Source organism: Lentzea sp. NPDC042327 (genome assembly GCF_040647275.1).
In the GTDB taxonomy this organism is placed as follows: Bacteria; Actinomycetota; Actinomycetes; order Mycobacteriales; family Pseudonocardiaceae; genus Lentzea.
The window spans coordinates 57,672-98,987 of the sequence record NZ_JBEZBX010000022.1 but is presented as its reverse complement, the minus strand read 5'-3'; the positions used below and the strand labels follow the sequence as shown (position 1 = coordinate 98,987).

19 protein-coding genes and 1 pseudogene (1 of these 20 cut by a window edge) are annotated in these 41,316 nt (G+C 72.5%); 13 read left to right on the top strand and 7 right to left on the bottom strand.

What is annotated here, in order from left to right; all coding sequences use genetic code 11:
• A pseudogene (locus AB0A63_RS36885) lies at window positions 1-513 on the top strand (hypothetical protein); the annotation flags it as partial.
• 61 nt (window positions 514-574) lie between these two features.
• Here the strand turns inward: AB0A63_RS36885 and AB0A63_RS36880 are convergent.
• Window positions 575-1,318, bottom strand: coding sequence for an IclR family transcriptional regulator (locus AB0A63_RS36880; protein ID WP_360400088.1), 744 nt, complete (start codon window positions 1,316-1,318; stop codon window positions 575-577).
• Window positions 1,319-1,729: 411 nt separating this feature from the next.
• Here AB0A63_RS36880 and AB0A63_RS36875 point away from each other — a divergent pair, with 411 nt between their 5' ends.
• Entirely contained in the window at window positions 1,730-2,974 is a 1,245-nt protein-coding gene (locus AB0A63_RS36875; RefSeq protein ID WP_360400085.1) for a chorismate-binding protein, read from the top strand.
• A gap of 13 nt (window positions 2,975-2,987) precedes the next feature.
• Here AB0A63_RS36875 and AB0A63_RS36870 read toward each other — a convergent pair whose 3' ends face one another.
• The 4 genes from AB0A63_RS36870 to AB0A63_RS36855 form a co-directional block, all read right to left on the bottom strand.
• Entirely contained in the window at window positions 2,988-5,846 is a 2,859-nt protein-coding gene (locus tag AB0A63_RS36870; RefSeq protein ID WP_360400082.1) for an AAA family ATPase, read from the bottom strand.
• A gap of 60 nt (window positions 5,847-5,906) precedes the next feature.
• The gene (locus AB0A63_RS36865; protein ID WP_360400079.1) at window positions 5,907-6,182 is read right to left on the bottom strand and encodes a hypothetical protein; all 276 of its coding nucleotides are present in this window, start codon (window positions 6,180-6,182) and stop codon (window positions 5,907-5,909) included.
• 569 nt (window positions 6,183-6,751) lie between these two features.
• Window positions 6,752-12,886 carry a bifunctional acetaldehyde-CoA/alcohol dehydrogenase gene (gene adhE, locus AB0A63_RS36860; RefSeq protein ID WP_360400076.1) on the bottom strand — a complete coding sequence of 2,045 codons (6,135 nt, stop codon included), beginning with the start codon at window positions 12,884-12,886 and terminating at the stop codon, window positions 6,752-6,754.
• A 176-nt stretch (window positions 12,887-13,062) separates the two neighbouring features.
• On the bottom strand, window positions 13,063-13,614 hold the full coding sequence (locus AB0A63_RS36855; RefSeq protein ID WP_360400073.1) for an NUDIX domain-containing protein: 552 nt from the start codon (window positions 13,612-13,614) through the stop codon (window positions 13,063-13,065).
• A gap of 264 nt (window positions 13,615-13,878) precedes the next feature.
• Here AB0A63_RS36855 and AB0A63_RS36850 point away from each other — a divergent pair, with 264 nt between their 5' ends.
• From AB0A63_RS36850 to AB0A63_RS36825, 6 genes are read left to right on the top strand one after another with little or no spacing between them, the layout of a single operon-like run.
• On the top strand, window positions 13,879-14,910 hold the full coding sequence (locus AB0A63_RS36850; RefSeq protein ID WP_360400070.1) for an NAD-dependent epimerase/dehydratase family protein: 1,032 nt from the start codon (window positions 13,879-13,881) through the stop codon (window positions 14,908-14,910).
• 2 nt (window positions 14,911-14,912) lie between these two features.
• Entirely contained in the window at window positions 14,913-16,244 is a 1,332-nt protein-coding gene (locus tag AB0A63_RS36845; protein WP_360400067.1) for a D-arabinono-1,4-lactone oxidase, read from the top strand.
• Between the two features lie 22 nt (window positions 16,245-16,266).
• Entirely contained in the window at window positions 16,267-17,151 is an 885-nt protein-coding gene (locus AB0A63_RS36840; RefSeq protein ID WP_360400064.1) for a sugar phosphate isomerase/epimerase family protein, read from the top strand.
• Between the two features lie 39 nt (window positions 17,152-17,190).
• On the top strand, window positions 17,191-17,502 hold the full coding sequence (locus AB0A63_RS36835; protein WP_360400061.1) for an L-rhamnose mutarotase: 312 nt from the start codon (window positions 17,191-17,193) through the stop codon (window positions 17,500-17,502).
• Entirely contained in the window at window positions 17,499-18,479 is a 981-nt protein-coding gene (locus tag AB0A63_RS36830) for an aldo/keto reductase (RefSeq protein ID WP_360400058.1), read from the top strand. Before AB0A63_RS36835 ends, AB0A63_RS36830 begins: the two co-directional genes overlap by 4 nt.
• Before the next feature lie 30 nt (window positions 18,480-18,509).
• Window positions 18,510-19,916: a glutamate decarboxylase gene (locus AB0A63_RS36825; RefSeq protein WP_360400055.1), complete on the top strand. Its 1,407-nt coding sequence runs from the start codon at window positions 18,510-18,512 to the stop codon at window positions 19,914-19,916.
• Here AB0A63_RS36825 and AB0A63_RS36820 read toward each other — a convergent pair.
• Both AB0A63_RS36820 and AB0A63_RS36815 read right to left on the bottom strand, forming a co-directional pair.
• Window positions 19,854-21,269 carry an ATP-binding protein gene (locus AB0A63_RS36820; protein WP_360400052.1) on the bottom strand — a complete coding sequence of 472 codons (1,416 nt, stop codon included), beginning with the start codon at window positions 21,267-21,269 and terminating at the stop codon, window positions 19,854-19,856. The two genes, AB0A63_RS36825 and AB0A63_RS36820, sit on opposite strands and share 63 nt — an antisense overlap.
• Window positions 21,269-22,936 carry an FAD-dependent oxidoreductase gene (locus AB0A63_RS36815; protein WP_360400049.1) on the bottom strand — a complete coding sequence of 556 codons (1,668 nt, stop codon included), beginning with the start codon at window positions 22,934-22,936 and terminating at the stop codon, window positions 21,269-21,271. Before AB0A63_RS36815 ends, AB0A63_RS36820 begins: the two co-directional genes overlap by 1 nt.
• Before the next feature lie 56 nt (window positions 22,937-22,992).
• Here AB0A63_RS36815 and AB0A63_RS36810 point away from each other — a divergent pair, with 56 nt between their 5' ends.
• The 5 genes from AB0A63_RS36810 to AB0A63_RS36790 form a co-directional block, all read left to right on the top strand.
• On the top strand, window positions 22,993-23,259 hold the full coding sequence (locus AB0A63_RS36810) for a UBP-type zinc finger domain-containing protein (protein ID WP_360400046.1): 267 nt from the start codon (window positions 22,993-22,995) through the stop codon (window positions 23,257-23,259).
• Window positions 23,260-23,739: 480 nt separating this feature from the next.
• Window positions 23,740-23,943 carry an MbtH family NRPS accessory protein gene (locus tag AB0A63_RS36805; RefSeq protein WP_360400043.1) on the top strand — a complete coding sequence of 68 codons (204 nt, stop codon included), beginning with the start codon at window positions 23,740-23,742 and terminating at the stop codon, window positions 23,941-23,943.
• Window positions 23,944-24,238: 295 nt separating this feature from the next.
• Complete coding sequence (locus AB0A63_RS36800; RefSeq protein WP_360400040.1) at window positions 24,239-25,561, top strand: serine hydrolase domain-containing protein; 1,323 nt, start codon at window positions 24,239-24,241, stop codon at window positions 25,559-25,561.
• A 76-nt stretch (window positions 25,562-25,637) separates the two neighbouring features.
• Window positions 25,638-39,242: an amino acid adenylation domain-containing protein gene (locus tag AB0A63_RS36795; RefSeq protein ID WP_360400037.1), complete on the top strand. Its 13,605-nt coding sequence runs from the start codon at window positions 25,638-25,640 to the stop codon at window positions 39,240-39,242.
• A 14-nt stretch (window positions 39,243-39,256) separates the two neighbouring features.
• Window positions 39,257-41,316: the beginning of a non-ribosomal peptide synthase/polyketide synthase gene (locus AB0A63_RS36790; RefSeq protein ID WP_360400034.1), read on the top strand. It continues 17,458 nt past the right edge of the window; only the first 2,060 of its 19,518 coding nucleotides appear in the window; it begins with the start codon at window positions 39,257-39,259; its stop codon lies beyond the right edge, outside the window.

The following is a 41,316-nucleotide window of genomic DNA, read 5'->3' as shown; positions in this document are numbered from 1 at the left end:
TTCCGCTACGAGAAGGAGGTCCTGTCCACCCGGCTGATGCCCGCGGGCACCACCGAGACCTCCTACGCCAGGGTCTTCCGCCACGACCTGCCCGCCCGCGGCGCCCGCTACGTCATGGTCTTCATGACCAACAACAAGACCAACCACCGCGACATCGGCTGGGGCTGGTCACCGAATGCCCGCGACTGGACCTTCTCCCAGACCCCGCTCATCCGCCACCAGGACGTCGGCGCCGTCAACATCGGCGGACCCCACCTGCTCTTCCGCAACAACAGCGCCTACGTCGTCTACAACACCGACATCGGCAGCGGCGGCAACATCCTCATCACCGAACTCGGCCGCGACTTCACCCAGCGCCGCCACCTCGGCGTCTTCCACGACTCCCTCACCGGCGCACCCGACAACGGCCGCTCCGCCGCACCCTCGTTCGGCACCTACCAAGGCCACGAATACATGATCTACGAAGCAGGAGACCGGCTCGCGGGCAACATCGCCATCGCACGAGCGCTCTGACGCCGGTCGGCACCACCGGCCACTCCTTTGTGGAACGGCTGATGTCGACGGGCGGTCGTGCTCATCCGGCGAGTCGGTGACCCGCGGACGGGGGAGCGGAGTGGAGCTCCCTGGACGCGGTCTCGGCGGCGTGGTGGACGCGGCGCGCGACGGCGTCCGGGCTGAGGCGCTGCACGGGCCCGAACACGGAGATCGCGCCGACGAGGGTCGGGCCGGGTCCCCACACCGGGGCTGCGACACCGGTGAAGCCGGGAAGCCACTCGCTGCGGTCGAAGGCGACGCCGTGCTTGCGCACACCGGTCAGCGCGGACTGCAGCACCCCCGCGGAGGTGATGGAAGCGGGGGTGAGCGCCTCCAGCCCGTGGGCGCACAGCACGGGGAGCAGACCGGGGTCGCCGGCCAGGAGGATCTTCCCCGGTGCGGTGCAGTGCAGGGGGAGGGGACCGCGCAGCCGCGTCGCGAGCTCGCTCGACTGCCTGCCGTGCAGGCGTTCGACGACGCGCGCCGTGGTGCCGCACAGGACGGAGAGCTGGACGGCCTCGCGAGTGGACTCGTAGAGGTCCGCGAGCACCGGCAGCAGCCGTTCCCTGGTGTGGTCGGAGATCTCCAGCGGAACGGCGGTCGACAACTCGGTGATCTTGGTGGTGAGGAGGAACCGGTTGTCGATCATCTCGACGAGTCCCTCCGCGCGCAGGAAACCGACCATGCGGTGAACTGTGGACTTCGGGAGGTCCGAGTAGCGGGTGAGCTCGGTGAGCGACGCCGCGCCGTCGCACGCACCGAAGGCCTGGAGCACGGACAACACCTTCGTGGCCGCAGTGCGTCGCGAAGGGTCTCGCGGTGCCGGCACGGTCGCGGGGGCTTCCAAGGCGGTGTTCTGGCTGGTGATCACGGTTAATCTTCTTTCGCCTGTGGGTTCCACCACACCGTATTGAGGGCGTCGCGTCGTGTAGCTACGGAGTTCCACAAACCCGTACGCGAAAGAGTGAATGTTGCGAATACTCGGTGTTACTGCCCGGTTGATGTCCGAAAAGTTCCATCGGTTGGCACGGCCGTTTGACCGGGTGGATCGGACGTGAATAGATTCGTTTGGGGCCAATTCTGGTCTTGCCGGACCGAGGGACCACCGTGGAGCTGGGGGAAGAGCGGTGGCCGGTGTGGACAGGAAGACCGATCGCCGAGTCGCGGTTGCTCCGCGACACCCGAGGAGCTGGTAATGGCCGTTCTCACGGAACCCTCCCCGATGTCGTCCGCCGAGCTCGCCGCTGCACTGATCCGCACCGGTTTCTTCGACACCTACTTCGTCTACGAGCACGGCGACGTGTGGACGGTCACCTGGGGCGTGCGCGTGGAGATCGTCGTGAACGCGACCCGTGTGCGGGTTCGGCGTGACTCGGTGGAGGAGTCGTGGCCGGTCGTCGGCGGGCCCGTGCGCGCGGCACGTGCGGCGCTGGAGCGGTTGTCGTTGCGCGAGTGGACGGTGTGCGGCTGGATCGCGTTCGAGGCCGTGCACGTTTTGAACGACCGCTCGGACCTCGCCGGGGACTCGGAGGTCGTGCACCTCGTGGTGCCCGAGGTGGAGGTGCGCATCGAGGACGGGAGGGCGAGCGTGGTGCGGGGCGGCGACGCGCGGCTCGGCGCACTGCTCGAACACCTGCGCACCGCACCGGTCGAGGACGCGCCGGCACCGGGGCGCGCGACCGTGCCGGTGGACCTGGACGCGGGCAGCGGCCGGTACCGCGACGCGGTGCTGGCGGCGGTGGAGGAGATCCGTTCGACCGGGCTGCGCAAGGTGACCCTGTCCCGCAGCGTGCCCGTGGACGAGCCCGTCGACTTCGTGGAGACGTACCTGGCCGGGCGCGCGGCCACCGCACCGGAGCGGTCGTTCCTGTTGTCGATCGGCGGCTTGACGACGACGGGCTTCTGCGCGCAGACGGTGCTGGAGGCCGGGTCGGACGGGAAGGTCGCCACGCGGCCGCGGCTGGAGTCCCGTGTGGACGAGCTGGTGCCGGACCCGGACGAGGCGCACGACCACGCGATCGCCGTCGAGTGCGCGTTCGCCGGGTTGACCGAGGTGTGCGAGCCGGGCTCGGTGGTGGTGGACGAGCCGGCGTCGCGACTGTGCGGCCGGCTGACCGAGGGCAAGACCTCCTGGGACGCCTTGGAGTTGCTGTTCCCCGGCGTCACGATCTCGGGTGCGCCGAGGAAAGCGGCCTGTGAGTTCACCTCCCGGGCGGAGGCCGCGCCGCGGGGCGTCTACTCGGGTGCCGTGCTGTTCGCGTCGGACAACGGGTTCCTGGACGCGGGCCTGGTCCTGCGCGCGGTGTACGAGCGGAAGGGACGGCGGTGGCTGCGCGCGGGCGCCGGGATCGTGGCGTCCTCGCGGCCGGAGCGGGAGATCGAGGAGACCTGCGCGAAGCTGCGCAGCATCTCGGCGCACCTCGTGGCGGGCCCCGCGTGAGGGAAGCCGTTCCCTACCTGCTGCTGCCGGTCGAGTGGAACATCGCCGCCAGCTGCGTGCGCCGCTGGATGCCGAGCTTGCGGTAGACGTGGGTGAGGTGGAACTCGACGGCCCGCCGCGACACGGACAACTTCCTGGCGACCTCGTCGTTCGAGGAGCCCGTGGCGACCAGGCTCGCCACGCGGTGCTCCTGCGGCGTCAAAGGAGAGCCCGCGGAAACGGAAACAGGAGCGGCCGGCCCGGCGCCGGACCGTCCCACCGCCTCCGCCGGCAGTTCGGCGAGCTTGGTGAGCAACGGCAGCGAACCGCACCGCTCCGCGGCCACCTTCGCCTGGGCCAGCTCCTCCCTGGCGAGCTTCTGCTGCCCGTGACGCCACCTCGTCGTCCCGAGCTCCACCAGGACCGTCGCGCGCAGCAGCAACGCCTGCGTGTTGCGCAGGACGTGTTCGGCCTCCATGAGCCACGGCAGTGCCGCCGCGCCACCGGTCGCCATGCCGACGGTGAGCATCGCGCGGGCCAGACTCGGTGCGGAGGCCCACTTCTTGGCCAGTTCGAGCTCTTCGAGGGCCAGCTGCACCGCCTCCAGCGACTGACCGAGGTGGAGGTGCGCAACGGCCGCGTACGAGCGCCACGGCAGCACAGCGGGGCCGGGAGCACCCCACGACTTCAGCCTCCGCCCGCACTCCAGGTGGTCCGTGAGCGCGCCGGCGTCGTCCCCCAGCCGCATGCGGAGGTGACCGCGTCCCTGCAGGAGGCTGGTGTGGTGCCAGCTGTTCGGCAGCGGGCTGGTGAGGCCGATGGGCTCGACCAGCTCCCGTGCCGCCTCGACGTCACCGAGGTGCAGCAGCGCGGACAGGAGCGCGTCCATCGGCCAGATGCGGCCGGGGTGGCGCTGGTGCAGGTTCATCCGGTGCGCCTTGGCCAGTGCGAGCCGGGCGTCCACTACCGCCTGGGCCAGAGCCCCGCGGTGGAAGTGCACCCGCGACCGCAGCGTGTGGCCCAGCACGAAGACCAGGTCCAGCTTCTGGCGGTGGGCTTCCAGGATCGCCTCGCTGGAGTACCGCAGGGCCAGGTCGAGCTCGTTGGTCCTGATCAGCGAGTTGATGGCGGCCATCATCCGCTGCGGGTCATGCATGATCGACACCGCGCCCGCGGACAACGCGGTCAGCGCGGCCTCGCGGGACGTCGTCAGGTCTTCGCCCCGGTTGCTCAGGTCCTCCGCCACCAGTGCGGCCAGCCCGCGGCCACGGGCGTCACGGCGCCGCCAGTCGACCGCGACGCGGTCCGGAGTGGCGTCGGGCTCCTCGGACTGCTCGGACTGCTCGGTTGGCAGGGTGACGCGGAGCGCGAGGCGCAGCTGAGCGGAGAACTCCGGTGCGGAGGCGCACATCCTGGCGATGGACTCGCTCAACGCCGCGCGCGCGTCCTCGTAGCGCCCGTCGAGGCAGAGCGTCCTGGACAGCAGCGAGGTGACGTCGAGGAGGAGCTCGGGTTCCTCGATGTCCTCCAACGCCTGCTTGAGGTGCGTGGCCGCCTGGTAGGGGTCGAAGAACGACTCGGCGTGGCCGAGCTTCACGAGCAGCTTCGTCCTGAGCTCGGCCGGCACGTGCTCCTGCAGTGCCCTGGTGAGGAAGCTCGCGGCGGTGGTCGCGTCACCGTCGTGCAGCAACTGGTCCGCTGCCCGGTGGAGCGCGTCGGCGGCCCACCGGCCGAGCTTCGCGGAGGTGCACTGGACGTGCCGCGCGACGAGCGCCGCTCGTGCACCGGACGCGTGCAGGCTCGCGGCGGCCCGTGCGTGGAGGTCGTCCCTGACCGCGCGCGTGATCGAGCTCGTGATCGCGTCCGTGAACACGGAGTGGGTGAACGCCGGCTTGGCGGCGCCGGTCAGCAGCCCCATCCGCGTCAACCGGTCGGCGCCGTCGGTGGCTTCCGGCACCGTCATCCCGGCGACCTCGGCCGCGAGCCCGAGGTCCGGGGGTTCCACGACCGCGATCGTCCTGGCCAGCCGGAGCAGTGGTTCGGGCTCGCCGTGCAGCCGTGCGAGCACCGACTCGCCCAGCTCCTCCACCCCGTACGAGGACGGGATCTCCTGCACGGAGAACTCCCCGGTCGTCTCCAGCAGGGAGTGGAGGAGCAGCGGGTTCCCGCCCGTGGCCGCGTGCAGGGCTGTGACGGCCTCAGGTTCTGGCCGGCTGCCGAGCACCGGTTCGGCGAACGTCGACACCTCGTCCGCGGTGAGACCGCCGATCCGCACGCGGGTGGCGTAGATCTGCATCTCCGCGATCTGGAGCGGGTCCGCGGGGTAGATCCCGGTCGTGCAGCTGAGCAGCACGGCGAGCGGCAGCTTGGTCGCCCGCCGCATGAGGTAGTTGAGCCACTGCAACGACGAGGCGTCGGCCCACTGCAGGTCGTCGACGACGAAGCAGACCGGTCCGCGGTCGGCGAGGCCGCTCACGAGCCGGTAGAGCTCGTGGTACGTCTGGTGGGTCGCCGGCTCGTCGAGCCCCGCCGCGGTGCGGTTGCCGGCTTCCGGCTGACCGTCCACACCGAGGATCGACTCCAGGACGCCGGCCTCCGGCCCCGCGGTGAGGTTCTCGAACAGCTGCCGGACGACGGAGAACGACATGAAACCGTCCAGAGTGGACGTCGCGGCACCGGCCACCTGGAACCCGCGCGCCCTGGCGGCGTCCGCCACCTCGCCCAGCAGCGTCGTCTTGCCGACGCCGGTGGTGCCCTCCACCAGCACCACCGCCGGCCTGTTCGTCTCCGCCGCGGTGAGCGCGCTGAGCAACCGGCCGAGTTCCTTGCCCCGGTGGACCGACCGGGGCGCGTCAGAGGAAGTCCTGTGCGGTTCGTTGCGCTGCTGAGCCATCTGCGGAGCTCCGTCGTGAGTCGGTCCGGTTGGTGAGCACCAGCGACGCCGCGGCCTGGCTCAGGCCTGCTGCGCCGCCCTGTCGCGCCGGGTGAACCCCTCGGCCATGACCGCGTGCAAATTCGAATTGGACGGGAGTTTGCGGCAGGGGCCAGTCGCCGTCAACCCGCTGGTGACCCTGCTCAGCGCGTGGTCGAGCCGCTGCCCGTGCGAGTGCGCGACCAGGCCGCCGTCCATCCCGCCCGGCTCGGCCCGCGGGGTGGATGCGGGTGCCACCGGCCACAGCAGGCCCTCGGGTTCCTTGAGCACGTTGCCTCCGGCTGCCTCGACGTCCACCAGCGCTTCGAGGCGAACAGTACGACAGCCGCGCCAGTCGCCGTCGCGTCCACATCGGCGGCGAACAGGCCGTGGTCACCGGGCTCCGGCGGTGCGCGTGCGGTGCCGGAACGCTTGTGCGCGAGGTGTCGTCGGGCGTGTCCACACCATCCGGTCGCGCGGTGGTTCAGCGCAGCCGGTGAGCCCGCGCGGGTGGAATGGCCGGAAGTGTGCGTTTGACTGCGCATCAAGGCCGTGACCAGCGACGACGTTGCTCGGCAAACCGGGGGAGCCCGGACTCCACAGCGGACCGGTCGCCATGCCCCCTGGCGGTCTCCGCGGTGACGGCCGTCGGCACCGCGGGAGCGGTGCCGGGCGCGCCGGGGCACCGCGTGCGGAAGGCGAGTTCGCCGCGCGACTTCGGCACGGCGGGCAGGAGTGCGCCCGATTGCGCACTGCCCGCCTGGCCCCCGGGGTCTGCCTCCGCGATCACGTCCCGGGCACCCCAAACGAGACGTGACCCGGAGAGTCACGTCTCGAAACGCCACAATCCCGGTGGGTCCGCGCGGGGCGGACCCACCGGGACCGGATCAGCGGCCGCTGTGGGCCGCGGCGCGCACGTCTTCCAGGTCCACCGCCCCGTTGGCGTAGGCGGTGCGCATCAGCTCCTCCATGTCGGCCAGGACCGGCTGCCTGGGGTTGGCCGGAGCACACTGGTCGTCGAACGCGTTGAGGGCCTGCTGCGGCAGCGAGCTCAGGAACGCCGCCTCGGGCACCCCCGCCTCCGCGAACGAGGCGGGCAGCCCGACGGCCGAGCGCAGCCGTTCGATCGCGGCGGCGTAGGAGCGCACTCCCTCCTCCGGCGTGGCCGCGGGCAGTCCCAGGGTGCGGGCGATGTGCTGGAAGCGTTGCGGTGCCTGGTAGTTCTCGTACTTGGGCCAGCCGGTGAGCTTCGCGGGGGGCTGGCCGTTGTAGCGGATCACGTGCGGCAGCAACAGCGCGTTGGTCCGGCCGTGCGCCAGGCCGAAGGTCGCGCCGAGCGTGTGCGACATGGCGTGGACGATGCCCAGGAACGCGCTGCCGAAGGCCATGCCGGCGATGGTGGCCGCGTTGTGCATGGCCTCCTGTGCCTTCTCCGCTCCGAGCAGCACGGAGTCCTCGAGGTTCTCGAAGATCAGCTTGATCGCCTGCAGGCACAGCCCGTCGGTGAAGTCGTTGCTGTAGACGGAGACGTACGCCTCGGTCGCGTGGGTGAGCGCGTCGAACCCGGAGTCCGCCGCGAGCCCGGCGGGCAGCGAGCGCACGAGCACCGGGTCGACGATGGCCACGCTCGGGGTCAGCGCGTAGTCGGCCAGCGGGTACTTGCGGCCCGTCTCCCGGTCGGTGACCACCGCGAACGGGGTGACCTCCGAACCGCTGCCCGACGTCGTCGGCACGCACACGAGCTTGGCGCGCTCCGGTTCGGGGAAGCGGTAGAGGCGCTTGCGGATGTCGGCGAACCGGCCCCTCGCCTCGGCGAAGTCGACCTCGGGGTGCTCGTACCACAGCCACATGAGCTTCCCGGCGTCCAAAGAGGACCCGCCACCGATGGCCACGATGGTGTCCGGCTGGAACTCGCGCATCATCTCCGCACCGCGCTGCACGGTCTGCAGCGACGGTTCCGGCTCGACGAAGTCGATCAGCTGGACGGCCACGGGCTCGGAGCGGCCGGCCAGCACGGACCGCACCTTGTCCGCGTAGCCGAGCTTGGCCACCGTGCGACCGGTCACGATGCTCACCCGGTGCACCCCGGTCATCTCGCCGAGGTAGCGGATCGAGTTCGGCTCGAAGTAGATCTTCGGCGGCACCTTGAACCACTGGATGTTGTTGTTGCGGCGGGCGATGCGGCGGATGTTGAGCAGGTTCGCCGCGGTCACGTTGCCGGAGACCGAGTTGCCGCCGTAGCTGCCGCAGCCGAGGGTCATCGACGGCAGGAACGCGTTGTAGAGGTCACCGATGCCGCCCTGTGCCGCCGGTGAGTTCCACACCACCCGCACGGCCTTGACGCCCTTGCCGAACCGCTCAGCCAGCCGTTCGTCGGCGGTGTGCACGACCGCCGTGTGGCCCCTGCCGTGGAACTCGACGACCTCAGCGGCCCGCCGGATGCCCTCCTCGGCCCCTGCCACGCGCAGCAGCGCGACCACCGGGCACGGCTTCTCCCTGGTCAGCGGTTCGTCCGGGCCGATGTCACCGACCTCGGCGAGCAGGAGCGTGGTGTGCTCGGGGACGCTGAACCCGGCGCGGCCGGCGATCCAGTGCGCCGAACGGCCGGAGGCGGCCGGGTTGACGGACACCTTGCCTTCCCTGCGCGCGTCCGGGCCGAACAGGAAGTCCTCCAGCGCGCGCTTCTCCTGCGCGGTCAGCACGTGCGCGAGCCGGGTCCGCAGGCTGTCCACAGCCTGGTCCCACACCCCGGTGTCGATCAGCAGCGTCTGCTCGGCTGCGCACGTCATGCCGTTGTCGAAGCTCTTCGACAGGACGACGTCGTGCGCGGCGCGGGCCAGGTCGGCGTCGGCGGCGATGAACGCGGGCACGTTGCCCGCTCCCACGCCGATCGCCGGCTTGCCGGCCGAGTGCGCGGCGCGCACGACGTCGTTGCCGCCGGTGGCCAGCACGAGCGAGACGCCGTCGTGGTTCATCAGCGCCTGCGTGACCGCACGCCTGGGCGTCTCCACCCACTGCACGCAGTGCGCGGGCGCACCGGCCGCGACGGCGGCGTCGCGCACGATGCGGGCCGCCTCGGCACCGCAGCGGGGCGCCAGGTGGTGGAAGGCGAAGATGATCGGGTTCCTGGTCTTGAGCGCGATCAGGGCCTTGAACACGACGGTCGAGGTCGGGTTCGTGACGGGCGTGATCGCACACACCACACCGACGGGTTCGGCGATCTCCACCAGGCCGGTGAGCTCGTCGCGGCGGACCTCTCCCGCGGTGCGCATGCCGGTCATGCTGTTGGTGACGTGCTCCGCGGCGAAGAGGTTCTTCACCGCCTTGTCCTCGACGACGCCGCGCTCCGTCTCGGCGACCGCCAGCACGGCGAGGTCCAGGTGGCTCGCGGCGGCGGCACGCGCCGCCTTCGCCACGATGTGGTCGACCTGCTCCTGTCCGAGCGCGTGGAACGCCTCCAGCGCCTGCTGCGCACCGCGGACCAGGCCGTCCACGAGGGGCTCCACGTCCTCCGCCGGAGCGGCGGCGGACGACTGCGGCCGGTGGACGACCGGGCCGAGGGAGGCGGCGAGGTCGCCGACGGTGCGGTGCTCGTAGAACACCTCCAGCTCCAGGGCACCGAAGTGCGCCTGCAACGCGACCGCGGCCTCGACCAGGGCGAGCGACGAGGCACCGAGACCGGCCAGCGCGCTGTCCGCCGTCACCGCTCCCCGAGGCAGTGCGAGCACGTCGGTCAGCGCGTCGATCACGAGTGCAAGGGCGTCGTGCTGCTCGACACCCGCGACCTCGCCGGGTTCACGGGCGCCTGCCGGGTTCTCGGCCAGTGCGGCGAGCGTGCTCAGCCGCGGTCCCGCGTCGACCACCGCGACCGCGGTGGCCGCGGGGGCGTCGTCCGCCAGGACGGCCGACTCCGGGTCGAAGCGGACCCCGGCGGCCTGCTCCGCCGTCAGCAGGTAGTCGGTGCCCCCGGCCGCCGGTGCCCCGTCGGCGACGCCGTCGAGGAAGCGCCGGGCGGGCTCGTTCTTGGCCGTGGGCACGTAGGGCAGGCGGATCTTCACGGCCGTGCCCGAGCCGAGCGACGCCAGGACCTGGTGCTCCACGCCCCTGCCGAGCACCCGGCAGCTGAGCAGGAACGTGTCCACGACCAGCTCGTCGGTGTCCTGCCGGCTGATCACCGCGCCCACGACGCCGTGGTCGCCGAAGCGGTCGGTGGCGCGCACCACCTGGCAGCGCACGCCCGGTTCCGCCAGCAGGGCGCGCAGCTCGTTCTCCTGCCTGCGCACGGTGCTGAAGTTGAACTGGTTGGTGCGCTGGGTCATCTGCGCGACCCGGCGCAGGTCCGCCTCCGCCGCGGGCGTGATGTCCACGACCAGGTCGAGGCCCGCGATGAAGTCGGCGAAGGTCAGCGAGGACCGGCGCAGCTCACCGCGGTCCCGGTTGGCGTCGTAGGCGGCCGCGCGACCGCGGTCCTCCTCCGTCACCACCAGGCGGTCGAAGGCCCACACCCGGTCCAGGAACGGCTTGATCTCCTCCTCGTCGGCGGGCACGGTGAGCGCCAGCACGCCGGGGCACGCGGCACGGACCTGGGCGACCTCCACCGGGTTGTCGTCGAGGAAGACGAAGCTGTCGAGGCCGAGGTTCAGCTCCGCGGCCAGCCGCGCCAGGCCGACGGGCTTGGGGTCCCACCCGATCGCCCGCGCGGCGACGTGGTCGGACCGCAACGGGAACTCGGGGCGGGCGCGGAAGACCGCGTCCACGGTCTCCGGGTCGTTCTTGCTGGCGAGGGCGAGCAGCACCCCCTGCTCGCGCAGGGCGACGGCCCACTCCTGCACGTGGCGGTGACCGCCGGTGAGCCGGACCCCTTCCGGGCCGTCCTCGCCGGCCACGCCCGCCCACAGGGTGTTGTCGCAGTCGAGGACGAGCACCTTGAACGGCCGGGCGAGCAGGGCGTGCACCGAGCGGGCGATCCCCGTGGCCAGGGCGTCGTACCCCGCCGGCGTGTAGGCGAGGTGCGCCATGCGGTAGCGGGCCTCGTCGTGCACGTCACCGGGATCGGTGCCACCGTGCCAGTCCTCGGCGCCGAGCAGGTGTACCCCGGAGGTGTCGCCCAGGTCGGCGAAGAGCCGGTGCTGGCGCGGGTCCGCGCCGGTGACCGACGGGCTGGGGCAGACGCGGAGCAGCAGCGGGACGCGGGCCCGGGCGGCGAACGACCGCACGGCCTCCGCGAGCTCGCCCAGGGTGCGCTCGGTCTCCTCGGCCGGCCAGTCGTCGAAGCGCACCAGCACCACCGCGCATCCCGACCGCGCGGACCCGAGGGTGCTGGCGGGGTCGAGCAGCTCCTGGAACACCTGGCCGAACGGCGCGAGCACCGGGCGCAGGCCGAGACCGAGGTCGCGGCACCACGCGGTGAGGGGTGCCGCCAGCGGGTCGGTGGTGAAGGTCGCGGCGACGGCGAGCACGGCGCCGTCCGCCGCGAGGTCCGTCGTCGGCTCGGGTGAGGGTGCGGCGGCGTTCGCCGTCGGCGGCACACCAGGGGCCGCAGGTGCGCCTGCGGGTGCGAAGGACTCCAGCACCTCGACCCGGCCGGCGCTCACCTGACCGAGCCCGCCCACAGCGGCCGCGGCGACCGCTTCGACGGCGAGCCCGTCGACGACCCCGCGAACGGTCGGCGAGAACCCGGTGTCCATCCTCGGGGGCCGCAGGACCAGCCCGCCGAGACCGGGGTGCCCGCTGATCGTCGTGCGCAGCAGCTCTTCGCAGCGGAGCTTGGCGTCCACGTAGTGCTGCCAGGTCCGCGCGGCACCGGCGACCACGTCACTGGACACGAGCACGACCTGACCACCGGCCGCCGACAGCGGCTCGGCCAGAGCGGACAGCGGCGCGGACACCGCGGTGACGGCCGTGGCGACGTACTCGGCGGCGCGCTCGGCGGTGTCCGGTCCCGGCAACAGCGGCTGGAAGCTCGGGAACGCGTTGAGCACCACCAGGTCCAGCCTGCCCTCCCGGGCGAGCACGTGGTCGCGCAGCCGTGCGCACCCGGCGGGGTCGGCCGCGTCGGAACGCACCGCGTGCACGCGCTCGGCGGCCGTTCCCAGACCGGCCAGCAGCTCCGGCGGGAAACCGGGGTCCCGGCGGTGGGTGACGTACACGTGCGCACCGCGCAGGGCCAGTGCGGCGGCGAACGCGGCACCGAAGCCGCGGCTGCCACCGGTGACCACGGCGACCTTGCCCTCCAGCTCGACGTCCTGGCGGGCGAGGGCGGCGGCGAGGACGTGCGCGTCCGGTTCGGCCGGAACGGCCCTGGCGACGACGGCCAGCTCGACGCGCCCCAGACCGGGCAGGGCACCGCCGAACCGCACCATGTCACGGCGTTCGTCCACGGCCGTGACGTGGATCGAGCCGTCGCCGGTCGCGGCCGGGTCGAGCTCGACGGTCAGCGAGGAGATGAGCGACTGCCGGCCGGGGACCTCCATGCCCGCCAGGTAGCTCGCCCAGCCGAGCAGTCGCGCGACCTCTTCCCGCACACCGCTGCCGATGCGGTCGAGCAGGCTCGTGAAGTCACCGGGATCGCTGCGGTAGGACACCGGGATGCGCTGTCCCACCCGGAGCTCCGCCGGGACCCGGTCAGCGGCCTGCTGCCTGCGTTCTCCCGATCCCACGCGCACCGCGCCGACCCCGGCGCCGACCGTGCCGCCCAGTTCGACGTCCACGGTCGCGACCGGCTGCCCGCCGTCCGACACCTCCAGCCGCACACCCCCGTTCCCGGTGCGCGCCACGTCCAGGGAGTACGACTGCGCCGGGTAGACCGCGGCGTGGAAGCGCGCCCGGACCCGCCGCACCGCCGCAGCGTCCTGCGGGGGCAGGCCCGCCACCGCGTGGAGGACGGTGAGCGCGCCCTGCGCCACCTCCGCGCCGAACCCGCTCCTGGACGCGTAGTCCGCGTCCAGGTGCAACGGGTTGAGATCGCCGCTCGATCCAGCGAATCGGCCGAGATCATCAGGAAGGACATGCACTGCGAACACCGAGGACTCCGTTTCGACGCGCCCGTCATCGGGCAGAGCAGGGATTGAAGTCCAAGCTAATGACGTCGCGGCAATGCCAGAAGCCCGCGTTCCAACCGTTGGGTCGTCCGAGGAAATCGCCATTGCCGAATACCGGAATGCCGCGCACATTCACAGAATTGCGACACCGGGTGAATTCAGCTCCGCCCGGCGACGCCCAGCTGCTCCGCCGCCAGCGCGAGGAGCTGGTCGAGGTAGGCGTTCCCGGTGGGCTCCGTCAGCGGCCACCAGACGAAGGCGTCGTGCGTGCTGTCGACCCGCGGCCGGGCGTCGTGCTCGGCCAGGGCGAGGAAGGTGACGTTGACGGTGTGGGTGGGGGAGTCGCCGTGCGCAGAGGCCTCGAAGACGGTGGAGAACGTCCCCAGCACACCGCACAGGGTCACGCTCAGCCCTGACTCCTGCTCGGCCGTGCGCACCGCGGCCTCGGCGAGCTGCTCGCCCTTGCGCATGCGCCCGCCCTGCAACCACAGGGAACCCGCCTGGGGTTCCTGGCTGCGCCGGGTGAGCAGCGCCTCGCCGGCGCGGACGACGAGCGTGTCGACGCAGACGACGGGCATCCGTTCCAGGATCTCGCGGTAGAGCTCCTCGGGCACCCAGGCGTGGCCTCCGGTGCCGGGGCCGTCGCGCCAGTCGAGCACGGGTGCCGCGGGCAGTGCGTCCGACTGCACGGGGTTGAGCGGTCCAGGCATCGTCCTCCGCCTTCCGGTGATCGCGTTCGCGCTGGAAGGTATGGACCTGTTGCGCACCGGACCACCTCCCGTCCCGTTCGGTGGGACGAACTCCGCTCCGCCGGGCCTGGCCGGAATTCCGTCCCGAACACTGGAACGGGCTCTGGATGATCGATGCCGGCTGTCACACACTCCCTTCAGCCGACGGCCGGCTGCCGGGCGAGAACTCCCACCGGCAGCCGCGCGGAAATACCCGTCACCCGATCTCACGAATGGAATCTCCTCATGACCCAGCAGGAATTCTGGCGCGGTAAAAGAGTGCTGGTCACCGGTGGCTGCTCGTTCATCGGATCGCACCTGGTGGAGCACCTCGTCGGTGCCGGTGCCAGGGTGCGCGTCGCCGACGACCTCAGCTCGGGACGTCTGGAGAACCTCAGCGACGTTCCGGAGTCCGCCTGGGAGTTCGTGGAGGGCGACCTCTGCGACCCGCGGCTCGCCGCCGAGGTGATGCGCGGCATCGACGTCGTCTTCCACCTCGCCGCGATCCACGGCGGCAGAGGGTTCATCGAGCTGCACCAGGCCGCGTGCTCGCGCAACTTCGTCCTGGACGGCGTGGTCTCGCAGGCGGCGGTCGACGCGGGCGTGGAGAACTTCGTCTTCGCCTCCTCCGGCTGTGTCTACCCGGTCGACCTGCAGGCCGACGTGAACGAGGAGGTCCGGCTCTCGGAACCGCAGGTGGGGCCGCCGTTCCACGCGGACGGGATCTACGGCTGGGCCAAGCTGATGACCGAGCAGCGGCTCGCCGCGCTCCACGCCGAGCTCGGGTTCCCGTCGGTGTCGTGCCGCCTGTTCACGGTCTACGGCGAGCGCTGCCCGGAGAGCCACGCCCTGACCGCCATGGTGGGCCGGGCGTTCATCCAGCAGAAGCCCTTCGAGGTCTGGGGTGACGGGACGCAGATCCGCAACTGGACCTACGTCACGGACATCGTGCGCGGCCTGGTCCTCGCCGGGGAGCGCGTCCACGACGGCAGCGCGATCAACCTCGGCACCGAGGAGCCGATCCAGGTCAAGGAAGCCGCCAGGATGATCCTGGAGTTCACCGGCCAGGCCGACACGGAGATCAAGCCGCTGCCCGACAAGCCGACCGGCCCCTACAACCGGGTCGCGTCCGCCGCCATGGCGTTCGAGCGGCTCGGCTGGGCGCCCGAGGTGCCGTTCCACACCGGTCTCAAGCGGCTCACCGAGTGGTACTTCGAGTCGCGCCAGGCCGAGCGGATGACGACGGCCGAGTTCGCCGAGCGGCTGACCACGAGGTAGAGATGACCGACGCACCGCGGGTGACACCAGGACCGGAGATCACCACCGGGGAACACCGGCGCACGGCGTGGTCCAACTGGAGCGGGGCGGTCCGCGGCATCGCGGACCGCCTCCTCGCTCCGGACACCGCGGACCAGCTGCGCGACATCGTGCTCGACGACACCGCACGCGCACGCGGCATCAGCGTGGTGGGCTCCGGGCACTCCTACGCGAACCTCGTCGCACCGACCGGCCGGACGCTGGTCGACCTGCGCCACCACCGCGGTGTCGTCGCCGTCGACCCGGCGGCCATGACGGTCACGGTGAGGGCGGGCACGACGATGCGCGAGCTGAACCGGGAGCTCGCCGCGGCGGGCTTCGCGTTGCCGAACCAGAGCGCGATCGACGAGCAGACCGTCGCCGGCGTGGTGGCCACGGCCACGCACGGGAGCAGCCCCCGGCTCGGCACGCTCTCCAGCCACGTCGTGGCGGCGCGGATCCTCACCGCGGACGGCCGGGTGCGCACGATCACGCGGGACGACCCGGAGCTCGACGGCGTCCGCGTGCACCTGGGGTGCCTCGGCGTGGTCCTGGACCTCACCTTCACCGTCGTGCCCGGCCACCGGCTGCGCAAGGTGGTCCGGCGCAGGCCGCTGGCGGAGGTGCTGGCGAACCTCGACGAGTTCCGCGGAGTCCACTTCGGCGGCTTCTGGTGGTACCCGCACACCTCCCAGGCGATCGTCTGGGAGGCGGCGCCGACGGACGAGCCACCGACCCAGCCACCGGGACCGCCCGGTGCCCTGCTTTCGGCCCTGTGCAACAACTCCTGGTCGTCGCGGGTCGCGGGTGCCGCGCACTACGCGGCCGCTGTGGCCGCCGGCCGGGGCGGTGCGCAGGTCATGCGGTGCGACGACGCGCTCCTGCACCACCTGCCGCCACCCGTGCAGGGCACCGAGTACAGCGTCCCGTTCGACCGGGCGGCCGACGCCGTCCGCGCCCTGGCCGGGGAGGTGCGCCGAGGCAGGTTGCGCGTCTGCGCACCCGTGGACATCCGCTTCACCGCCGCGGACACCGCCTGGCTCAGCCCGAGCAGGCAGGCCACCACCTGCCACATCGGCGTGACGCACCCCGTGACAGCACGGGACCCCGAGGGGTGGGTCGCACCGCTGCGCGCCGTGGACTCGGTGCTGTGGGACTTCGACGGCCGCCCGCACTGGGCCAAGGTCCACTTCCGCACGGGCCGGGAGCTGGCCGCGCGCTACCCGGAGTGGGACCGGTTCCAGGAGCTGCGCAGGGCCTGGGACCCGGACGGCGTCTTCCTCGGAGGGCACCTCCGAGAGCTCTTCGAACGCTGACCCCTTCGAGAGGCGGAAGCTCATGGCGATCAAGTTCGGCTACCACACCTGGTCCTACTCCAGCTTCGGCAGCTGGGTCCCCGCGTACACGTTGGACGAGACCGTCAAGCGCTTGGCGCGCATCGGCTTCGACGGCATCGAGATCGGTGCCGCCGCACCGCACGCCTTTCCGCCGTACCTGAGCCCGGCCCGGCGGCGCGAGGTGCGCAGCCTGCTCGACGACCACGGCGTGGAGGTCTCCGGCATCGGCCCGGCGCCCACCGGGGGACCCGGTTACAACCCGAGCTCTCCGATGGCCGAGGAACGCGAAGCGACCGTGGAGCACTACCGCGCGATCAACGAGCTGTGCGCCGAGTGGGGCGCCGGAGCGGTGGTCTACCTGCCAGGCTGGGTCGTGTTCGGCACCCGGCGGCGGCAGGCCTGGGCGTGGTCGCGCGAATGCCTGGCCCTGGTCGCCGACGACGCGGCGCAGTACGGCCTCACGGTGGTGGTCGAGCCGCTCGCGGAGAACTCGAACCTGTGCGAGAGCGGCGAGGACGCCATGGAGCTGATGGAGGACATCGCACGGCCGAACGTCAAGGTGATGTTCGACTGCAGCCACGTCCGCTACCGGCGGGAGTCGCTCACCGACCAGGTCCACCTGATGGGCGCCGACCTGCACCAGATCCACATCGCCGACACCAGGGGAACGCAGACGCGGTTGCCGGCCGGTTCCGGGGACGAGGACTGGGAGGGCCTGGTCGACGCCCTGCTCGACACGGGTTTCGACGGCTACCTCACGGCCGAGACGGGGTTCCACCGCCGCGGGATCGACCCCGACCACGACGCGCGGGCAGGGCTCGCGTTCCTCAAACCGCTGGTGAAGCGAAAGCTCGCCGAACGCGCCGCGTCCACCCCCGCACCCTGACCCGCGTCCCCGGCAACCCGATCGGAAGGTACCGGCACCATGGAGACAGTCGTCCTGCACACCAGGCTCAAGCCGGGCAAGGAAGCCGCCTACGAGGCCGCGCACGCCCGGATTCCCGACGACCTCGACGCTGCGCTGCGCGCGGCGGGGGTGCGGTCGTGGCGGATCTGGCGCAGCGGTCTCGACCTGTTCCACGTCGTCGAGGTGGACGACTACGCGGCCATGATGGAGAAGATGCACGGGCACCCGGCGGACATCCCGTGGCAGAAGAGGATGGACGAGTTCCTCGACGCCCCGCTCGACTACGACTCGGGCAGCTCGACCGCGAAGTTCGTGTGGGAGCTGCCGTGATCCACGGCCTCGGCCTCGGCGGGTCCGCACTGGGGAACCTGTACCGCCCCGTGTCCGATGTGGACGCCCGCGCCACCGTCGACGCCGCGTGGCAGGCCGGTGTCCGGTACTTCGACACCGCCCCGCACTACGGCCTCGGCCTGTCGGAACGGCGGCTCGGGGCAGCGCTCGCGGACCGGCCCCGGTCGGAGTTCGTCATCTCCACCAAGGTCGGCAGGCTGCTGGAACCCCGTGACAGCGGCGGTGACGACCTGGCCGAGGGCTTCGCGGTGCCCGCGACCCACCGCCGGGTGTGGGACTTCAGCGCGGACGGGGTGCGCCGCTCGCTGGAGGCCTCGCTGACGCGGCTCGGCCTGGACCGGGTCGACCTCGTCTACGTCCACGACCCGGACGACCACGCCGAGCAGGTCCTGCGCGAGGCGTTGCCGGCCCTGGCGGAGCTGAAGGCCCAGGGCGTGGTCCGCGGGATCGGCGTGGGCGTGAACCGGTGGGAGGTGGCGGAGCCGTTCGTGCTGGCGCATCCCCTGGACCACGTCATGCTGGCCGGCCGGTACACGGTGCTCGAACACGCCGCGACCCTGGACTTCCTGTCGCTGTGCGCGGAACGGGACGTCTCCGTGGTGGCGGCCGGTGTCTTCAACTCCGGGTTGCTGGCCCGCCACGAGGTCCCTGCCGACGCCACGCACGACTACACGACGGCACCGCCTGCGCTGGTCGAGCGCGCCCGCAGGATCGCCGGAGTCTGCCGCCGGCACGGCGTCCCGCTCCCGCGGGCGGCGCTGCACTTCCCGTTCGGGCACCCGGCGGTGCGGGCGGTCGTGGTCGGTGCCCGGTCGGCGGCCGAGGTCACCGAGAACGTCGCGATGGCCGCCGGCGACGTGCCCGCCGGCGTCTGGTCCGACCTGCGCGCCGAGAACCTGCTCTCCCCGACCGTTCCCGTGCCGCTGCCGAAGAGCTTCGAGAAGGCGGCCGGCTGATGTTCCTCCGATCTCCAGTTGAGGTGTGTGATGTTTGAGCTGCAGAGAAGTTCCACCGGCTGGCGGCTGCCGCAGGAGCCGACGGCGGCGGGCACGGCGTACCAGGCGGTGCAGGACGAGCTGCGCCCGGACGTGCGGCCACAGCAGAACCTGGCGACGTTCATCACCACCGGGATGGAGCCGGAGGCCGAACGGCTGATGGCCGACTTCCTCTACCACAACACCGTCGACGGCGTGCAGCCGTTGCACACGGCCGACCTGGCGCAGCGGTGCGTCGCGGCGCTCGCCGACCTGTGGCACGCCCCCGGCCCGGACAGCGCGGTCGGCACGTCGACCGGCGGTTCCAGCGAGGCCTGCATGCTCGGCGGGCTCGCGATGCTGATGCGGTGGCGCTCCCGCGCCGGCGGCTCCGGCAGGCGGCCCAACCTGGTCATGAGCACCGCCGTGCACGTGTGCTGGGCGAAGTTCTGCGCCTACTGGGACGTCGAGGCGAGGCAGGTCCCGGTGCGGGAAGGCGGTTCGGGCATCGACCCGGAGATCGCGGCCGACCTGTGCGACAGCGACACCATCGGCGTGGTGACCGTGCTCGGCACCACCTACGACGGCTTCTACGAACCGGTGCAGGAGGTGTGCGCCGCGCTGGACCGGCGGTGCGCCCGCGACGGCGTGGACGTGCCGGTGCACGTCGACGCGGCCTCCGGCGGGATGGTGGCACCGTTCCTCGACCCCGCGCTGGTGTGGGACTTCCGGCTGCCCAGGGTGAGCTCGATCAACACGTCCGGGCACAAGTACGGCCTCGTCGCTCCGGGGCTGGGGTGGATCGTGTGGCGCGACCCGAGCGTGGTGCCCGCCGAGATCGGGTTCTCGACCGACTACACCGGTGGCCGCATGTCCACCCAGACGCTGTCGTTCACCCGGCCCGTCGCACCGGTCATCGCGCAGTACTACCAGTTCCTCCGCCTGGGGGCGGAGGGCTACCGGGCCGTCATGCGGCGCTGCCGCGACCTCGCCCTGGCGCTGACCGCGCACCTCGGCCAGTTCCCCGAGCTGCGGGTGGTCTCCCGCACGGACCACCTGCCCCTGGTCGCGTTCACCACCCACCACGACGCCGGTTTCAGCGTCACCGACCTCGCCGACCGCCTCCGCCGGCGCGGCTGGCTCGTGCCCACCTACGCACTCCCGGCCGACCAGGCGGACGTCACGGTCGCGCGGATCGTCTGCCGCAACGACCTCTCCGACGTGCTCGCCCGCCGGCTCGCGGACGACATCGCCGACGCGGTCACCGCGCTGCGCGCCGATGCGGTACTGCCCGTCCAGCGGGGCAACGACGTGGTGCCGCGGAGCGCGGAGATCACCTTGACGGCCGCAGGAGGGTCAGGCTCCTACAGCAGCTTCCAGCGGAAGGAGGACCTGGAACCGCGTGTCACCCGGCTGTGACTCCACCCGGATGTCGCCGTGGTGCTTGTTCACCACGATCCGCCAGGAGATCTCCAGCCCGAGCCCGGTGCCCTCACCGACCGGTTTGGTGGTGAAGAACGGCTCGAAGATCCGGCTCCGCACCGCCGCCGGGATGCCGGGGCCGGTGTCACCGATCTCCACCACGAGGTGCCGGTCCCGCCGGAACGTCCGCAAGGTCAGCGTGCCCGACCCGCCCATCGCGCTCAGCGCGTTGTCGATCATGTTCGTCCACACCTGGTTCAGCTCGCCGGCGTAGGCGGGGACGGAGGGGAGTGTCCGGTCGTAGTCCTTCACCACCCGCACGTCGCCGAACTTGCCGCCGAACATGACCAGGGTGGAGTCCAGCAGCTCGTGCACGTCGACCACCTGGAACGGTGCGCGGTCCATCTGCGAGTACTGCTTCGCGGCGGCGACCAGGGTGGACACCCGCGTGGTGGCGTCCTCGATCTCGTTCATCAGCATCTCGGTCTCGACCGTGTACCGCAGCCAGTGCACGGCCGAACCGGTGACGGCCGCCGGGCACGGCAGCAGCGAGGTCTCCAGCCACTCGACGTCCAGGCCGCCCGCGACCAGGACCGGTGCCACGTCCCAGCCGCCGCTGACGCCGTGGTCGTCGAGCCAGTCGGAGACCTCGTCCTCGGCGTCGCTGGTCTCCAGCGGGCTGAGCTTCGGTGCCTTGGCGACCCGTTCGACCGCCTTCTCCTGCAGCTTCACCAACGCCGGCAGTTCGGACGGGTCGAGCGCGCCCTGGGCGAGCAGGGCGAGTTTGTGGCGCATGCCCGCGACGCGTTCGCGCAGGGCCGCGGTGGCACGCACGGCGGCCGCGGCCGGGTTGTTCAGCTCGTGGGTCAGACCCGCGGACAACGCGCCGAGCGCGGTGAGGCGTTCGTGCTGGCCCACCGTCGCCTGGGTGTTGCGCATGCCCCAGAACAGGCCCTCCAGCAGGTGCATGGCCATCGGGAACCACGTGCGGACCATCGGGCCGAACTCGTCGGCGTCGAACTGCAGCATCGACGTGGCCGTGATCGACTCGACGGTCATCTGGTAGGTGGGCTGGTCGAGCTCCAGGTAGGCCTGGGTGGCGCCGAAGTACGAGCCGCGCAGGTCGCTGCGGCTCACCTCGATGCGCTGGCCGCCGATGGTGCGGCACAGCGCGACGGTTCCTCCCAGCAGCACGAAGAAGCACGTCGCCGGCTCGCCCTCGGTGAGCACGGGGGTGCCCGCCGCGCGGGTCTCGACGTGACCGTGGGCGGCCAGCCAGTCCAGCTGCGCGTCGTCGAGCTCCTCGAACAGGAACAGCTCGCGCAGTTCCGCCGGGGTGAGCCGCTGCATCAGGACCTCTCCAGGTAGCGGTGGACCAGCGTGACGGCCATGGCGCCCTCGCCGACCGCGGACGCGACGCGCTTCACCGACTCCGCGCGGACGTCGCCCGCCACGAACACGCCGGGCAGGCTCGTCTCCAGGTGGTACGGCGCCCGCTCCAGGTCCCAGCCGGGCGGGGAGGTGCCGAGGTCGGGCCCGGCGAGCAGGAAGCCGTGCTCGTCGCGCTCCAGCGTGCCGTCCAGCCAGTCCGTGCGCGGGGCGGCGCCGATGAACGCGAACAGCCAAGTCGCCGGGACCGCCGTCGTCTCGCCGGTCTTGTTGTTCAGCAGCGTCAGCGTCTCCAGGTGGCCCTCACCCGCGCCGCCGCAGACCTCGGTGTGGGGGCGGACCTCCACGTTCCCGATCGCGTCGAGCTGGTCGATCAGGTACCGCGACATCGACTGCTCCAGCGAGTCGCCGCGCACCAGGATCACGACCTTGCGCGCGTGCCCGGAGAAGTAGACGGCCGCCTGGCCCGCTGAGTTCGCGCCACCGACCAGGTACACGTCCTGGCCCGCGCAGTTCGGGCCCTCGGTCGTCGAGGCGCCGTAGTACACGCCCCGGCCGGTCAGCTCGCCGAGGCCGGGCGCGTTCAGCAACCGGTACGACACCCCCGTGGCGAGGATGACGGTGTGGGCGGAGAGCTCGGTGCCGTCGCCGAACCGCACGACTCGCGCGGCACCCCGGCGTTCGAGCGCGACGACGTCACGGGTGGTGAGCAGCTCCACGCCGAACTTCACCGCCTGCCTGCGGGCCCGTTCGGTCAGCTGCCCGCCGGACACGCCGTCCGGGAAGCCCAGGTAGTTCTCGATGCGGCTGCTCGTACCGGCCTGGCCGCCGGTCGCGATCCGTTCCACCAGGACGGTCCGCAGGCCCTCCGACCCGCCGTACACCGCGGCACCGAGGCCCGCGGGGCCGCCGCCGACGACGATCAGGTCGTAGAAGTCGGCCGACGGCTGCGTGCTCAGGCCCACCTCGGCGGCGAGCTCCGCGTCGGACGGGTCGACCAGTGCCTTGCCCGAAGCCGTGACCACGACCGGCAGCGTCGTCCCGTCCTGGTGCGCCGCGGTCAGCAGGCAGCGCGCCTCCGGCTCGTCGAGCGCGTGCCAGCGGAACGGGACGTTGTTGCGCGCCAGGAAGTCGCGCACCTCGTAGGACCGCGGCGACCAGCGGTGCCCGACCACCCGCACCCGCTGCGGCGGCTGCCGGTCGCTCACCGCCCACGCCCGCAGCTGCTCGTCGAGCACCGGGTAGAGGTTCTGCTCCGGCGGGTCCCACGGCTTGAGCAGGTAGTGGTCGAGGTCCACGACGTTGATCGCCTGGATCGCCGCGTCGGTGTCGGCGTAGGCGGTCAGCAGCACCCGCCGTGCCTGCGGGAACACGTCCATCGCCTGTTCGAGGAACTCGATGCCGCTCATCTGCGGCATCCGGTGGTCGGCCAGCAGCGCCGCGACCTCCTCACCGCGCAGCTTGATCTCGTGCAGCGCCTCCAGCGCCTGCGGCCCGGACTCCGCCCGCACCACGCGGTACTGCTCGCCGTACTTCCGCCGCAGGTCGCGCGCCACCGACCGGGACACGGCCGGGTCGTCGTCCACCGTGAGAATCGAAGGCCGCGCGACGCGACCGGCAGTCGTCATGCGCCCAGTCAAACACCAGAAGTTGTTGAAAGCTGCAATGGAGGTACCGTCGGGCCGTGACCACCACCACCTGCGAACACGTCGCCGACCTGGGCCCGGAGCCCACCCCCAGCACGACGGAGGGCTGCGAGGACTGCCTGGCCACCGGAGGCAGGTGGGTCCACCTGCGCCTGTGCCTGGGCTGCGGCAAGGTCGCCTGCTGCGACTCCTCGCCGGCCAAGCACGCCTCGAAGCACTTCGCCGAGGAGGGGCACCCGATCATCCGCTCGTTCGAGCCGGGCGAGGCCTGGCGCTGGTGCTTCGTGGACAGCACGCTCGTGTGAGCCGCGCGGCGCCCGGCCGGCTGAGTTTGCGTCGGCCGAGGCACCGCGCTCGTCATTCCACTCCAGATGGACAGAACGCCGCGGCGACGTCTCCGCCGCGGGGATTCACGGGACAGTCCGTCGAAGTCCTTTTGTGGTGCGGGTTGTCTTGCCACGTACCGCTCCTACCCGCATTGGCGGGTCGAATCCGATGGGCAGCTCCTGGCCGTCCTGCCTGCGGGAAAAGCAAGGAACTCTCGGGTAACGCCCCGCTTCCCGATGTCGCAGATTCCTAAACATATGAACTTTTGATGTCGGAATGTGGACATATCAAGAATGCTCCTTTCGGCGGTGTTTGCGGCAGTGTCGGGGAGACACTGTTGTCCTCGGATTGCGTTCGTGGCTGGTTTCTGCGCGGGTTCCCCTCGGGTGATCGGGATTCGGCTGGGCTCCGGCACGTCCGCATCCGCTGCTGACGATCGACAGAAGAAGGAGAAAGTTGTGACCGACGACACCTACCAGGTCCTGGTGAACGACGAGGAGCAACACTCGTTGTGGCCTTTGGGCAAAGAGGTCCCGCACGGCTGGCGTGCCGAGGGCAAGCAGGGGTCGCGGCAGGAGTGCATGGACCACGTCGACACCGTCTGGACCGACATGCGGCCCCGTAGCCTGCGTGAACAGATGGCGGCCGAACAGAACGGCTGATCACTCGCCGTTGTCCGCAGGGGCGGCCGGAGTCGACGGCCAGGTGAACGGCGCCCGCTGCGGCAGGGCCCGGCGCACAGTTCGCCGTACACCGCAGAACTCACTTCGGGACTCCGCAGGCATTGATCTGCGGAGTTGTTCGACGCTGTCCTGCTGTCGATCGTGTGCATGGATTCTGAATGTTATTCGGGACAGCGTGGAATTTGTGTGAGGTGCGGTTGCGGCGGGTACCAAGGTTTGTCACGGGTTATATGTGCCCGGTATTCAGCTTTTTGCGGAGTTCTACGGAAGGGTGATGGTGAACCACTTACGCGGGGTGCTCGGACGAACGGCTCTCGCCAATGACGTGCCGGGCGCGCAACTCGTGGTCCGGTGCGGCGGCGAGGCCTGGGAATTCGAGTTCGGCGAAGAGCGGCACGGCACGGGTTGCGTGGTGCGGCGGGACAGCAAGGTGCCCATCGGATCAATCACCAAAACATTCACGGCGACGCTGTTGATGGTTCTGGTGTCGGACGGCGACGTGGACTTGGACGAGCCGGTCGTGGAGTACCTGCCCGAGCTGCGGCAGGCGCTCGGCGCCAACGCCGACGTCCTCACCGCCCGCCACCTGCTGAGCCACACCGGCGGCCTGCAGTCGGAGCTCATCGCCGCCGACGACCGGGCGGCGCTCGCGGCCTCCGTGCGGGACGTCGTGCAGCCGCCGGGAGCCGGGTTCTCCTACTCCAACACCGGCTACGCCCTGGTCGGACGCCTGATCGAGGCGGTCACCGGCATGGAGTGGGCGGAGGCGCTCCGCGCCGTGCTGCTCAAGCCGCTCGGTCTGGAGCTCGGGTTCATCGCCGGCGCCGAGGACGTCACCCCGGCCGCCAGCGGGCACACCGTCAACCGCGCGCTGCGGCTGGTGCGGCCCGTCGAGCAGGAGCTGACGCCGGTCGAGGCGCCGGCGGGCGGGCTCACCGCGAGTGCCGCGGACCTGGTCGAGCTCGCGCGGATGCACCTCGACCCGCGACACGGCGGCATCGACCCCGGCCTGGTCACGCCCGAGCACCTCGCCGAGATGCGCAGGCCGGTGCCCGGAGCGGACCCGTTCGGCCTGGCCGACGGCTGGGGGCTGGGGCTCGCCCTGTTCCGCAGCCACGGCGCCGGCTGGTTCGGCCACGACGGCACCGCCGACGGCACGTCCTGCCACCTGCGGCTCAACCCCGCGTCCGGCACGGTCGTCGCGCTGACCGCGAACTCCTCGACGGGTGCCGCCCTCTGGCGCGACCTGCTGCCCGAGCTGCGCGCGGCCGGCATCGACCTCGCCGACAGCGCCGCGACGATCAACGCCGAACCGCGCGCGTCCATCCCGGGCGAGTGCACCGGCACGTACGTCAACGGCGACACCGCCTTCTCGGTCGTCGTGCGGGGCGACGAGCTGCACCTGGTCGTCGACGACGAACCGGCCGCGCGGCTCGCGGTCCACGACGGGTTCGTGTTCTCGGTGACCGAGCTCGCCGGCGGCGCGACCGGTCACCCCGGCCGCTTCCTGCGCGATCCGCGCAGCGGCCGGATCGACCGCATCCAGATCGGCGGCCGGGTCGCCGGCCGGCGAGGCCGCGACCGCGACGTGGCCTGACCCCGCCGCAGGTCCCCGCACCCCCTTCCCCCAGTACCCGTGGCGCTGCTGCGCGCCCGAAAGAGGTTGAACGGCGATGACGCTCCACGAGACGGTGCCCGCCGGCACACCGCTCTGCTCCCAGTCGCGCGACACGGTGGTCGGCCTGTTCACCGAGCAGGTCCGGCGCACGCCCACCGCGCTGGCGGTGGTCGCCGAGGACGGCGAGCACACCTACGCGGAGCTGGACGCGCGGTCGGACCGGCTCGCCCGGTGCCTGCCGGCGCTGGGGGTGCGGCCGGAGCGGCCGGTCGGCGTGCTGGTGGAGCGGTCGGCCGAGCTCGTGGTGGCACTGCTCGCCGTCCTCAAGGCCGGTGGCGCGTACGTGCCGCTCGACGCCCGTGCGCCCGACGAGCGGATGACGACCGTGCTGGCGGAAGCCGGTGCGTCGCTGCTGCTCACCGACACCACGTGGAAGGCGGTCGCCGACCGCGTGCACATCGGCCACGTGCTGGTCGTGGGCGACGAGGAGGCGCACGAGGGCACGGGTGGGCTGGCGGAGGTCCACCCGGACAACCTCGCGTACGTCGTGTTCACCTCCGGCTCCACGGGTGTGCCGAAGGGCGTGGCGGCACGGCACCGCGACGTCGTGGACCTCGCCCGTGACGCGCGGTTCAGCGGTGGTGCGCACGATCGCGTGCTGGTGCACTCGCCGATGGCGTTCGACGCGTCCACCTACGAGCTGTGGGTGCCGCTGCTCTCCGGCGGCACCGCCGTCATCGCGCCTCCCGGTGACGTGGACGGACCGGTGCTGCGCAAGGCGATCGGCGAGCACGGCGTCACCGGGATCTTCGTCACGTCCGGCCTGTTCCGCGTGCTGGCGCAGGACGACCCCGCGTGCCTGACGGGTCTGCGGGAGGTGTGGACCGGCGGTGACGTGGTCCCCGCGGCAGCGGTGCGGCGGGTGCTGGAGGCGTGTCCCGGCCTGACCGTGGTGGACGTCTACGGCCCCACCGAGACCACCACGTTCGCCACCAGCCACCCGCTGCCCGACCTCGGCTCGGTGCCCGACGTCCTGCCGATCGGCACGGCCCTGGACGGCATGCGCCTGCACGTGCTGGACGACGACCTGGACCCGGTGCCGGACGGGGCGACCGGCGAGCTGTTCATCGCGGGCACGGGACTGGCCCGCGGTTACCTCAACCGGCCCGGCCTGACCGCTGACCGGTTCCTGGCCGACCCGTTCGGTGCGCCGGGCGACCGCATGTACCGCACCGGCGACCTGGTCCGCTGGACGCCGGAGGGCACCGTCGACTTCGTCGGCCGCGTCGACGACCAGGTCAAGATCCGCGGCTTCCGGGTCGAGACCGCGGAGGTCGAGGCCGTGCTGGCCAAGCACCCCGGCGTCGTGCAGGCCGCGGTGCAGGCGCAGCTCGACCACAACGGCGTCAAGCGCCTGGTCGCCCACGTCGTGGGCACCGCACCGTCCGACGACGGGCTGCGCGACTTCCTCCTGCGGACGCTGCCCGACTACATGGTGCCGTCGGCGTTCGTGGCGCTGGACCGCCTTCCGCTCAACACCAACGGGAAGGTCGACCGCAAGGCGCTGCCGGCCCCCGACTGGGGCCTCGACCGGCGCACCGCGCACGTCGCACCGCGCACCCCCGCCGAACGCGCCATCGCGCAGGCCTGGGCAGAGGTCCTCGCGGTCGACCCCGGCCGCGTCGGCGCGCAGGACGACTTCCTGTCCCTGGGCGGCGACTCGATCCAGGCCCTGCGGGTCGTGTCCCGGCTGCGCACGGCGCTCGACGTGCCGCTGTCCACCGGCGACCTGCTGGACGCGCGGACCGTCGCGGGTCTGGCCGACCTGCTCGCCGACCGCCTGCCCATCGCGGCGGACGACCGGATCACCGCGGTGCCGCACGACGCCGTGCTGCCGCTGTCCCCGGCGCAGCAACGGTTGTGGTTGCAGCACAAGATCGACCCGACGGGCACCGACTACAACACCGGTGTCGCCCTGCGGTTGCGCGGCCCGCTCGACCTCGACGCCCTGCGGACCGCGCTGAACGGCCTGGCCGAACGGCACGAGACCATGCGCACCACCTTCGCCGAGGTCGACGGCCGCGGCGTGCAGGTCATCACCCCGGCCGCGGTGGTGCCGCTGCGCGTGGAGGACCTTTCCGCTGCCGCACACCGGGACGAGGCGCTCGACCGGCTGTGCGCGGAGGAGCTGACCACGCCGTTCGACCTGAGCACCGGCCCGGTGGCGCGCGCCGTGCTGGCCACGCTCGCCGACGACGACCACGTGCTGCTGCTCGACCAGCACCACATCGTCACCGACGGCTGGTCGGTCCGGGTCCAGGTCGACGACCTGCTGGAGCTGTACCGGGCCGCGGTTCGAAGAACAACACCCGACCTGAAGCCGCTGCCCGTCCGCTACGGCGACTTCGCGGCCTGGCAACGCCGCCGCGTCGAGGACCCGGCCGTCACCGGCCAGCTCGACCACTGGCGCACCGCCCTCGCGGGCCTCGAACCCCTCGACCTGCCCACCGACCGGCCCCGCCCCGCGCAGCGCACCACCCGCGGTGCCGTGCACCGCGAAACCCTGCCGGGACAGCTGGTGCAGCGCCTGACCGAGGTCGGTCACACCGGTGGCACCACCCTGTTCACCACGCTGGCCGCCGCCGTGCAGCTGCTGATGGCCCGCTACACCGGCCGCCGCGACGTGGCCGTCGGCACCGCCTCCGCCGGACGTGGCCGGCCCGAGCTCGACGACCTCGTCGGCTTCTTCGTCAACACCCTCGTCCTGCGGTCCACAGTGGACCCGGCTGTGCCGTTCGAGCGTTTCTTGGCCGACGTGCGCGAGACCGTGCGCGACGCGTTCGCCCACGACGAGGTGCCGTTCGACCGGCTCGTCGACGAGCTGCGGCCCGACCGCGACCCGAGCCGCACCCCGCTCGTGCAGGCGCTCGTGGTGCTGCAGCAGGAGATGGTGCGATCCACGGCGGTCGGCGACCTGGACGTCACCGAGCACCACCTGCCCCGGCCGCGGGCGCGGTTCGAGCTGCTGGTGGAGTTCTGGCCGCGGGACGGCGCGCTGGAGCTGACCCTGGAGTACAACACCGACCTGTTCGACGCCACCACGATCGAGCGGATGGCCGGTCACCTCAGGACCCTGCTGGAGGCCGTGGCCACCGAACCCGGCCGGCCGCTGGGCGAGCTCCCGCTGCTCGACCGGCAGGAACGCCACCAGGTCCTCGACGCGTTCAACGACACCGCCGTCGACCGGCCCGCCGCCACGATCACGGCCCTGTTCGCCGACCAGGTCCGCCGCACGCCGCAGGCCGAGGCCGTCGTCGCCGGCGGCACCACGCTGACCTACGCCGAGCTCGACGCCCGTGCCAACCGCCTGGCGCACCACCTGCTGCGGCACGGACTGCGCGCGGAGGAACCGGTCGCGGTGCTGCTGGGCCGCTCGGCCGACCTCGTGGTCGCCGAGCTGGCCGTGCTCAAGGTGGGCGGCGCGTACGTCCCGCTCGACACCAGGGCACCCGCCGAACGCCTGGCCGTCCTGCTGGCGGGCAGCGGCGCCGCCGTCGTGCTCACCGACCGGACCTGGCAGGCCACCGCGCGGGAGGTCCACGAGGGCCACGTCGTCGTGCTGGGTGACCAGGACGGGGCGACCTCCGCGCCGGACGTGGTCGTGCACCCCGACCAGCTGGCCTACGTCATGCACACCTCGGGCTCCACCGGCGTGCCCAAGGGCGTGGCCGTGCGGCACCGCGACGTCACCGACCTCGCCCGCGACCGGCGGTTCACCGGCGGCGCGCACGAGCGGGTCCTGCTGCACTCCGCGCCCGCGTTCGACGCCACCACCTACGAGCTGTGGGTGCCGCTGCTCTCCGGCGGCACCGTCGTGGTCGCCCCGGCGGAGGACCTGGACGCGGACCGGTTGCGCGACCTCGTCACCGGGCACGGGCTGACCGGGCTCTGGCTGACCGCCGGCCTGTTCCGGGTCATCGCGCAGGACGACCCCGACTGCCTGGCCGGGCTGCGCGAGGTGTGGACCGGCGGCGACGTCGTGCCCGCCCCCGCGGTCCGCCGGGTGCTGCGCGCCTGCCCCGGCATCGTCGTGGTCGACGGCTACGGCCCCACCGAGACCACCACCTTCGCGACCTCGCACCGCATGGCCGACGCCGACTCAGTGGACGACGTGGTGCCGATCGGCCGCCCGCTGGACGGCATGCGGCTGCGCGTGCTCGACGAGAGCCTGACACCCGCCCCGGTCGGCGTGCCGGGCGAGCTGTTCATCGCGGGCTCCGGGCTCGCGCGGGGGTACGCGGGCCGGCCGGGGTTGACCGCGGACCGGTTCGTCGCCGACCCGTTCGGAGCGCCGGGGGAGCGGATGTACCGCACCGGCGACCTGGTGCGGTGGCGGCCCGACGGCACCGTCGAGTTCGTCGGCCGCACCGACGACCAGGTCAAGATCCGCGGGTTCCGCGTCGAACCGGGCGAGGTCGACACCGCCCTGTCCGCGCACCCGGCGGTCGGCCAGTCGGTGACGGTCGTGCGGGTCGACGACACCGGCCGCAGACGGCTGGTGACCTACCTGACCGCCGTGGACACCGCACCCGAAGCGGCGGCGTTGCGGGAGTTCCTCGGCCGCGTGCTGCCCGACTACCTCGTGCCGTCCGCGTTCGTCGTAGTGGAGGCGTTGCCGCTCAACGCGAGCGGCAAGGTCGACCGGCACGCCCTGCCCGACCCGGTGTGGGCCACCGCCACCGGCGCGCACGTCGCCCCCGCCGACGGACCGGAGGCCGTGCTGGCCGGGATCTGGGCGCAGCTGCTCGGCGTCGACCGCGTCGGCGCCGGCGACAACTTCTTCGAGCTGGGCGGCGACTCCATCCTCAGCATCCAGGTGGTGTCGCGCGCCCGGCAGGCCGGGCTGTCGCTGAGCCCCGGCGACCTGTTCCGCCACCCCACCGTGGCGGCGCTCGCGACCGTGGCGACCGTCGCCGGACCGGCCGAGACCGACCAGGGCCGGGTCGTGGGGGACGTGCCGCTCACACCGGTGCAGCGCTGGCTGTTCGCCACGAACCCCGACCACCCCGAGCACTTCAACCAGGTCCTGACCGCCGAGCTGGCGTCCGATGTGGACGTCAACGCCCTGCGCACGGCCCTGGCCGCGCTGGTGGAGCACCACGACGCGCTGCGGATGCGGTTCGAGCGCACGGACTCCGGCTGGCGCCAGCACAACGCGGCGGCCGAACCGGCCGAGCTGCTGACCACGAGCCCCTGCACGGGTTTCGACCTCGCGACCGGGCCGCTGCTGCACGCCCAGCTGCACGAGTCGGTGCTGCGCCTGACGATCCACCACCTCGTCGTGGACGGCGTGTCGTGGCGCGTGCTGCTCGAAGACCTCGTCACGGCCTACGACCAGGCGGCCCGCGGTGAGCCCGTCCGGCTGGCCGCCAAGACGACGTCGTTCCGCGACTGGGCGCACCGGCTCACCCGGCACACCGCCGACGGCGGGTTCGACGACGAACGCGACCACTGGACCGCGACCGCGGCGGTGGACCCGTCCCTGCCCGTCGACCACGACGGCCCCAACACCGCCGGGTCCACCCGCGCCGTCTCCGTGCGGCTCGACGGCGACACCACCAGGGCGTTGCTGCAGGACGTGCCCGGCGCGTACCGCACGCAGGTCAACGACGTGCTGCTGAGCGCACTCGGCCGGGTGCTCGCCGACTGGACCGGCCGCTCGCGGGTGCCGGTGGACCTGGAGGGCCACGGCCGCGAGGACGTGCTCGACGGCGTCGACCTGTCCCGCACGGTCGGCTGGTTCACCTCGATCTTCCCGGTCGCCCTCGACGTGCCGGAAGGCGACTGGGGACCGGTCCTCAAGTCGGTCAAGGAACAGCTGCGCGCGGTGCCGCGCAAGGGCATCGGCCACGGTGCCCTGCACGAGCCCGGCACCGGTGGCCCGCAGATCAGCTTCAACTACCTCGGCCGGCTCGACTGGACGGGCGTCGAGGGCGGCGTGCTGCACGCCGTGCGCGGCAGCCTGGAGCTCGACGGCGCACCGCGGGCGCCGCGCCCGCACCTGCTCGACGTCGTCGGCGCGGTCGAGCACGGCTGCCTGGAGCTCACCTGGTACTTCAGCGACCAGGTGCACGACGAGACGACCGTGCGGCGCCTGGCCGAGGCACTGGCCACGGCGTTGCGCGAGGTCGTGGTCCACTGCTCCCGGCCGGGTTCCGGCGGTCGCACGCCCTCGGACTTCCCGCTGGCACGCCTGGACCAGGCGGCGGTGGACCGGCTCACCGGTGACGGCCGCGACGTCGAGGACCTCTACCCGCTGACGCCGATGCAGGCCGGCATGGTGTTCCACGGCCTGGTCGACGGCACCACCTCCGGCGCCTACTTCAACCAGGTCCGCTTCCGGCTCACCGGCGTGACCGACCCGCACGCGCTGGCCGAGGCCTGGCAACGGGTCGTGGACCGCAACGCCGTGCTGCGCAGCGAGGTCGTGTGGGACGGGCTCGCCGAACCGCTGCAACGCGTGCGGCCCGAGGTGACCCTGCCGGTCACCCACCTCGACTGGACCGGCCTCGACGAGGACGCCGAGTTGCACGCGCTGCTGGAGAGCGACCGCGCGGCCGGGATGGACCTGACCGCCGCACCGCTGATGCGCGTCGCGATCGCCCGCCTGGCGCACGACGAGGTGCTGGTGCTGTGGACGTTCCACCACGTCCTGCTCGACGGGTGGAGCGCGGCCCAGCTGTTCACCGAGGTCTGCGAGCACCACGCGGCCATCACCCGCGGCACCGCGGGACCGGCCACGGCCCGCCCGCCGTTCCGCGAGTACCTGCACTGGCTGGACCGCCAGGACGGCGCCGAGGCCGAGAGGTACTGGCGGAGGGTGCTCGACGGCTTCGCCGAGACCACGCCGCTGCCGTTCGACCGCCGCCCCGTGGACGCGCACCGCGCCCAGTCCGGTGGCACCGTCCGGTTCGAGCTGAGCGCCGAGAGCACCGAACGGCTGCGCGAAGCGGCCCAGCGCAACGGCCTGACCGTGAACACCGTGGTGCAGGGCGCCTGGGCGGTGCTGCTGGCCCGCTACGCCGGCACGTCCGACGTCGTGTTCGGCACCACCGTGTCCGGCCGGCCCGCCGACCTGCCCGGTGTCGAGTCGACGGTCGGCATGTTCATCAACACCGTGCCCACCAGGGTCGCCGTCGACCGCGGCCGCGACCAGCTGTCGTGGCTGCGCGAGCTGCAGGCCGACCAGGCGGAGGCGCGGCGCTTCGAGCACGTGCCCCTGTCGCGGCTGCGCGGGTGGAGCGACCTGCCCGGCGGCGCGAACCTGTTCGACAGCATCCTCGTGTTCGAGAACTACCCGTTCGACGAGGACGCCATGGCCGAGCACGGCCTGCGGCTGCACGACGTCTACGCGCACGAGCCCACCAACTACGCGCTCACCGTCGTGGTCTCGCCCGGCCGGCACCTGGTCGTCGAGCTCGACCACGACCCCGACCTGTTCGACGAGGCCACCGTGCAGCGGCTCGGCGGGCACCTGCGGCTGCTCCTGGACGACCTGCTGGCTGAGCAGGACCGGCCGCTGCGCGAGCTGCGGCTGCTCGACGACGCCGAACGCGAGCAGGTGCTGGTCGAGTGGAACCCCACCGGCGGGAACTACCCGGTGGCGACGCTGCCGCGGTTGTTCGCCGAGCAGGCCGCGCGCACCCCGGACGCCGTCGCGGTCACCTGCGGGGACGAGCACCTGACCTACGCCGAGCTGGACGCCCGCGCCAACCGGCTGGCACACCTGCTCGCCGACCGCGGTGCGGGACCGGAGGAGTACGTCGCGCTGCGGCTGCCGCGGTCCACCGACCTGGTCGTGGCGGTGCTGGGCGTGCTCAAGTCCGGCGCGGCCTACCTGCCGATCGACCCGTCCTACCCGGAGGACCGGATCGCGGGCATGGTCGAGGACACCCGGCCGGTGACCGTGCTGACCGAGCTGCCGGACCTGTCCGGGCTGCCCTCGACCGCACCGGACGTCGTGCTGCGGCCGGAGAACCCCGCGTACGTCATCTACACCTCCGGCTCCACCGGCAAGCCCAAGGGCGTCGTCGTCCCGCACGCCAACGTGGCCCGGCTGTTCTCGGCCACCGACGCCTGGTTCGGGTTCGGCGCCGACGACGTGTGGACCCTGTTCCACAGCTACGCCTTCGACTTCTCCGTCTGGGAGCTGTGGGGACCGCTGCTGCACGGCGGCCGGCTCGTCGTCGTGCCGCACGAGGTGTCGCGCTCGCCACGCGAGTTCGCCGACCTGCTGGCACGGGAACGGGTCACGGTCCTCAACCAGACGCCGTCCGCGTTCTACCAGCTCATCGCCGAACAGCCGCGAGACCTCAGCCTGCGCTACGTCGTCTTCGGCGGTGAGGCGCTGGACGTGCGCAAGCTCGCGGCCTGGAACGGCCCCGGCGAGCTGATCAACATGTACGGCATCACCGAGACCACCGTGCACGTCACGTGGACGCCCGCAGACGGCACCGTCGGCGAACCCATCCCGGACCTGCGCGTGTACGTCCTCGACGAGGACCTGCGACCGGTCCCGCCCGGTGTCGTCGGCGAGATGCACGTCGCCGGCGCCGGCCTGGCGCGCGGCTACCTCAAGCGGCCCGGCCTGACCGCGTCCCGGTTCGTCGCCGACCCGTTCGGCGCGCCCGGCTCCCGCATGTACCGCACCGGAGACCTGGCGCGCTGGAAGGACGGCCGGCTCGACTACCTCGGCCGCGCCGACCACCAGGTCAAGATCCGCGGCTTCCGCATCGAGCTCGGCGAGATCGAGGCCGCGCTCGAAGCCCACGACGACGTCACCGCCGCCGTCGCCGACGTCCGCGAGCACGCCGGGCGCAAGGTCATCGTCGGGTACGTCGTCGGTGGCCGTGGCGCCGACCTGCGCGGGTTCCTCGCGCAGACGCTGCCCGAGCACATGGTGCCCTCGGCGTTCGTGCACCTGGACCGGCTCCCGTTGACCGGCAACGGGAAGCTCGACCGCAAGGCGCTGCCCGCACCGGAGTGGGAGACGACCGGCACCCGGCACGTCGAGCCGCGCACGGAGACCGAGCGCGTGCTCGCCGGCATCTGGGCGCAGGTGCTGGGGCTCGACCGGGTCGGCGTCGAGGACGACTTCTTCGAGCTGGGCGGTGACTCGATCATCAGCATCCAGGTCGTGTCGCGCGCCCGGCAGGCCGGGTACGCCCTGGCGCCACGCGACCTGTTCAGCCGTCCGACCGTCACCGCGCTCGCCGCCGCCGTGCCCGCGGTCGCCGCGGAACAGCAGGACGTGCCGCGGGGCCCGGTGACCGGCGACGTCCCGCTGACCCCGATCCAGCGGTGGTTCCTCGACGCGGAACCGCCGCACCCCGAGCACTTCGACCAGGTCGTCGAGGTGGAGTTCACCGACGAGGTCGACCGCACGGCGTTGCGCACGGCGTTGGCGGCACTGGTCGAGCACCACGACGCCCTGCGGATGCGGTTCGAGCACACCGCGACCGGCTGGCAGCAGCACAACCCGCCGGTCGGACCCGTTGACGTCCTGTCCGAGGTGGACGGTTTCGACCTGGGACGCGGACCGCTGCTGCGGGCCACGCCGCTCACGTCGCACCGGGTCCGGCTCACCGCGCACCACCTCGTCGTGGACGGCGTGTCGTGGCGGGTGCTGCTGGAGGACCTGGAGACCGCCTACCTCCAGGCCGTGCGCGGTGAACGGGTCCTCCTCCCGGCGCGGACCACGTCGTTCCGCGACTGGGCGCTGCGGCTGGCCGAGCACACCGCGGCCGGCGGGTTCGACGACGAGGCCGGGCACTGGGCCGGCGTCACCGGTGACCCGGGCGTGCCCGTGGACCGCACCGGCACCGGCACGACCGGTTCCGTGCGGGGCGTCACCGTCGAGCTGAACGCCCAGGAGACCAGGGCCCTGTTGCAGGACGTGCCCGCCGCGTACCGCACGCAGGTCAACGACGTGCTGCTGAGCGCGTTGGGACGGGTGCTGGCCGGGTGGACCGGCCGCGACCGGGTGCTCGTGGACCTGGAGGGCCACGGCCGCGACGGCGACTTCCTCGACGGCGTCGACCTGTCCCGCACGGTCGGCTGGTTCACCGCGGTGTTCCCGGTGGCGCTCGACGTGCCGGCGGGGGACTGGGGCGCGGTGCTCAAGGCCACCAAGGAACGGCTGCGCGCGGTGCCCCGCCGCGGCATCGGCTTCGGCGCGCGGTACGGCGGGGTGCAGCCGGCGGTGGCGTTCAACTACCTCGGGCAGTTCGACGGCGTGGCGGGCACGGCGGTGCGCACGGCCGGTGGGATCAGCGCCGACGCCGCACCGGACACGCCCCGCCACCACCTGCTCGACGTCGTCGGCGCGGTGCAGGACAAGCGGTTGCAGCTCACCTGGTACTACAGCGACGAGGTCCACGACGAGCCGACCGTGCGCGTGCTGGCCGAGGCGATGGCGGTGGCGCTGCGGGAGATCGTCGCGCACTGCGCCCGGCCGGGAGCGGGCGGCCGGACACCGTCGGACTTCCCGCTGGCGGGCCTCGACCAGCCCGCGGTGGACCGGATCGTCGGCGACGGCCGCGCCGTCGAGGACGTCTACCCGCTGACGCCGATGCAGGCGGGCATGGTGTTCCACAGCCTGTCCCACGGCCACGAAGGCCTGTACACCGAACGGATCTCGTTCGTCCTCGACGGCGTCACGGACGTCGAGGCGCTGGCCCGTGCGTGGCGCGAGGTCGTCGCACGGACCCCCGTCCTGCGCAGCCGCGTCGTGTGGGAGGGCGTCGACCGGCCCGTGCAGGTGGTCTGCCGCACGGTCGACGTGCCGATCAACGACGGGACCGGCGGCGAGCTCGACCTCGGCACCGCGCCGCTGCTGCGGCTGGAGCTGACGCGCGAGTCGGACACCTCCGTGCGGGTCGGCTGGACGTTCCACCACGTGCTGCTCGACGGGTGGAGCACGTTCCAGGTGCTGACCGACGTCTTCACCTGCTACGCGGCGTTCACCGCCGGTCGCGAGCCGGACCTGCCGGCCCGCCGGCCGTTCGGCGACTACCTGCGCTGGCTCGCCGCACAGGACGCGACCGAGGCGGAGGAGCACTGGCGGCGGGTGCTCGGCGGGTTCGCCGCACCCACCCCGCTGCCGCTCGACCGCCCCGCCGCACCGGGTCACGCCACCCGGACCGCCGCCTGGACCACGGTCACCCTGCCCGGCGGCGAGCTGCGCGAGTTCGCCCAGCGCAACGGGTTGACGCTCAACGCCGTCGTGCAGGGCGCCTGGGCGCTGCTGCTGGCGCGCTACAGCGGCCAGGACGACGTGTGCTTCGGCTCCACGGTCTCCGGCCGCCCGGCCGACCTGCCCGGCGCGGACGCCATCACGGGCATGTTCATCAACACCCTGCCGGTGCGCACGGAGGTCGTGCCGGACGAACCGGTCGCGGCGTGGCTGCGGCGCTTGCAGGCCGACCAGGCGGAGGCGCGGCGGTTCGAGCACGTGGCGCTCGCCGACCTCCAGGCCTGGAGCGACGTGCCGGGCGGCGTCGACCTGTTCGCCAGCATCGTGGTGTTCGAGAACTACCCGATCGACGAGGCCGCGGCCCACGGCGTCGTGCTGCGCGACCTGGACGCGGTCGAGACGACCAACTTCCCGCTCAGCCTGGGCGTCCGGCCCGGCGCGGAGCTGGAGTTCCGGCTCAGCTACGACCCCGACCTGTTCGACCTCGCCACGGTCGAGCGCATCGCCGGTCACCTGACCGCGGTGCTGCGCGGTCTGACCGCCGACCCCGGCCGCGCGCTGGGCGAGGTCGACCTCCTCGACGACGCCGAACGCCGGCTCGTCCTCCCGGAGCGCGTGCAGAGCAGCGTCCCGGACGCGACCGTGGCCGAGCTGTTCGCCGCCAGGGTGGACCAGGCCCCGGACGCGACCGCGGTGGTCGCGGGCGGCACGTCGCTCACCTACGCCGAGCTGGACGCCCGCGCGAACGCGTTGGCACAGCGGCTGATCTCGCTCGGTGTGCAGCCGGAGGAACGCGTCGGGCTGCTGCTGCGCCGGTCGGCCGACGTGGTGGTCGCGGTGCTCGCCGTGCTCAAGGCGGGCGGCGCCTACCTGCCGCTGGACAGCCGGGCGCCGGTCGAACGCCAGGGGCTCGTGCTCGACCAGGCCGGGAGCCGGGTGCTGATCACCGACTCCGACACCGTCCCGTTCGACGGGCACGTCGTCGTCCCCGGCGGTGAGACGTCAGCCGAACGGCCCGCCGTGGCCGGACACCCCGACGGCCTCGCCTACGTGGAGTTCACCTCCGGCTCCACCGGCACGCCGAAGGGTGTGGCGGTGCGGCACCGGGACGTGGTGGCGCTCGCGCTCGACTCCCGGTTCGACGGCCCGGCCCACCGGACCGTGCTGGTGCACTCACCGCTGGCGTTCGACGCCTCCACCTACGAGCTGTGGGTGCCCCTGCTGCGCGGCGGCCGGGTGGTCGTCGCGCCGCCGCAGGACCTGGACGCGGCCGCACTGCGCGAGCAGATCACCGCGCACGGCGTGACGGCGCTGTGGCTGACCGCGGGCCTGTTCCGGGTGCTGGCGCAGGACTCGCCGGACTGCCTGGCGGGCGTGAGCGAGGTGTGGACCGGCGGTGACGTCGTGCCCGCCGCCGCGGTTCGCCGGGTCATGGCGGCCTGCCCCGGACTGGTGGTGGTCGACGGCTACGGACCCACCGAGACCACGACGTTCGCCACCTCCCACCGGATGACCGGCCAGGACGACGTGCCGGACACCGTGCCCATCGGCTCCGCGCTCGACGGCATGGCCACCTACGTGCTGGACGAGCGGCTGCGGCCCGTTCCGGTCGGCGTGCCCGGCGAGCTGTACCTCGCCGGGGCCGGCCTGGCCCGCGGCTACCTCGACCGGCCGGGCCTGACCGCGTCCCGGTTCGTCGCCTGCCCGTTCGGTGCGCCGGGGGAGCGGATGTACCGCACCGGCGACGTCGTGCGGTGGCTGCCCGGCGGCGTGCTGGAGTTCGCCGGCCGCGCCGACGACCAGGTGAAGCTGCGCGGGTTCCGCATCGAGCTCGGCGAGGTCGAAGCGGTCCTGGGCCGGCACCCCGGCGTGGGCGGGCTGGTCGTGGTGGTCCGCGAGGACTCCCTCGGCGGCAAGCAGCTCGTGGCCTACCTGGTGCCCGCCGACCCCGCTCGGGCACTGGAACCCGCGGAGCTGGCCGCGTTCGCGGGACGGACCCTGCCCGACTACATGGTGCCCTCGGTGTTCATGGTGCTCGACGCGCTTCCGCTGAGCACCAACGGGAAGGTCGACCGGGCCGCGTTGCCGGAACCGTCGGCCACCGCGTCCGCCGCGCCGTACGTGGCGCCCAGGACGGAGACCGAGGAGGTCATGGCCGGCATCTGGGCCGAGGTGCTGGGCGTGGAGCGCGTCGGCGCCGAGGACGACTTCTTCGCACTCGGCGGCGACTCGATGCGCAGCCTGCTCGTCACGTCCCGGTGCCGCGCGGCCTTCGACGTACCGCTGACCCCGCACGACGTCCTCACCGCCCGCACGGTCGCCGACCTGGCGGGGCTGGTCGAGGAGAAGATCCTGCTCGAGCTCGAACGACTCGCCCTCGAAGACGGCGCCAACCAGGAACTGTGAGGAGACACCACACCATGTCGTCGTCGATCGAGGACCGCATCGCCGCGCTGCCCCCGCACCTGCGGGAGCAGATGCGCCGCCGCCTCTCCGGCCGCTCGCAGCAGGCCGACGCCATCAGACCGGCCGACCGGACCCAGCCGCTGCCGCTGTCGTTCCCGCAGCAGCGCCTGTGGTTCCTCGACCGCTTCCAGCCCGGCGGTTCCGGCTACAACAGCGCGCTGGCGCTGCGCCTGACCGGACAGCTCGACGTGGCCGCGCTGACCGCGGCGCTCACCGGTCTGGTGGCGCGGCACGAGTCGCTGCGCACGACGCTCGACGAGGTCGACGGGGTCGGTGTGCAGGTCGTGCACCCGCCGTTCGACCTCGCCCTGCCCGTGGTGGAGCCGGCCGGCGACCTGGACGAGCTGCTGGTCGAGGAGTACTCCCGCCCGTTCGACCTGCGGCGCGGACCGCTGGTGCGGGCGGTGCTGGTGCGGCAGGCGCCGGACGAGCACGTGCTGCTGGTCACCGCGCACCACGTCGTCACCGACGGCTGGTCGATGGGCGTGCTCACCGAGGAGCTGGGCGAGCTGTACGGCGCGGCCGTGGCCGGACGGGACGCCGTGCTGCCCGCGTTGCCGCTGCAGTACGCCGACTTCGCGGCCTGGCAACGGGAGCGGCTCTCCGGTGAGGCGCTGCGCGGCCAGGTCGAGCACTGGACTCGGCGGCTCAGCGGCACCACCCCGCTGGAGCTGCCCACCGACCGGCCGCGACCGGCGGTGCGCACCACGAACGGCGCGGTGCAGGCGTTCACCGTGCCGGCCGCGACCACCGCGGCGTTGCGGGCGCTCGCCCAGGAACGCGGCACGATCCTGTTCTCCGTGCTGATGGCCGGGTGCCAGGCTCTGCTGGCCCGCTACGCCGGGCAGGACGACGTGGCCGTGGGCACCGTGACCACCGGCCGCGGCCGCCCCGGTCTGGAGCGGCTGGTCGGGTTCTTCGTCAACACCGTCGTGCTGCGGTCCACAGTGGACTCACGTGCCACGTTCGCCGAGTTCCTGGACCAGGTCAAGGACAACGTCAAGGAGGCGTACGCCCACGACGAGGTGCCGCTGGAGCACGTGGTCGACGCGCTGCGCACCGACCGCGACGTCAGCCGCAACCCGCTGTTCGACGTGATGGTGCTCCTGCAGAACGCCGAACGCACCCCGCCGCGGCTGCCCGGCCTGGCGGTCGAGCAGGTCGGGTTGTCCCGCCGTGCCGCCATCTTCGACCTGACCATCGAGTTCCAGGAGCGCGCCGGCCTGCTCGACGGCGTGGTCGAGTACAACACCGACCTGTTCGACGCCGCCACGGTCACCCGCTTCTGCGACCACCTCGTGCGGCTGCTCGACGGCCTGGCGAGCGACCCGCACCGGCCGCTGGGCGAGCTGCCGTGGCTGTCGGACGCCGAACGCGACCAGGTGCTGACCGGCTGGAACGACACCTCCCGCGCACCGGTCGACGCCACCGTCCCCAGCCTGTTCGCCGAGCAGGTGCGCCGGACGCCGGACGCACCCGCCGTGCTCTCCGACGACGAGGTCCTCACCTACGCCGAGCTGGACGCGCGGGCCAACGCGCTCGCTCGGGAACTGGTCGACCTCGGTGTGCGGCCGGAGGACCCGGTGGGGCTGCTCGTGGAGCGGTCGGCCGACCTGGTCGTGGCGGAGCTGGCGATCGTGAAGGCCGGCGCGGCGTACGTCCCGCTCGACGGTCGTGCACCGGCCGAGCGGACCCGGCGGGTCATCGCCGACTCCGGCATCGCGGTCGTGCTCACCGATGCGCGCAACCAGGACGCGGTCGCGTCCGTCCACACCGTACTGCTCGACGGCGAGCGGACCGGCGCCGCCGATCCCGCCGTCGCGGTGCACCCGGACCAGCTCGCGTACGTCATGCACACCTCCGGCTCCACCGGCGTGCCCAAGGGTGTCGCCGTGCGGCACCGCGACGTCGTGGCGCTGGCGCTGGACTCCCGGTTCGCGGGCGGTGCGCACGAGCGGGTGCTGCTGCACTCGCCGTCGGCGTTCGACGCCTCGACCTACGAGCTGTGGGTCCC

What these genes read in the sequence shown, in the direction of transcription:
- AB0A63_RS36875 (WP_360400085.1), top strand. Translation starts at nt 1,730, where the DNA reads ATGGCCGTTCTCACGGAACCCTCCCCGATGTCGTCCGCCGAGCTCGCC.
- AB0A63_RS36870 (WP_360400082.1), bottom strand. Translation starts at nt 5,846, where the DNA reads ATGGCTCAGCAGCGCAACGAACCGCACAGGACTTCCTCTGACGCGCCC.
- AB0A63_RS36855 (WP_360400073.1), bottom strand. Translation starts at nt 13,614, where the DNA reads ATGCCTGGACCGCTCAACCCCGTGCAGTCGGACGCACTGCCCGCGGCA.
- AB0A63_RS36850 (WP_360400070.1), top strand. Translation starts at nt 13,879, where the DNA reads ATGACCCAGCAGGAATTCTGGCGCGGTAAAAGAGTGCTGGTCACCGGT.
- AB0A63_RS36845 (WP_360400067.1), top strand. Translation starts at nt 14,913, where the DNA reads ATGACCGACGCACCGCGGGTGACACCAGGACCGGAGATCACCACCGGG.
- AB0A63_RS36840 (WP_360400064.1), top strand. Translation starts at nt 16,267, where the DNA reads ATGGCGATCAAGTTCGGCTACCACACCTGGTCCTACTCCAGCTTCGGC.
- AB0A63_RS36835 (WP_360400061.1), top strand. Translation starts at nt 17,191, where the DNA reads ATGGAGACAGTCGTCCTGCACACCAGGCTCAAGCCGGGCAAGGAAGCC.
- AB0A63_RS36825 (WP_360400055.1), top strand. Translation starts at nt 18,510, where the DNA reads ATGTTTGAGCTGCAGAGAAGTTCCACCGGCTGGCGGCTGCCGCAGGAG.
- AB0A63_RS36820 (WP_360400052.1), bottom strand. Translation starts at nt 21,269, where the DNA reads ATGCAGCGGCTCACCCCGGCGGAACTGCGCGAGCTGTTCCTGTTCGAG.
- AB0A63_RS36815 (WP_360400049.1), bottom strand. Translation starts at nt 22,936, where the DNA reads ATGACGACTGCCGGTCGCGTCGCGCGGCCTTCGATTCTCACGGTGGAC.
- AB0A63_RS36800 (WP_360400040.1), top strand. Translation starts at nt 24,239, where the DNA reads ATGGTGAACCACTTACGCGGGGTGCTCGGACGAACGGCTCTCGCCAAT.
- AB0A63_RS36795 (WP_360400037.1), top strand. Translation starts at nt 25,638, where the DNA reads ATGACGCTCCACGAGACGGTGCCCGCCGGCACACCGCTCTGCTCCCAG.